Source organism: Limnothrix sp. FACHB-881, from assembly GCF_014698135.1.
Taxonomy (GTDB): domain Bacteria; phylum Cyanobacteriota; class Cyanobacteriia; order CACIAM-69d; family CACIAM-69d; genus CACIAM-69d.
Window position 1 is genome coordinate 57,672 of record NZ_JACJSN010000012.1, and the last position, 57,671, is coordinate 115,342.

A 57,671-nucleotide genomic window follows, 5' to 3' on the forward strand; every position below is an offset into this window, starting at 1 on the left:
CATACCTGGCTTACTCTCCGCCGCTCTTTGCCTCCGCTTCGTCACCCCCCGATCGCCTGTGATCTGTCACCATGCCACCAATTGATTCAGAAAACGCCCATCTTTCGCGTTCATTAGAGAGCGAAAATCAGCCGAAAGATAATCTTTGCATTTTCGTCTACTCCTCAATTCTGAAGCCTATTCCGTAACCTTCGTCTGGAAAGTCTTGTTCTAATCGATCGACTGCGGTTGGCTGTCTCTTAGGTTTAATGAAACTAATCAGGAAAGCTTGCGACGATCATAGGTTGCTGAAATATTTGATCGCTTTGCATTCATGCTATTTTTATGTGCTTAACGATACCTAAAGGCAGCAAAATCGAGATTTTTCAAGTATAAAAACATTCATCAAACGCCAAGATCGATCAAAGGTGCAAAGACTGAAAAATTGTATATTTGAATACGGTTTAAGATAAAATTAAAGAATTTCAAAAACTTGTAAAAAAATAATTCACGGTGACTTTTCCAAAAAAATTGGAGTACACTACCTGGGGAGTGCAGGCGTGCAAATACAGAGCGTCGCCGACCGTTAGCAACGTAAACAGTGACAGTCATGGGAAATAGCACAAAGTCCTCGAAATTTCCGATTGTTATTGAAATGGAGCCACAGGCAAACTCTGACATCGAAGAATTGGTGAACTCCGGCAAAGGTCTCATTTGTGACAACGTGTCCGTTGCCCTAGAACAACTGAAAGCCCAAGGAATTTTGCCCGAAAGCGTCATCCCCGTATTTGTTGTTGTTGCATCCTCCGACGACTAGTGAAGAACTGATGTGCAATCATCCCCAAAGGCTGCTGAGCTGAAGCTTAAGCTGAAGTTTTGGGGACAGATTTCGCAAGTGTCCGATCGTCCCGTGTAAGCATCAGCGCAAATTTAATGATTCAGCCCGATCTGATCCCGATCCCACTGGAATTGCCGCCAGAGCAAAGGCTGCTCCCGGTCAACAACTTAAGCTTCCTGAAGAACCGAATCGTTTTGGTGCTGTACGAGGTTTCTCGGCTGACCCTCAAGTACTCCCTCAAGAATGCGATGGGGGCAGCCAACCTCAAAACAGAGCTGGCTCGGGATATTCGGTTCTCCATCGAAAAGCTGGGGGGATTGCTGATTAAGGTGGGTCAGCTCCTGTCGCTTCGCTTGGATCTCTTCCCCGCCGAAATTTGCCAAGAACTCTCCAAGCTTCAGGATCGATCCTATGGGTTTTCCCTGGACTATGTTCGGCAAATTATCCAAGAGGAATTAGGCCTCCCTCTGGAAAGGATCTTCATTGAGTTTGAAGAGCGGCCCTTTGCGGCTGCGTCAATCTCGCAAGTCCACAGGGCCCGAATCCCATCCTTTCCTGGTGTGGTTGCTGTAAAGGTTCAGCGCCCAGATGTTGAAGAAAAGTTTGGTCAAGATCTACAACTCATCCGCTTCCTGCTCTCCCTGATCAAGAAGCTGAAGCTACAGAGCTATGTGGATTGGGACAACATCAGCCTAGAGCTTGATCAAATGATTCAGGAGGAAATTGATTATCGCTATGAAGCATCCAACCTGGAACGGATGACGGTGACGCTCAGGGAACACAACATCTATGTTCCCGCTGTGATTGGTGATTACAGCACCAAGAAAGTCCTGACCATGGAATATATTCCCGGCATCTTGATGTCAGATTATATCCGTGCCGCCAGTACTGATCCCGAATATCTGGAAAAGATTCTTCGACTCAATAATATTGACCCGAAGTTGGTGGGAAAGCGCCTCTTTGAAAGTTTCTTCCGTCAAATGCTGGAAGATAACTTGTTTCATGGAGACTTGCATCCTGGCAACGTCATGCTGTTGCGAGATAGCCACATTTGCCTCATTGATTTGGGGGCGATCGGCAGCCTCGATTCCCACTTCCTGCGCTACTACCGACGCAGTATGCAGGCTCTCGGAGAACGGGACTACGATCGAGCACTAGATTACAGTTTGATGTTGTGCGATTCCCTGCCCACAGGAGACATTGAAAACGTCAAAGCGCAACTGATCCAGTGCTATCGCCAGTGGGATGCCAAAATGAACATCCGCAGCCTCTCATACCATGAGAAGTCGATCAGCTCGATCGGTGTTCAAATTGGGTCAGTCATGCGCAGGAACCGCGTTTCCTCCAGTTGGCAACTGCTGCGAGTCTTCCGCACCTGGGGATTGATGGATGCATCCTTGAATTACCTAGTTCCCAACGCAGATTATATGAGTCTCGTTGGTGGATATTTTCGAGGGGCCGTTAAGCGCAGTCAGCTTCAGCTTAAGCAACTGGGCATCACGGAAATTGTGATGCAACTCACGGAGAAAGTTGCCGAATTTTCCGATCTGACAACGATCGAGCTTCGTGGCAAGGCAGTTCGCAAAAGAATAGTCGCTGAGCAAAAAACCTCGTCAAAGCTCGCTGACAAAGCCAAGAAATTACTCTGGCTTGGGATCATCGTTCTGGCTTGGATTTTTCTGCATCAACACCTCGAAACAGCCGTGAGCTGGTTACCACCAAATCAATACTCAGCTTGGGCTAAAAGTGTTCCCAATCTTGCTATTGAAGTTTGGGCTGGGATCCTAATTATCTGGATCTACTTACTCAAAATTCTCTAGCTTTGATGACATTTTTTCTGGAGGTTAATTGGGTTCATGTAGAATATTAAGAAAGCCGAATATGCTTGTTCGGTTATCAAGAAATATTCTAGAATTTGCGAGAGATGGTTGTTTTGTGAATTAAATTCAGACGAATGTTGATACTTCAGTATTAGATACTTCAGTGTTAAATACTCCAGTGTTAATAAACATGTCTGTTTTTGTTCAATAGTTTGGTTTGGAAATGACACCAATCATCCAAGGTTCTAATCACCATGACTTCAGTACTTCATTTTGATGGTCAGTCGAATTACATCCGAATTCCCCATCAAGAGTCCCTCTCCCCTGCTAATAACTTCACCTTCGAAGCTTGGGTGAACGTTGCGCAAATTGGTGGCTACCTACGCTTATTTTCTAAATTTCCAGGCTTTGGCTTTGGCCTCATCAACGAAGCGCTACTTTTTACGGAATATTGGATTGTTGACTATGCAGCCTCTGTTTCGATCGAAGCGGGATCTTGGTATCACGTTGCCATCGTCTTCAATGCTGACAACGATGTGTTTTTCTACCTCGATGGAGAGCTAGTTCAAACCATCCTGGGCGACACCCCCGCCTCCATCACCCAAGGCCCCCTCGAAATTGGCCGCAAAGCAGAGGGCCATGGCGAATATTTCCAAGGCGATTTGACCGAAGTTCGGTTCTGGGGCACTGCACGCACTCAAGAGCAAATTCAAGCCTACAAGTCCTATCGACTGCTCGGATCCGAAGAGAATCTGTTGGGCTATTGGCCTTTGAACGAAGGCAGCGGAGATGTCATCAACGACAAGAGCACCGCTGCCAACCATGGAACCTTGCAAGGCTCCCCCATTTGGAAGAGTGCTGCACTGGAACTCCCAGAAATTCTCCCCAACATCCCGCTGCCCGCTGAAGTTCAGGAAGCCGAAGCCGCTGCCGCCGAAGCCGCTGCCGCAACCGACACCATCCCCAGCCCTGGTTCCTTCCCCATCATTGTTGAACTGGAATCCGATGAAGCAACCCCCGATCGTTGCTTCGAAGAGTTATTGACCAGGGGAGATGGCGCGATTTACGACGGAGTCACCCAAACCCTTTTTGCCATGCGGGAACAGGGGCAAATCACCCAAGCAACAACCCCCGTTTTTGTCATTGTTCGGCGCACTCCTGAATCTAAGAGCTTGCTGCCATTTGCTCTGTAGCATCCCTGAGCGCCAAGGCTAGTGGTTTAAGCAAAGGGCTGAACCGTTCAAGCGCCCTGAGTCTACGTTTCTATGCCGCTCATTGCCTCGCCTCAGAGCTTTTCGGAACGAGTTTCACAGGTCAACCCATTCCAGTCACGAGTTTTACCTACAAGGAGTTTGATTCATGAGCAGCGGTAACTACAAAAACCTGGCACTGCAAGCAGGAGGCGTGTTAGGAACAGCCTACGTAGGGGTTGTGCAATCCCTGAACGAGCGCGGCCTCCTCTCCAAATTTGAGCGCGTTGCCGGGTCTTCTGCGGGAGCCATCATGGGAACCTTAATTGCCCTGAGGTTTTCAGCAGCAGAGATCGAAGACATCATGATGAACCTGAACATGGGGGAGTTCACCGATCCCACCAGCCCGATTAACCTCGTCCAGAATTATGGTTATTATGCCGGGGATGTTTTCTATCAGTGGATTCAAGACATCATTGCGCGCAAACTAACGAAGAAGGCCACCTTTGAAGATCTCGTAGATGCTGGATTTGCAGATCTTTATGTCTTCGGCACAGATTTGACCGCTCGAGGATTGCGGGAGTTCTCCTACCGTGCGACTCCTGACACGCCAATTGCAGGCGCAGTGCGCGCTTCCATGTCCATTCCCTTCTTCTTCCAAGCTTGGCGATTCCCCGGCGGCATTCCCGACAATCACTACTATGTTGATGGTGGCTTGATCTTGCCCTATCCCTTGTGGACTTTTGATTATGCGCCATTCACCAGCGAAGAGGGCTACAACGAAGAAACCTTGGGAGTGAGCTTAAGAACCGGCTTCAGCCCCTCTGGTCTAGAGAAAGGCTTTGACCTGAAGGAGTATTTCGAAAGCCTATTTGAGGCTACGTCCTCCATTCGGATCAGCGCCCGAAACAAGGCACGGACGATCAGCATTGACACCTTGAAGCTCTCGCCCACTGATTTCAACATGAGCCACGAGGACAAGCTGCGGCTGGTGAAGAGTGGTTATGAGGCGACGGCGGAGTTCTTTAAACTCAAGGACGAATTGGCAACGATTGCTGCTGCCTAAGCGAATCATGAATTCATGGGAGCAACGTCATTTCCCTCTCTGAGTTGGCCATGGCACGGTGTTGACTAATTTGCACATCCATTCCCAACTCGAACAAGCATAGTCAGTGCTAACAAGAGCGCTCTATGCTGAACCTTTTTTTAATTGGTTTAGCTCTTCTCTGGCTTGCAAAAAAGAAATGACTGCTCCCGTGAACTTTGGAATTACCTGCCCTTTTGTCCCAAAATACCTCTACGGGATGACGAGCATTGGCAGGAGCTAGAAAGGCCTAGCCACTCCGTTTATTCCTTAGGAATCGGATACATTGAACCCTACGCTCAAACAGGAGGGAGTGGTCTAATTCAGATTGGAAAAGAGTAGTTTTCCACTAGACCTTGGGATCAATATCGCGACCTCATTCACAATGTGGCAGCGTTAATATACTCGAATCAGTCTTTAACCTCGCCCTAATTTCTGCTTTTCGTTAATCAGAGATAAATTGAAGCAATAAGCTCAATTAACTAGTAGAAAATAATTCAGTTGGGCTAAACCGACTGATAATTGTGGACCAATTTCTTCGCTATGGTTTTCTCGACATCACTATCTTTTAATTACTTCAAGTTATTCATTAATCAATTGTTTTCGAGAAAAATTTTCGAGAAAAGTAACTCTATTTAAAGTCATTGTCCAAATAATTTCTGCCTTGAAAAGGCAATCTTTTGATGCCTAAACTTGGTCTTTGACTTTTCAAAAAATGACCTTTTAAAAGATTTTTAGAAAATCATTTAATGCTTCAATTTGACTTGACATTTAATAAGAGAATACATTAATCTGAATGAGGATTGAGTTTGATTTTGAGGAATACCAAAAGCCATGCGAACCCCTATCCAGGTTGGATCAGAAATCAAGCGAATCATCACATTTGAGGCTAACTCAATTGGTGAAGCCATGCCGGTTGTGATTTACAAGAAGAAGGTTGTTGACCCTGCTGCTCAACCAGGCGCGATCGAGGCTGCTCCAGTTTCTGCCAAGGGAATTTTGGAAAAGATTGTCGATTCGCAAATCCAGGCTGCCAGTGAATTCAAGACTCTCAATGAGCAATCAGGGGAGAAGTGGCTCAAAGACCTGGCCAAGAATATCTCACTTGCCCTTGTTAAAGGCGGAGATGCACTTACTTAAACAGCGATCTTCGGGGTTGGATTAAGCAAGGGTGCTGGCTTGTTTGGCATCCTTGTTTGACCATAACTTCAACCTGTAGAAAACTCAAATTGACAAAAAACTTAGACATCACGCCAAACTACTTCGGCCTTTTGTCTTAAGAGAGGGTCTTTTTGAAAAATTTTCCTGAGAGGTTTTAATTGAAAAACTAGCTCAGGAACTAAGAATATTTTTGTCGAAAATTTGTCGAAGTTTGTCAAAAAAAGATTGTTGACAAAATTGTTGATTAGTCAATTCAAAAAATTCCTAAAGCTAGCAATAGCTGTGATTGACTCTTGAAGCGGCGAAGGACAAAGTAAGGATAAAGCTATGTTTTCATCTTCAGAATTTCCTGCCTCGGCCCAAGACAAAATCCAATACATTAGCCTCGCAACCTGTAATGGCGTTGTTCAATGCGTTTTTACGCTAGATAGTTGCCTGAATGAAGATCTATTTTTCAAGAGCTTCGATTTGGTTTTAGATTCAGAGGTGATCCTGCAATGCCAGTGGGTGAACAACAGTGTATCGCCCTACTGGCTGCGATCTGAAGAAAAACATAAAGACCGATTCAAGCTACTTGAAGTCGTCGATGTGCAACAGGCTGTTGAAGAGTTTAGATCTCGATCGATCGATCCAACAACCGATAGCTTGGTGCAACTGAGAATTTTCCGGCACCAAGGCGAAAACACACTTCAAGATACGTTTTGCCTCAAGATGTCCCACGTTGTTTCTGATGGCAGTGGACTGCGGTGTTTGCTTCAGTCCCTTGCTGAAACCTATGGGGTGCTGCAAAACGGTCAGGAACATACCCCGAGTTCTGTAACCGTTCGGCGTGATGGATGGCAAGTTCTTGACAAGGTTCCTGCCAAAAAGAGATGGCAATTGCTGAAAAAGGGCAAGAAGAACTTTTTGAAGCCAGGTCAATTAAAAGTGCCATTTAGCAATTGCACCCATGAAAATCAGATATACATAACCTACAAATTGGATCGGGGGCAAATTGAGAATCTAATTCAGTATGCGAAAGATCGCGGAGCAACCCTAAATCAAGTGATGTTGACAGGGTTTGCGCGTGCTCTGCGTCGGTTCACCAATGCAGGGCCTGATGCATCACTTCCAATTATCAACACCCTCGACCTTCGCCATTATCTCCGGCATGGAGATATGCCTAAAATTTGTAATCTCGCGGTTCCATTGATTTCTAACATTCATGTCAACCAAGCAGACTCCTTTGCAGACACCTTGTCTTTCATAAAATCTGACTTAATCAGCCAAAAAAGAGCCATGCCTGGCGTTTTGCCAGCAATCGCCATGGAAATTCTTTTTCTCATTCCTTTTGCCTGGGTAGACTGGCTACTGAACCAAGCTTTTGACCAAGCTGCTGAATCAGGAATTGGCACACCCCTATTTTCGGATGTTGGCAACACTGACATCCCCATCCCAGGACATCAAGTGGTTTATTCCTACGGCTTGGGTCCCGTTGCCTATGCCCCAGCTTTTATGATGACGGCTTCTACCTTTAGAAACACCGTCACGCTTGGTGTGGGCTTCTGCGAGTCTTCAATTAGCCGTGGCGATATGGGCAAAATATTTGATCTGATGGTTGAGGAATTTGCAAGCTGCACTGCCTGATTACAACCTCCGATTCTCAAAACTTGGATTGAAGAGTCAGGGCTGTTGACGCTTGACCTAGGTCTCAATCCTATGGATTTGACAAGACGAAAACTGCCAGATTCTTTAATTCTCAATCTTAGGACCCTGTTGTTAAAGACCTGTTTCTCGAAGCTGATGACTACGACCTTGCTTTGAAATTCACTTTGAAGTTTGTGCTGTCTAGTTGGCTTCGCTGAACTTCCTCCATGTTACCTAAATGTCCTGATTGACGCACTGAAGGAGCGGCATGATGAATTTAAATGTTGTTCTCTTTCCGGGTCAAGGATCCCAATTTTGTGGAATGGGGAGTGAACTATTTCCTCATTATCCGCAGCTTTTGCAGCAAGCAGATAATATTCTTGGCTTTTCTGTAAAAGAGCTGTGTTTGCACGATCCCAATGGTGATTTGAGCCGGACAGAATTCACTCAAATTGCTTTATTTGTGGTGAATGCTTTGGCTTGGCAGTCCCATATTGATTCAGGCGGGTTTTGGCCTAATGCGGCTTGCGGGCACTCTTTGGGCGAATATAATGCGTTGTTTGCGGCGGGAGTGTTTGATTTTGAAACGGGATTGAATTTAATTCGATACCGAGGGCAATTGATGGGCCGTCAGCAGGGTGGTGGAATGGCGGCAGTGATTGGTAGCAATGTGGAGAAAATTCGCAAAATCTTAGATGATTTTGCGTTTGATACGGTTGATATTGCGAACTATAATTCGCCTCGGCAAGTGGTCATTTCAGGGCCCAAGCGCGATATTGATGATTTAGCGGCTGTGTTTGAGGAAATTCCAGACACGAGATATGTGGTGTTGAATGTTAGCGGGGCGTTTCACTCGCGCTACATGCAAGAAGCAGCGCGAGAGTTTGGGGAATTTATTCGGACAATGAATTTTCGTGCTCCGCGATTTTCAGTGATTGCTAACACTTCAGCGCAGCCTTATACGCTGGAGAATGTGGTTGAGAATTTAACGCAGCAAATTGCGAGTCCGGTGCGCTGGACAGAAACGATCGCCCATTTGTGCGATCGGGGAAAATGCACGTTTCAAGAATTGGGAGTGGGCAACACGCTAACCCGACTGCTGTATCAAATCTCTCCAGATTTGGTTCCCGAAAAGGTTTAAGGGAAATTTGAAAGCGCAAGTTGCAAGCTCAGTTGAAGACTAGGAGTTGAAGCCATGGCTGCGAAAGTTGTCTTCATGTTTCCTGGTCAAGGATCGCAGTATATGGAAATGGGGCAGGAGCTATATCGCTGCCATCCTGTTTTTCGGAACTGCATGAATGAATTTTCTGAGGTGGCGTTGCCGCTTTTAGGTATTCATTTGGCCACTGAGCTGTTTGCTGACTCGCAAATGGCACTGGCAGAAGATTCAAAACTGCTTTTGTATACGCGATACAGTAATCCGCTGTTATTTACGTTTAACTATGCGGTGGCGGCCACGATCGAGTCGATGGGTATTATTCCTGACTTGGTTTTGGGATATAGCCTCGGAGAGTTGACAGCGGCGGCCTACAGCGGTGTGGTGGATCGCTTTCAACTGCTGGTTGCTTTAATTCGCGCATCCTTTGCCTTTGAATCCTACACACCGGTTGGGGGAATGCTAGCCATTTTGGATGGCTTAAATCTCTGGCATCAACATCCTGATTGGTTTCAAGACACTGCTTTGGCCAGTATTAATTGCAGCCAAAGTTTTGTGGTCAGTGGCCGATCGAGCAGTCTCGATCGGCTAGAGCAAACCTTACAGAGTCAATCGGTGTTGTTTCAGCGCTTACCGGTGATCCAAGCGTTTCATTCCCCTTGGATTGATTCAGCCCAAGAGATTATTGCTCGAGAGTTCGATCGCCTACCTCAGTTCCAAACCGGTCGTTTTTGGCGTTATGGGTGTGGCGATCGCGCCGATGACCAGCAACCAACTCAGGCGGTGCGTACTTTCTGGGAAGCATTTCGCAATCCCATTAACTTTGAAAAGGCGTTGCGAGGCTTGGAATCAATGGGAACCAATCTTTACCTAGATGTGGGATCAAATGGCACTTTGTCTGGATTTGTGCGGGTAATTTTGGATGCATCTTCCTCATCAAAAGGTATGGCAGTGATGGATCGTTTTGGACAGAATGTGCAATCGCTGGAGCGAGCCGTGAATTTAGCAAAAAAATGGCGTTCAGAGTAATTTCTTAAATTGGGTTTTAAGTAGGCGCTGAAAGTCAGAATTCTAAATTCAACATCCAATTCAGCTCTTTAATTCAGTGGTTCAGTGAAATTCTCAAGTTGATTGTTTAAGTTAAGCTCTTACGCTGAATTACTAAATTAGGTTTCTAGTTTTAGATCAAGTTAATGAACAAATGAAACCTAAAAATTGGATTAGATCATCGAAATAATTTAATGAAAATTCTGAATAAGCAAAATGCTGAATCAAAGCCAGATTAAAGTCAAATCAAAGCCAAATTAAAACAGGGGCTGGCATCATGCGATCGATTACTTGCCGATTTGAATGTGTGAACATTGCCAACTACGTTGACGTTGCACCCTATCGATCGCAACTGCTCTCGCCTGCGGAGTTGGACTATTTTGAAAAGTTGCCTGTTTTGAGGCGGCGGATGTCGTACTTGATGGGGCGCATGGCGGCCAAAGGGGCCTTGGTTCAGTTAATTGGCGATTGTGACTATCGATCGATCTCCATTGAACCGGGTAGCTTTGGGCAGCCAGTGGTGCGGTATGGAGGGCAGGAGCCATTGGAGGTGAGCATCGCCCATGATTCGGGTCAGGCAGTGGCGGTTGCTTTTGAGGCGGGCTACCCCGTGGGTATTGATGTGGAAACCTTTAATCCCACGCTTTATCAAACCTTGATTGATGCGGTTCCAGATTCCGAAAAAAGCTGGTGTGATAGAACCTTTGATTACTATTCTCAATATTCTCAATATTCCCAATACCCTCAGCGGCTATTGGCTCTTTGGACATTAAAAGAAGCCCTATCGAAAGTGTTACGTTGCGGCATGACTGTGCCGATGGAGCTGTTATCGATCGCGGATTTGCAATGCATTTTTCCAAATCACTATCGAGCCAGCTTTCGGCATTTTGCTCAATATCAAGCGCGTCTTTGGATTGCCGATCAAACTGTGCTTTCAGTGGTCTTCCCGCGACAAACGGAAATTAACTTTGATCCTTTTCAAAAATCATGGTTTAGCCAAAATGCTCTCCATCCAATGGTTGACTCATTCGACTTGGCGGGATGAGTTGAAAGCCTCATCCTAATTGCTCTAGTCGCTTCCATCGCCTCAGTAATGACTGCCCCACAAAAAATTAAAGCCGGTTTGAGATACCCCACCATGACTCAAGATATCGCTGTAATTGGTTTGGCTGGTCGCTTTCCTGGGGCGGCGGATATTGATGAATTTTGGGGTAATTTGGCGGCGGGCGTGAACGCGATCGGGGAAATTCCTCCCGATCGCTGGGATCACCAAGCCTACCGCGAACAAACGGGGAATAAATGGGGCGGTTTCCTAAAGGATTGGCGATCGTTTGATGCGGGATTTTTTGCCATTTCTCCCCGAGAAGCCAAGTACATGGATCCTCAGCAGCGGTTGCTATTGGAAGTGGCTTGGCATTGCGTGGAAGAAGCCGGCCTGTCCCTAGCTTCGCTCCGTCAGCAGCCAACGGGGGTCTACTTGGGCGCAATGACCATGGACTATTGGCAAGTTACGACGGATCCCCAGGTGGAAATTGATGGATTTTCGGGGTTAGGCAGCTACAGTTGCATTCTGTCGAATCGGTTGTCCCATGTGTTGGGTCTCAGCGGCCCGAGCTTGACCCTGGATACAGCCTGCTCTTCGTCTTTGGTGGCCATCCATTTGGCTCGACAGGCGTTGCTATCGGGCGAGTGTGAATTAGCCTTTGCGGGTGGCGTAACCCTCAACCATCGCCCTTGGAAGCATCTGTCATTTTCCCGAGCAAGGATGCTGAGTCCAACGGGTCAATGCCGCACGTTTGATGCTCAGGCCGATGGCTATGTGCCCGGTGAAGGCTGTGGGGTGCTGTTGCTTCAGCCCCTGGAACGGGCGATCGCCCAGAATCGACGAATTTTTGGGGTGATTCGGGGCAGTGCGGTGAACCATTCGGCGGTGGGCGAGTCCATCACAGCCCCCAGCGTGGGACGACAGACCCAACTGTTGAAGGCGGCCTACGCCGATGCCCAAGTGGATCCGGCCACGGTGACCTATGTGGAGGCCCATGGCACGGGGACTTCCTTGGGCGACCCGATCGAGATGGAGGCCCTTTCCCAGGCCTTCCGCACCACGGCCCAGGCGATCGGCTATTGCCAGGTGGGTTCCGTGAAAACCAACATCGGCCACTTGGAAGCGGCGGCGGGAATTGCCGGGGTGATCAAGGTCTTGATGATGTTGCAGCATCGTCAGATTCCCGCCAGCTTGAACTTAACGACTCCCAACCCGCTCATTGACTTCACCACTTCTCCCTTTGTGCCAGCGGTGGCCCTTGGCCCCTGGGAACCGGCGGCGGCGGATTTGCCGTTGCGGGCGGGGGTGAGTTCCTTTGGCTTTGGGGGCAGCAATGCCCATTTGGTGTTGGAAGAGCCGCCCCGGTTGCCTGCTGTGGCTGAGGAAGCTGGATCGCCGTTGGCGTTGGCGACAGGGAACGCGATCGCGGGTCAAGGGGCCCCAGAGACGGGCGATCGGGCAACTGCCGTGATTCCCTTCCTGTTGTCTGCCAAATCAGCACGTAGCTTGGCCGCCTTGGTTGCCCAGTGGGGCCAGGAAGGGGCGCAACGGGTGGCCGCAGCCGACTTGGGGACGATCGCGGCGAACCTGGCCCTGGGGCGCGAAAGCTTTCCTTGGCGATTTGGTTGTTTGGCCAGCAGTTGGGCCGATGTGCAGCGGGCGTTGGCGCAATTTGAGCTGCCGTCTCAGCCCGTGGCGGCAACGGTGGAAACGCCTTCGGAGGCGCGATCGACCTTGGGCCGGTTGGTGCAGGATGCCGAAGCGCTCAAGACCCTTTGGGCATCGGTGGCGTTGCCGGAGGCAGATTGGGAATCGGTTTTGCAGGTGGCTCGCACCCTGTGGCGACGGCAAATGACCTTTACGCGCTTTGTGGAAACCTGGCGGCAACCGTTGGAGCAGGTGGGCATTGACCTTGATTCAGTGTTGCAAGCTCCATTGCAGTCCCCAGTCCGATCGAACGCACCTCGCCCAGAGCATCGAATTTTGATGTTTGTGGCCATTCGCAGCAGCCTGGCGCGCTTGTGCCAAAAGTGGGACTTGACCGATCGCTATCCCACGGGTTCGGCGGCCTTGGCGGAACTGGTGCGGGCCTTCACCATGGGCGTGCTGGATCCGGGCATGGATTGGCCGGTTCTGCTGTCGGGATTGCTGCCCGATCGCCCGCGCTCGCTGGCCGAACTGCCCGAGGTGCTGGCTTCCGAGGATGTGGGAAATTCGGTGCAGTCGGCCTTGGCGGCCTGGCTGGCGGGCAGTCCGGTGGATTGGTCAGCCCATTTCCCGGCCACCTATCCCAAATTGTCCTTGCCGCGCTATCCCTTCGATCGCCAGTTGTATTGGCTCTTTCCCAAGGCATCCGAGGGCGATCGGCTGGCTCCGTTGCCCGCTGCCCCGGCGGCCCGGGAGGTGCTGCCCTCCTCCGGGGCATCGTCGGAGCGCTGGGAACAGGTGTTTCCCGAAACCGATTTGGTGCTCCGATCGCACTTTTTAAATGGGCGCTGGATTGTGCCCGCCGCCAGCTTCATTGGCTTGGCCTGGGATGCGGTGACCCGATCGCTGGGTCGATCGCCCGGATTGCTGACAGAGATTACCTTGCACCAGGCTGTGGCCTTGGGGGTGGGGGATGCGGAGGCCGTGACCCTGGGGGCCCAGGTGGAGTTGCCAAATCGGGTTCAGGTTTGGCAGCGCGATCGACTGATTTTGAGTGCCACCTTTGCGGAGTCATCCTCAGGGCCGCCCCTCGATCCAGTGACCGGGCGATCGCCCGATGCTCGCCCGGTTGGCCATGATCGGGTGGGCGAGATTTCGGGAACGGCCATTTATGCCGCCTTGCGATCGCGCGGCTATCAGTACGGCAGGGCCTTGCAGGTGATCCATCAGGCCCAAATCACCGACGAAGCAGCCCTCTTTCAATTGCAAGCCCCCAATCGCACCGCCTTTTTGGATGGGATTTTGCAAGCGGCCGTGTATTTACACCGGCAATGGTTTGCGGAACGGAGCGGCGATGCCCGAGATTTTGGAGATTTCGTTGTGCCGGGGCAAGTGGCAGGCTGTTGGTGGGAATCCCAGTTGCAAGCCCAGTGGGAATCGTCATCCGCTGCCGCAATTGCCCCCACAGCATCGCCCGATCGATCCGACGATCCGGCGGTTGGCGAGCCTTCATCCTGGGTCACCGTCCGGTTTGAGCGCCAACAATGCCGAGTCCAGGCTACCGAAAGCCAGTTTTCAGCGATCGCGATCGGGACGGATGGCCGCCCCCTGGCCGTGATTCGGGAGTTAACCCTGGCGGCGGCTCCCTTGCTTGCGCCGGAGGTGTCTTACTTTGAAACCGACTGGACTGTTTTGCCCACCGCCACTGCATCCCCAACTCAGGCCACCGCCGCGCCGACGATCATTTTTGCCCAGGGGGCTGCTTGGGGCTTGGCCTTGCGCCAGCGGCTGCGATCGCAGGGGATTGAGGCTCAGTTGTGCCTAGCCGGTTCAACCTTTGAGGTTTTGGGCGATCGGGTTTGCCAGTGGGATTGGACTGACCCAGACCAAGTGCGCCAGGGCCTGACGCATCTGTTGACTCCCGAGCAATTCCGGGCGATCGCAGGGGCCGCCGCGATCGACTCGCCCCTTTCCCCAGCCTTGGTCTATTGGGTCACGGCTCCCCCGGCAGCGGGGTCAGGTCATGGGCCCCAGGGCGATCGGGATTGGGTCACCCAAGCCGAAGCCGATTTGAACCAGGGCGTGCGCGGTTGTTTTCTGTTCCTGCAACAGTGGGCGAAAGTGCGCCCCGCCGATCCGCTCCAGCTTTTGGCCGTGACCTTTGATGCCCAAGCCGTGACCCCGAGCGATCGGGTTTTGGGGTTTGCCACGGCGGGGATTGATGCCCTGGGGCGCACGGTGGCCCTGGAGTTGCCCCAAATTCGCCTGAAATCCCTGGACTTGGAGTTGGGACTAACCGTTGGGGAAGCCAGCGCCACGATCGCGGCGGAAGCGGCAACCCCTTGGGACCACGATCGCGTGGCCTATCGTGGGGGCGATCGCTATGGGGCCGAGTTGCGGGAAGTGGCCCCCGGATCTGCGCCTCCCTTGCCGGTTTCCGTCCTGGAGCCGGGATCTTGCATTTTAATCACGGGTGGGAGCGGGGCCTTGGCCGCAGAAGTGGCCGAGGCGATCGCGCTGCAAACGGCCGTTCATTTTCTGTTGGTGGGTCGATCGCCCCGCCGGGCCCAAACCGACCAACTGATCGCCCTGCTGGAATCCTTGGGATCCACGGCGGATTATCTACAAGCAGACCTTTGCCAAGAAGCCGACCTCGATCGCCTCACAGGGATTCTGAAAACCACCCACCGCACCATTCACGGCGTGATTCATACGGCCGGGCAGTTAGACGATCGGCTGTTCCATGCCCAAACCCTCGCCTCCCTCGATCGGCTGATTGCTCCCAAATTCCTTGGGGCTTTGCGTTTGGAACAACGGTTGCAGGATCAACCCGTGGCCTTTTGGTTGGGATTTTCCTCAATCACCGTGGCGGCCGGCAACCCTGGACAGGCGAACTACGTGGTGGCGAATCGACTGCTGGAAGCCTTTTGTGCTTACCGCAATCGCCATTGGCCCGGACGCGCTGGGGCGATTCAGTGGGGTCTGTGGCGATCGCGCGGCATGGGAGCCACCGACATGCTGGCCGAGCGGTTCCAGCGATCGGGCATGGAACCCTTCAGCGCGGCGGCCGGTCGGTTTGCCTTCCTTGATCTGCTGACTAGCGATCGCCCTCAGCCCGTTCTGGTCACCGGTAAAGGCACGGACGCAACCATCTTTGAGCGCTTCTCCCGATCGCGCCCCGCCCCGAATGTGCCCCCAGCATTGCCTGCCCCCTTGACCCCGGCGGCGATCGCCCCATCCGCCCCGCCGTCCCTGCCCACCCCCTCGATCGCCACCATCGAGCAAGAATTGGCCGCTCTGGTTGCCCGCACCCTGAACACCGATCCCCAATCCGTGCCCCGTCAGGAAGGGTTTTTCAGCCTGGGTCTGGAGTCATTGATGATTGAGGAAATTGTGGCAACCCTCGAAAAGCAATATTCCGGCCTGCGGCCCACTGTCCTGTTTGACTATCCAAACATCAAAGTACTGGCCAACCACTTGGCCCAGCTAACCGTGCCTGCTGGAGCGACCACTGTGCCGGCCACGCCATCTCCGGCGGCTCCAGTTCCTAGCTCGATCGCACCAGCCCCCACCCAGGTCACCCGATCGCCCAATCCTGCACCCTCCCCGGAGCCGCAAGCTTTGGCCCCCAAAGCTCCTGAGGTAAAGGCTCCTGAGGTAAAGGCTCCTGAGGTAAAGGCTCCTGAGGTGAAGGCTCCCAACACCGGAGCCGCCAATCCTCAGGCCCCCATCCCCCAAACCCAGCCCCTAGAGTTGCCCGATCGGCAGCGGCCCCCCGGTGGCTATGACATCGCGATTATTGGCCTGGATGGTTGCTATCCCCAGTCTCCTGATCTGGAAACCTTTTGGCAAAACCTGTATCAAGGGCGATCGTGCATCACGGAAGTGCCCGCCAACCGTTGGGATTACCAGCAGTACTTTGCGGAAACCAAACAACCCAATCGCACCTATGGCAAGTGGGGCGGCTTTATCCCGGGGGTTGAAGAATTTGACCCGCTGTTTTTTAACATTGCGCCCAAGGAAGCCAAGCAAATTGACCCCCAAGCGCGGCTGTTTCTCCAGTCGGTTTGGCACACCATGGAAAATGCGGGTTATGGCAGCCGTCAATCGCGCCAGGGGGAACGGGTTGGCCTCTTTGTTGGGGCCATGTGGCACGACTATTCCCACGTGGCGCGGGATTTGAGTTGGAGTGCCGATCAGCCCAGTGGTGCTGGGGCCTTGTTTTGGATCATTGCCAATCGGGTTTCCCATTTCCTGGATTTGACCGGGCCCAGTTTGGCGATCGATACCGCTTGTTCTTCGTCCCTGACGGCGATTCACCTGGCTTGCCAAAGTCTGCTGGCCGGTGACTGCACCATGGCGGTGGCCGGGGGCGTGAGCCTTACTTTGCACCCATTCCGCTATCTCTACCTCAGTCAATGGGGCTTTTTATCTCGCGATGGCCGTTGTCGCAGTTTTGGCGAAGGGGGCGATGGCTATGTGCCGGGCGAGGGCGTGGGGGCTGTGTTGCTCAAGCCCTTGGCCCGGGCCCGGGCGGATGGTGACTTCATTTGGGGCGTAATTCGGGGCAGTGGCATTAACCACGGAGGCCGGGTGAATGGCTTTACGGTTCCCAGCGGGCCAGCCCAAACGGAGTCGATCGAGCGATCGCTCTCGGCGGCAGGCATCCAGTTTGGGGACTTGCAGTATGTGGAATGTCACGGTACGGGCACGGCCCTGGGCGATCCGATCGAAGTGGGCGGGCTGGCCACCGTGGCCCAACGGCAGGGATATCAGGGCGATCGAATTCCCTTGGGTTCCGTCAAGTCCAACATTGGGCATTTGGAAGCCGCGTCGGGCATCGCTGGCCTAGCCAAGGTTTTGCTGGCCATGCGCCATGACATGATTCCCGGCACACTGCACTGCAACCCGCCGAATCCCAATATTGCCTTTTCGGAACTACCTTTTCGGGTTCCATCCCAGGCGCAACCCTGGCCTAAGGGCGATCGCCCCCGGTTTGCCTGCGTTAATAGCTTTGGAGCCGGTGGATCCAATGCCCATTTAATTGTGGAAGATTGGCCAACTCAGCAGCCCAAAAACAGCAGTGCCGGCCCTTGGTTAATTGTCCTGAGTGCCCGCACGGCCAACCAACTCACGCAACAGGCCAGCCAATTGCATCGCCATCTGCGAACCGAGCGGCCGAGCCTCGATGATCTGGCTTGGACGCTGCAAGGGGGGCGCGAACCCCTCGCGGAACGCTTGGCTCTGGTGACCGATCGGCTAGACACCCTGTTGGAGCAGCTTGCAGCGTTTCGCCAAGGCCAGCTCCCCACTGGCGGATGGCGAGGTCAGGTGCTGGCGGGGGCCGACCCGATGCCCGCGCCCGCCCTACCCGAATCTGGGATGCCCACGGCTGCCACGCTGGCATTGCTCGCCCAGGCCTGGACTCAGGGGGCCGAAATCGACTGGAAACGGTTGCGATCGCCCGGGAGTCAACGGATTCCCCTGCCGGGCTACCCCTTTGCGAAGGATGCCTATTGGCTCACCAGCGCAGCGCCGCCGCCGTTCCCCCCGCAAGGGTCATCCCCAGTTCAGGCTCAAACTCAAGCTCCAGCTCAGGCCCAAACTCAAGTCCAAACTGCGTCCCCAACTAGCTCGCCGCCCACACCCCCATCGGCAGCGCCTTTGCCAACCGGGCGATCGACCGTTTCCGGTGAGGGCGAGGCAATCGCAATCGTTGGTATGGGCTGCCACTTTCCCAACGCCCAAAACCCCGCCGAATTTTGGGCCAACCTGCTAGCGGGCCGCAGCAGTATTGAGGAATTGCCGCCCGATTTTTGGCATCGGCCCGCATCGCCGGGAATGTCATCGTTTTCTGACTTACAAGGCGCGATCGATCCCAACGTCCCCAACACCCCCCCGAGTTGGGCCGGTCGAATTACCCCCCGTTCCTCTTCTCAGTTTTCGGATCTCTGGCCCGATGGTATGCCCCAGACCTTGGATCCGGGCAGCGTGGAACTGCTCAGTATTTTTGCGGAGACGCTCCAGGATGCTGGCTATGGCGTGGGAGATTGGCGGGGCGAGTCCGTGGGCTTATTTGTGAGCACAGGTGTCACATTTGCCCCCGGATTGGCCGCCCAATTGTTTGGTTGGCGCGGCCCCAGTTTGGTATTGAATGCTACGGATTCCGCCTCCCTCGGCGCTTTGCATCTCGCCTGTCAAAGCCTGCGCAGTGGAGAATGCCGCGCTGCTCTGGTGGCCGGTTTGCATTTGCTGGAGGCGGGCCAGCTCCCTGCCAGTTGGGCGGCGGCCAAGCTCCTGTCCCCCGATGGCCAGCACCGGGCCTTTGATGCAGCGGCCAAGGGTGCAGTACTCGGAGAAGGATGTGGGGCCCTGTTGCTCCGGCCCCTGAGCCAGGCGATCGCGCAGGGCGATCGAATCTATGCCGTCATTGAAAGTTCCGCGATCGCCCAAGATAGCTCTCCCTTTGGGCTACCCCTGCCCACCGTCACCGGTCAGCAACGGGTGATTGAACAGGCCTGGGCCCGATCGGGGCTGGATCCGACCGCCTTGGGCTACCTCGAAGCGCACGGCTTGGCCACCCCCCTGAGCGACCCCGTGGAACTGAAGGCCCTTTCCCAGGCCATTCGCCAACACACCACCGCCACGCAGTTCTGTGCGATCGGCTGCGTGAAAAGCAATATTGGCCATCTGTTCAGTGCGGCGGGCATTGCCAGCCTGATCAAAACCGCCCTGATTTTGCATCACGGCCAAATTCCACCCGCCTTGCACTGTGACCACCCCCACCCGCGCCTGAACCTGGAACAATCGCCGTTCTTTTTGGCGCGTCAGGCCCAGCCCTGGCCATCCCAGCACCCCATCCGCCGAGCCGCCGTCAGCTCCTTTGGTCTGGATGGCAGCAATAGCCATGCGATCCTGCGGGACTTTTCCCCCATGGCCGCCGTGGCTTCCGAATTGCAGATTCCCCAGGAACCCCAGTCCCGATCGGCCCCAGCGGCCGCCGGGCGATCGATCGCCTCGTCCTATCCCGCCCTGCTGAGTTTTCGGGAGTTGACGTTCAGCAAGACTTGAGTGATCGGGACAGCAGCCAGCGGCCTTGGTTCGATCGTGGGGCGATGTTTAACCGCAAATCGCCAGGCGGCCAGCATTTGCCAGCAACGGGCCCGCATCTCCGGCCATGCCGATCAGACTGCTCACCAGGCCGCAGCTATTCAAGTTGCGGCTTGGACGATGGCTATTCAGACCCTCCAGCCGTCTCAATTCAAATAGGATCACAAATAGCCCTCTAGTTTTTCCTCCTTTAAAAGTCCTTGGCGATCGCAAAATTAGGCCCAAAAAAATCCGGTGAGCCTCCTTTGAGCCTCCTTGCAATCTTGAAGTCATCCAGATTCTGAAGGAGATTGTATTGAAATTAACAAATCAAGGAACCCCAATGCCCAACGAAAATATTTGAGACTCATCCTGTGTAACTTTCAATACTTGCTATTTCATGAGAGTTGCTCTTGAGAAATTCAAGTTAAGAACCGTAAACAAAACTAAGTTTTAGAGATGCCGGAATCCTGTAAAGCGAGCAATGCTTAGGTTTTGTCCTTGACTTCCGCATGATCAGCCAAGGAGTATCATCTCCATAAACCGATCCATAAACATAATTTTATTATTGGATATTTTGTTGCCAGGATTTCCTTGGCAACCCGATCATCGGAATTAGGGGCTGATGATATACTCGACAAAGGGGGTAACCACAGGTTAACGTTTGAAGTGCCACCAAGCTTTCACCGAAATTTCGTCCGATAGGTTCCTCATCGAAAACTTCGGTTATAGAACGTCTTAACGTCTTGTGGAAAATGCCTTTTGGTTCTCAGGTGAACCAATTTGGTATTCACTACTAATGACTAATCAAGGACAATTAACCTTGGTCCAGAAAAGTTTGCTGCCGAAAAACTGTATAACACTGAACCAAATTCAGAAATTTTACCCAAAGAATCAAAATTGCTTTTGCTTATCTATCAAAAGCTAACGTCAACCAAGTCTTGACTAGTTTGTTCTTTTTCTCAAAAACTCATAGTTTTTTATCTTTTTCAGGCATTTTCTGTGCTTTCAAGCTCTGCTTTCGGAAGAATGAACTTGTTTTAACCTAACTTTGACTAGCGAATTGATCTCGAATTGGCACAATTTTCGCTATTTACACAATTGCCGATCAATTGTGACCCGGTTGTTAAAACCAGTCGATGTCAGAGCTTCTATAAAGATCTTGAGCCTGGTCAATATTCCTGAAAGATTGAGATTCAAAATCCTTCATGACCAATGAATGACCTTAATCAAAGTGCTGAACAAAGTTATCAAGTTGATGTTCAGCTCCAAGACCCTGTTATTCGTGACTATTGTGTTTTTGAGCAGCCAACGCTGCCGTTTAGTTGCTTACTAGATCTGATCCTGCGGATTGCACTGAGTCGCGATGCAAAACTAAACGAGGATCAAACAGAATTAGTCATTAATCATTTGCACTATATTCGTCCAATCGTTTTCAGGGGGTCTCAGAAGCATCATTTACGAGTGGTATTTCAGCCCATGGAATCGGAGGCGCGAATTACCAAAACTCGAATTACGGTGGCCAGCGCTGAGGCGGCTCAAGGTTCGGAAGACCAAGGCCACTGGCAAATTTATTTGCATTGCCAGCTTGAAACCAAAAAGCTAGCAATGGAGGGGTCTGCTCGATCGCCTCTGCCCCAATCTTTGCTGCGTGATTTAGACAGTCATAAGCCTAGTGATGTTTGGCCACATCGGATCGCAGAATTGCAAGAATTGGGCTTGCAGTTAGGCGAGTTTTATCAAGGCCAAGGTGCTTTGTGGCGAACTGAAGAATGGCTTGTGACCCGGTGGCAACTTAGCTCACTGGCTGCGGGATATGGTCACAGTTTTCTGCTGCATCCGGCTTGGCTCACGGCGGCGCTGCTGATGCCGCTGGGCGAGGCGGCGATGGTGCGGCGGGGGATTCCGCTGGTGTCGGAGGTGGCTTCCTGTCGGGTTTGGCGGCCGGGGGTGGCGATCGACTATGCGGCAATACCGTTGCCCTGGTCGCAAGACCGCTTCGATCTGCTGTTGTTGTCGGCTGATGGTCAATTGGTGGCATCGCTGGGGGGGTGTGCTGTGTCTTGGGTGCAGAATGGGGCTGATTTCCTGGGCCGATCGGGGCCGGCGGCGGTGGGGCCTGGCCTCGATCGCCTATCTGACTTGCTGGGGGCTGGCTGGTCTCGGCCGGTCACCTTCACCTCGGCAGACCCGATGCTGCGAGATCATCGGGTGCGATCGCTCGGGGTGGTTCCGGGGGGCTATTTCTTAACGATGTTGTTGGCGGCTGGGGCCGCCGGAGCGTCTGCCCCATCCCGATCTCAGTGGCGCGATGTGCGGTTTTTGGCCCCGGCGGTGGTCGATCGCGACCCGTTGACCGTGGTGTTGCAAACCGGCGGCCAAGGGGCCGAAGGGGAAATTTTCCAGATTGTGGACTCGGCGGGCCAGGTGTTTTGTCGGGCCACCCATGGCGGGCCGGCCAAGTCAGCCCCGGCCCTGTGGGAGCAAGCACCGGAGTTAACCGCCCAGACCATGGCGGCGGCAACGGTTTACGACGCGATCGCCCTGCGGCAATTTTTCTTGGGTCGAGGGTTGGACTATGGCTCTAGTTGCCAATGCCTAACCCAAGTGACGGTTTTGCAGGACTGGGCTTGGGGAGAGGTTCGGGAAACGGGGGGCGAAGACTGGGCGATCGTGGATGCGGCGTTTCAGGTGGCGGCCACGTTGCTGGCGAGTGGGGCTAACCCAGTGGGTGCATTACCCCAGCCGGCCGGTTCCTTGAATTCCCATGCTCCGCAACGGGAACCGAAACCAGAGCCGCCCTTGGAGCCGTTATTAGTGCCCTACGGCATCGATGCCTGTTGGTTAGATGGCTCGCTGGTGGATGTGCGGCGGATTGGGGTGCGCTGTACCCATCGCCGATCGCGCGGTGGGCAATTTGATTTGATGGGCTTGGATCGCCACGGCAATCAAGTGTTTCTAATTCAAGGGGGGCGGTTGCAGATGGCCCAATGGCAACCCGCGCAAGGGCCGCAAACGACTGCACCCCATTCCGCCCCGCCCGATCGGGAACCCCCCTCAGAGCCGATCGACCCAGAGCCGTTGCGATGGTTCCAGCCCCAATGGCGACCTTGCCCCGTCCCGAACCTTGCCAGCGGAACGGCCTTGGAGGAAACGGGCTGGGGGTTGCTTTGCTCCGCTCAGGGGCCGGTTCCGGCGGTGATTCGCGAGGCGGTGAGCCTGGCCCACCGGGGACAGGTGCTGGAGCAATGGCCCGATCGCCCCGATTCCGCCCCGACCATCACCACGGTTTGGTATTGGCCCGCGATCGGGGAGGAAGGGCCAATCTTGCTATGGCGGTTCCTGAAAACGCTTCAGGAGCGATTCCCCTCCCCAACGCCCTTAGCGCTACGGGTGATTACAACGGGGGCGGCGGCGGTGGAACCCACCGAAACCCCGCAACCGGATGCGGCGGCGATCGTCGCCTTGCTGCACAGTTTGGCGGCGGAGTCTCCCCATTGGCAGGTGGGTCGTGTGGATGTGGATGAGACGTGGCTGGCTAACGGCCAAGCGTCCTCCCTGCTGGCAGCTTTGGCGATTAATCTGTCGGCGGCTTCCCAGCGCTGTGAGCTGGCGCTGCGATCGAGCGGTCTCTATCGACGCGACCTGGTTGCTATCCCAGCCCCCCCCACGTCTGCAACCCCATCGCCCTTGCCCCTCAGACCCGGCGGGGTTTACGTGATTGCGGGTGGCGCAGGGGGGATTGGAGCGGCCCTGGCCCAGCGGTGGGCCGCCAAGATCCCGGGACTGCGGCTGGTGTTGTTGGGGCGGCGGCCGCTGGATGCAGCGATTCAAGAACTCCTGCAAGCCCTGACCACCGCCGGAGCCACGGCCACCTACGAGGCGGTGGATATTACGGATGCGGCCGCGATCGAGTCCCTGTTTGCCACCTTGCGATCGCGCTATGGCGCAATCCATGGCGTGATTCATTCCGCCCTGGTGTTGCGGGATGGCCTGTTGGCACAAATGAGCGAGACCGACTTTCAGGTGGCTTTTGGGGTCAAATCCGCAGGCATCCGGGCCTTGGCCCAGGCCACGGTTCTCGATCGGCTGGACTTTTTCGCCTGTTTTTCGTCCTTAAATTCCTTCCTTGGCAATGCGGGCCAGGGGAATTACGTGGCCGGCTGTGCCTACCAAGATGCCTACATGACCCAGATGCAGCGGCAACGCCCGGCGGTTCACTGGGTGGTCTGTAACTGGGGCTATTGGGGCGAAAGCGGCCGAGTCACTGCGCCCATGTATCGCAAGCGGCTTCAGCGGCTAGGGATTGGGGCCATTGGCACGGAAGAAGGCCTGGCCGCCTTTGAACAACTTCTGGCCAGCGATGCGACCCAAGTGGCCATCTTTCGGGGCACTGATGCCCTTTGCGATCGGCTCGGTTGTGTTGCCCGATCGCCTGAGGCCAGCGAGTCAGACCCGATCGTCACCATGGGAGCACCCCCAGCTCCCGATCGCCCGGAGATTGCTAGCGCCTTGAGTTCCCCGATCGCACCATCCACCGCCAGTCCCGTCACCCAACCCACGGTCAACATCAGCGCTTTGGAAGTCCAAATTCGCGGCTTGGTGGCGGATTGTTTGGAAGTTGCCCCTGAGGAAATTGAGGCGGAGGGGCGGTTTGCGGACTATGGCTTGGACTCGATCAGCGCTGTGGATCTGATTCGATCGGTCAATCAAGCCTTTGGGTTAGAGCTGCGCACCACCGTGCTGTTTGACTATCCCACGGCCCGCAGCTTGGCCCAGCACTTGCAAACCCTGCCCAACTTGCAGGCTCCGTTGGAGTCGGTTCCCGCCGCCGTTGCGCCACCAAACTTGGCAACCCCCAATCCCCTCGCTGCCCCCGTTGCTTCGGTTTCCCCTGCGGCCCCTGCTCTCCCCAGCTTGGATGGGTTGGAAACCCAGGTGCGGGGCTTGGTGGCGGATTGTTTGGAAATTGCCCCCGAGGAAATTGAAGCGGAGGGGCGATTTGCAGACTATGGACTGGACTCGATCAGTGCTGTGGATCTGATTCGATCGGTCAATCAAGCCTTTGGGTTAGAGTTGCGCACCACCGTGCTGTTTGACTATCCCACGGTGCGCAGCTTGGCCCAGCACTTGCAAACGTTGCTGCCGGCGTTACTGCCAATGGCTGTTGCACCAACGGCTGATCCGGTTGCCAGTCAGCCCAATTTCACTCAGCCTAATTTCACTCAGCCTAATTTCACTCAGCCCGATCCAGAGACCCGCCCGGCCGCTGGTTCCCCGATCGCCCCGCCCATCCCCGACAACAGCCCGCCGGTCAGCGTTCCCAGTCCGACCCCCGCTCGGCCCCGAGCCGCCCGATCGACCGCAGCAGCCATCCCCGAAGTGGACTTCTCATCCCTGACCTTCCCCAGAGCCGTTTGGTTAACGCAACCCGGCTCCGTGGCCCAAGTGCAGTGGCGATCGCAGCCCATCACTCCTCCGGCGGCGGATCAGGTGCAAATTGCCGTGCGCGCCGCCGCCCTCAACTTTGGCGACCTGCTTTGCATCAAAGGTCTCTATCCCACCATGCCGTCCTATCCCATGACTCCGGGGTTTGAGGTGTCGGGGGAAATCATTGCCCTGGGGGCCAATGTCCAAAACTTCCAAGTGGGCGACCAGGTGATGGCGCTGCTGGGGGAATCCTTGGGCGGGCTGGCGGAAGTTGTGAACGCCGATGCGGTGCTGGCGGTGCGCAAACCCGCCACCGTCAGCCACGAAACCGCCGCGGCCTTCCCCGTCACTTGGCTGACGGCCCACCAAGCCATTGAGCGGGCCCGGCTGCAACCGGGAGAGCGCATTTTGATCCAAACGGCGGCGGGGGCCACGGGGCTTCATGCGGTGCGTATGGCCTTGGCGATCGGGGCGGAAGTGTTTGCCACCGCTGGCAGTGCCCACAAGCTGGACTATTTGCGCCAAATCGGGGTGCATCACGTCATTGCCTATCGAGACCTGGACTTTCAGACGGAAGTGATGCGCCTGAGCGAGGGGCGCGGGGTGGATGTGGTGATTAACACCCTGGCGGGGGATGCAATTCCCAAGGGCTTGCGGTGTTTGGCCCCCGGTGGGCGCTATGTGGAACTGGCCATGACGGCCTGGAAAACGTCGGCTGCCCTGGATCTGTCCACGTTGGTGGATAACCAATCGGTTTTGAGCTTGGATTTGCGGCGGTGGTTCCTGCGCCGATCGCCCGAAGTGCCCCTGGCGCTGGAGGAAATGGCCCAGGCCTTGGCCCAAGGGGCCGGCGAAGGCATGGTCGATCGCACCTTTTCGCTAGCGGAGGTGCGATCGGCCCTCGCCTACCTGGAAAGTCGGCAAAGCATCGGCAAAGTGGTGATTACGATGCCAACGCCCCCTGCCCCCAGCGCTCGCAACCTGCGCCGAGGTTCCGACAGTGCCGCCCTGGAAGGGGTGATGGAGGGGGCCGATCGCGCCATGCCCGAGCCGATCGCGATCGTGGGCATGAGTGGCCGTTTTCCCGATGCACCGACCCTCAACGACTTTTGGCAAAACCTGCAACGGGGGGTTGGATCCTGTGGCCCGGTTCCCCCCGATCGCTGGGATCCCGAAGCCTTGGCCACCCAAACGGGCGATCCGGACTACCACCACTATTGCCGGGTCGGAGCTTTCTTAGATCGGGTTCACGATTGGGATCCGCTCTTTTTCCGGATCACCGGGGCAGAAGCGCAACTCATGAGTCCTGAGCAGCGGCTGTTTTTGACCGAAGCTTGGCAAGCCTTGGAGGATGCGGGCATTCCCGATCGACAGCTCAACGGCAGTGATTGCGGCATCTTTGTGGCCGCCGGAACCGGGGATTATGACCGCTGGCTGGAACAGGGGGGCGTGAACCCCGATGGCCATGTGTTGATTGGCAACAATGTGGCCATTTTGGGTGCTCGACTCGCCTACTTCCTGAACTTACAGGGGCCCTGCTTAACGCTGAATACGGCCTGCTCCTCGTCCCTGGTGGCGATCGACCTAGCCTGTCAGTCCCTGCGATCGGGCCGCTGCCAAACCGCGATCGCCGGGGGAACCTTCCTCATGCACACCCCCCAAATCCATCTGCTGTGCGGCAAGGCAGGAATGGTGTCGCCCTCGGGGCAGTTGCGGGCCTTCGCGGCCGGAGCCGATGGCTTTGTGCCCGGCGAAGGAATTGCCGTGGTGGTGCTGAAACGGTTGCGAGATGCCTTGGCCGAGGGCGATCGAATTCATGGGGTGATTCGGAGCATTAGTGTCAACCAAGATGGCTTAAGCAATGGCATCACCGCCCCCAACAGCCAAAGCCAAAGCGCTCTGCTCCGTCGGGTCTATGCGGAAGCCGACATTGACCCGGCCACCATTACCTATGTGGAAGCCCATGGCACGGGCACAGCGCTGGGGGATTCGATTGAGTTTGAAGCGATCACGCGCGTTTTTCGGGACAAGACGGCAGCCAACGAGTTTTGCGCCCTTGGCTTCGGCAAAACCAACATCGGTCACACTATCTATACCGCTGGTCTCGCGAGCTTGCTGAAAGTGCTGTTGGCCTTTAAACACCAACAAATTCCCCCATCCGCGAACTTCGAGACCCCCAACCCGGACATTCGCTGGGCGGACAGTCCGTTCTATGTGAACCGGGAACTGCGGCCCTGGCAACCGCCGGCCGGAATTCCGCGCCGAGCCGCAGTGAGTTCCTTTGGCTTCAGTGGCACGAATTGCCATCTGGTGTTGGATGAGCCACCGGCCGTGGCTCCGGCCCGCCTCAATCCGGCTGGTCATGCCCCGATCGCGGAGTTGTTTGTGGTTTCGGCCAAGTCAGAAGCCGCCCTGCAACGGCGGTGTCAGGATTTGGCAGATTTCCTGACGGCTAATCCGCAATTGTCGCTGCGGCGGTTGGCGGCCAACTTGGCCACCCGCCGCAGCCACTTCCGTTACCGTGTGGCTTGGGTGGCCGATCAACCGGCCACGCTCCAGGCTTATCTTCTGGCCCAGGCAACGGCCCCTTGCGCGGGAGTGGAACCGTCGGCGGCCCCGATCGCGGCGGCGGGTCTGTTGGCGGGAGCCGCGATCGCCACGGGAGCCGGCCGCTGGCAAGTGTTGGAGTCCTTGGGCGAACTCTATCGAGCGGGCCATGACCTGGATTGGGAACGGCTCTATTCCAAGGTGGTGGCCTATCCCCTGGATTTGCCGGCCTATCCCTGGTTGCCGGTGCGCTGTTCGCCGCAATTTGCCCAGGCCAGTTCCTTGCCGGTGGTCTCTGGGGCTGAGGATGGAGCAAGCGCTCGAGCGCTCGATCGCCCCGTTGATCCGCCAGTCGCTCCGCCAATTGATCCACCAGTCGCTCCAGTCGCTCATCAGTCAGCCGATCTGCCAATTGATCCGCCAGCCGCCCATCAGTCAGTCGATCGCTCATCCCCAGAACAAGACACCGCCTACATTTCCGCCCTGGCCCAAGTGCGGCACCTGCTCGCCACAACCTTGGCCATTCCCCCCGATCTTCTCACCCGCTTTGAGCCTTGGAATCGCTTTGGTCTGGACTCGCTGCTGATCAAAAAACTGAATACCCGGTTGAGTCAAACCTTTGGCCCAGTGCCCCCGAGTCTGTTCTTTGAGCGGCGAAATCTGCATGAACTCACTCTGTTTTTGCAACAGACCTATCCGGAACACTTTGCCGAATCCTTGGCCGGGTCTGAGTTACCCGATCTAGCTGAATCGTCAGAGCTGCCCAAGAACCAGGAACCCCCGAACCCGCCCCAGGCGACCCAAGACATAGGAATGCAGACCAATGGGGCCCATGAGGTTAACGGGATTCAAGCCAACGGCATCCATGAAACCAATGGGACTCACGCCAATGGAACCCACGCCCAGGCGATCGCACCCACCGGAACAAACCCCCAGGCGGAACCCCGATCGCTAGAGATTGCCGTGATTGGCATGGCGGGGCGCTATCCCGGTGCGCCAACGCTCCAGGATTTTTGGCAACAGTTGGCGGCGGGCCAGGAAGCGATCCAGGAAGTGCCGCCCGATCGCTGGAACCATGACCTAATCTACGACCCGGATCCCCACAACCCCACCACCAGCTACACCCGTTGGGGCAGTTTTTTGGATCAGGTCGATCGCTTCGATGCCCTGTTCTTCGGCATTTCCCCCAAGGAAGCCGAGGCCATGGATCCCCAAGAGCGGCTGTTCCTGGAAGTCTGTTGGCACGCTTTGGAGGATGCGGCCTACGCGCCCTCTCGGTTAATGGACAGCCAAGGCCAAGGGCCCAAGGGCGGGGTCTTTGCGGGGGTGATTTGGGGCAGCTATCAACTGCTGGCCGCCGAAGCTTGGGCCCAAGGGCGGGTAGTTTCCGTTGGCCCTTCCCACTGGGGCGTGGCCAATCGTGTTTCCCATGTGCTGAATTGGCACGGCCCGAGCCTGACCGTGGACACGGCTTGTTCGTCTTCCCTGGTGGCGGTGCATTTGGCCTGTGAAGCCATCCGGCGCGGGGAATGCGACTTGGCCTTGGCGGGGGGCGTGAATCTTTATTTGCACCCTTCCAAGTTTGTGACCATGAGCCAGCTACAGTTTGCCTCCCGGGATGGCCGTTGCCGCAGCTTTGGAGCCGGAGGGGATGGCTATGGGGCCGGCGAAGGAGTCGGGGCGGTGGTTTTGAAGCCGCTGGCCCAGGCACGAGCGGATGGCGATCGAATCTACGGCATTATTCAGGGTTCCAGCGTCACCCACGGGGGGCGCACCCATGGCTACACTGTTCCCAACCCGCTGGCCCAGTCGGCGGCGATCGCCCAAGCGCTGGATCAATCGGGGTTTGCTCCCGAAACCGTCAGCTACATTGAGGCCCACGGCACGGGCACGGAATTGGGTGATCCGGTGGAAATGGCGGCCCTCAGTCGCGTGTTGGGGGGCAACCGACCCACCCCCTGCGCGATCGGCTCCGTGAAATCCAACATCGGCCATGCGGAATCCGCTGCGGGCGTTGCGGGCCTGATCAAAGTGCTGTTGCAGATGCAGCATGGGCAGTTGGTTCCGTCCCTCCATGCGGATCCTCCCAATCCCGCGATCGCCTTTGCGGAAATGGGTTTTCGGGTGCAGCGACAACTTGCGCCCTGGGTTCCCGTGGCCGGCGTGCGGCGGGCGGGCGTGAGTTCCTTTGGCGCAGGTGGCGTGAATGCCCATCTGCTCTTGGAATCGGTGACGGATGCCCAAGGCCAGCCATCGGGCCCAGCCCCGACGGATCAGACTGCCCAAGTGCTGATTCCCCTGTCGGCGGCTAATCCTGATCGATTGCGAGTTTTGGTGGCGGATCTGGAAGCGGACTTGGCGGCCCATCCCGATCGACCCTTGGGGGCGATCGCGGCCACCCTGCAACGGGGTCGTGAACCCTTGGGAACGCGCTTGGCCGTTGTCACCCAGTCCGTGGAACAGTTGCGGCAATCCCTACGATCGTGGTTAGCCGGCCAACCCGATCAATGGACATTTAGTGGCCAACTGCCCAGTCAGCGGATTCAGGCTCCTCCCGCTTTGATGCACGATTGCTGTTCCGTGACGCAAACGTTACTGGAACAAGGGGATTGGCTGGCCGTTGCGCCCCGGTGGGTGGCCGGAAACGAGGTGTCCTGGCCGGCCGTGGGTGAAATCATTTCCCTGCCTGGTTACCCATTCGCTCCGGAGCGGCACTGGTTGTCCGCCGGGGAGCCAATGCGCCACCCTCAACACCCGGAATTGCCCGTTGTGGAAGGGGTTGTCCTGGCCCAACGGGTTTGGCGGAATGATGTTGATGCCTTAGGGGGCGCTGGCCGAGGGGCGATCGTCCCTTCCGAGCCGATGACCTTGGTGCTGAGTTGCCCCGAGGGACAGGCGGCGGCTTGGGCCGAAACCTTACGGCATCGCTATCCCGCCGCCACCGTTATCCAAAATCCAGCGCCCAGCCAGACCTTGCCCCCGGGCCCCCTCCAGGGCTGGTATGTGGGGAGTGGTGATGAAATCGAGAGCCTGTTGGGCCTCCTGCGATTCAGCCAGACCTTCAGCCAAAGACTTGTAGACGATCGCCCCTTGACCCTGGTGGCGATCGCCCCTAACCCCACCGCCGCCATGCAGGCCGCCTTCTTGCGCACCCTGGTGGCGGAATATCCCCACTGGGCCGCGGTCTCCCTGGCGATCGGGGAACTGCCCACCGAACCGACCTTGGCTTGGCCCCCGGAAGTTCCCCTACCCCATCCCGGCCAGGCCCGAGAACTGGCTTTGCACAACGGTCACTGGCAAGAATGCCGGCTGGTGGAAATTGCCCTTGATCCTTCGGCCCTATCGGACAGCCGATCGCCCGGGCCCGGTTGGCGCAACGGGGGTGTTTATCTGATTACTGGTGGCTTTGGTGGCTTGGGTCAGCTCCTGGCGCGGTATTTGGCCCGGGAGTTTCAAGCCCGCTTGATCCTGCTGGGTCGCCAGCGGCTCGATCGGGAACGGGTGCGCTTCATCCAAGAGATCCAATCCTTGGGGGGCGAGGCCATTTATCTGAGTGCTGACCTCACCTGCTCCGAGTCCCTGGATGAGGCCCTGCGCCGGGCCCGCCAACGCTTTGGCCCCCTCCAAGGGGTGATTCATGGAGCCGGAGTCTTGGCCGATCAGGCCGTTGCCCTGAAGGATGAGGCCTCGTTCCGACAGGTGTTGGCTCCGAAGGTGACGGGAACGCGCCGGTTGGCGGCGGCCACGGCCACGGATCCCCTGGACTTTTTCTTGCTGTTCTCATCGTTGGTCAGCGTCTTGGGCAACCCTGGCCAGGGAGACTACGCGGCGGCGAATGCATTTTTGAATGAGTTTGCGGCCCAGGATCCTCGGCGCTGGGTGATTGGGTTGCCCCTGTGGCAGGACGGCGGAATGCAGATTCCTGCCGAACACTTGCACCATCTGCGGCAAACCATAGGGCTGGCTCCGATGCCAACGGAGGCGGGGTTGGCGCTGTTGACGGCCTGGCTGGCTGCGGGCCCAGCGGCGTTGGTGGCGGCCTGGGGCGATCGGGCGTTGTTGCGCCGGTTTTTGGGCCTGGAATCGCAACCGGAATCGCCATCAGCACTGCAATCCACTGCTCGATCGGGTCTGGCATCCAACCCTCAACCAGCCCAAACCCCAAACCATGCCCCAAATCATGACTGGGGATCCCACCCGGCGGCGGCTCAGGAGTCATTGCAAACGGAGCTACGAACCCTGTTTGGTCGGGAGCTGAAAATTGCCCCCGAACGGCTGGATCCGGAAGCGGGGTTGGATATCTACGGTCTGGATTCCGTGGCGGTGCGGCGATTAACGGCGCAGCTTGAAACGCGATTTGGCCCCCTGCCCAAAACCTTGCTCTTTCATCACAGAACCCTCCGATCGCTGGCGGAACACCTCCAAGCGCGATCGCCCCAACCCGCGATCGCCCCGGTGGCTGCCAGTGCCAACCCCGACCCGCTGCCCTTGGCGGCCGCTCCCGTCGATCGGGAAGCCACCCCGGAGCCGATCGCCATCATTGGCTGCCATGGCCGTTTTCCCGGCGCAGAAACCCTCGATCACCTTTGGACGTTGTTGGTCCAAGGGGGCGAGTCCATCACGGATGTGCCGCCCGATCGCTGGGATCATTCCCTGTTTTATGACCCCCAACCGGGGAAATTGGGCAAAACCTACGCCCGCTGGGGGGGCTTTTTGGATCAGGTGGATCAGTTTGACCCGCTCTTTTTTGGCATCACCCCGAAGGATGCTGAGTTGATGGATCCCCAGGAGCGACTGTTCCTCGAATCCGCCTGGTTAGCTCTGGAAAATGCGGGTTATCGCCCGGATGCCCTCGACTCGGACGATCCCGATCGCCCCCATGCCACCGGAGTTTTTGCCGGAGTGACCTGGGGCAGCTATCACCTGCTGGCCTTGGATGCTTGGCGGGCGGGGTTGCCCAGTTTCCCCAACTCGTCCTTTTGGTCGGTGGCGAATCGGGTGTCCTATACCCTGAACCTGCAAGGGCCCAGTATGCCCGTGGATACCGCCTGCTCTGCGTCCCTCAGCGCGATTCATTTGGCCTGCGAAAGCCTGCGCCGGGGGGAATGTCAACTGGCGATCGCTGGGGGCGTGAATCTCTATCTGCACCCCGTGAAATATGTGCAAATGGCCCATCTGCGGTTTGCCTCAACTGATGGGAAATGCCGCAGTTTTGGGGCCGGTGGCGATGGCTATGTGCCCGGCGAAGGGGTGGGCACGGTGATTCTGAAGCCCTTGGCGGCGGCCCTGCGCGATCGAGACCCGATCCAAGCCGTGATCCGGGGCAGTGCCATGAATCACGGGGGCAAAACCAATGGCTACACCGTGCCCAATCCCCAAGCCCAAGCCCAAGTGGTGCGCCTGGCGTTGGAACGGGCCCAGCTTGATGCCCATCACCTGTCCTACCTGGAAGCCCATGGCACCGGAACCGCCCTCGGCGACCCGATTGAAATGGACGGCCTGCAACTGACCTTTGCGCGGGATGCCCAAGTGCAGCCCGGCCATTGCGCGATTGGGTCGATCAAATCCAACATTGGTCACCTGGAATCGGCGGCGGGCATTGCGGGGCTGTGCAAAATCCTGCTGCAACTGAAGCATCGCCAATTGGTGCCCAGTTTGCATTCCGATCGACCCAATCCGGCGATCGACTTTGCGCACAGTCCTTTCCGGTTGCAACGAACCCGATCGCCTTGGGCAGGGCCCAGCCCGCTCCGGGCGGGCCTCAGCAGCTTTGGGGCAGGTGGGAGCAATGCCCATCTGATTGTGGAGGAAGCCCCCGCCAATGTTCGATCGGGGTCAGAGTCACCGCGATCGGCACCAGCGGAACTGATCATTTTGTCGGCCCGCACGCCGCAACTGTTGCGGATCACGGCCCAGAACCTCGCAAACTTCCTCCAAAACCATCCCACGGTCACCCTGGCCGATGTGGCCTTCACTTTGCAAGTGGGCCGGCGACCCGCGGCCCAGCGGTTGGCAATTTTGGTTGATTCGATCGCCCAATTGCAGCGGGTTCTAACTGCCTATGGTCAAGGTCAAACCCAGAACGATGGCACAACCAACCGGTGGCTGGGGGAAGTGCAGCCCGGTCAACCCGTTCCGCCCCCGCTAACCGCCGTTGATCTCGCTGATCAATCCGCCCTATCCGCCCTTGCCCAGCATTGGATCCAAGGCGGCTCCGTGGATTGGACTGCCCTGCCGCGGCCCGTTTCGCCCGTGCGCCTGGCCCTGCCTGGATCGCCGTTCGATCGACGACGCTGCTGGATTCCTCTCCCCGAGACGGTTTCGCCGCCATTAGCTCCCGGGGGATTGGCCCCCGAGTCGCCCCCGGTGTTACCGGACATGACGAATGGGGAACAGGCCCCCGCGCCCGATCGCCCCTGGAGCGTGAGCCAAACCATTGACTCCCATAACCCGATCGCCCAAGAGCACCAAGTGAGCGGCCGCCCCACCTTGCCGGGATCTGCCCTGTTGGATCTGGTGGCCGAGACCATTCGCCAAGGGAACGGGGCCGCCGCTTGGGGAACCGTCGGCGGGTTTGCCGAGGTGACCTGGATGCGCCGGGCCGAAGTGCCAGACCAGGGCCTGACGCTGCGAGTTGCCTTGACCGCCAGCGCCGATCGGATTCGCTTCACCGTGGAGAATGCCCAAGGAATCGCCTATGCCTCGGGTCAGGCCCTCCGGGCGATCGAGCGGCCCCCTGCCCTCCCCGCCGAGTTTGCTGATTTGTTGGGAGCCAAGGGGCAACCGCTATCGATTCAGGAGTTTTACGAAATCTTTGACCAAACGGGCGTGGCCTATGGGCCCAACTTCCGGGGCGTTCAGCAGGTTGAATGGCTCCCGGGCGGCACGCGGGCCCAACTGGCCATTCCGCCTCTCACTGCGCCGGTTTTCAGCCCCATGGGCCAGCGACTGGACATGGTTTGGCAAACGGTACAGGCGGAATTGCAACGCCAGAGCGATCACCATCAGCTCTGGCTGCCGTTCATGGTCGAGTCGGTGCAGTGGTTTGGCCCTTGGCCCGCGGCCGGAACGGTGCTGGTGCGATCGAGTCCCCTCGGTTCAGCTTCGGCCACAGCGGCCGATGAACAGGCCCTGCGGCGGTTCCACTTGGCCCTACTGGATCCCCAAGGGCAGCTAGTGGCGATCATCCGCAACTTCTGTGTCAAGGCCGTGAAGGCCAGCAGTGCCGTTCAGCCGGTGCAAGCGGTGGTTCCGTCGGCCCTGCCACCCCCCAGCCTGGAGCGGGAATTGCTCACGGTGCTCGCGGAACTGGCCCAAGGAGAGCAATCCCTAGAAGAAACCGATCGCCAACTGGCAACCCTTTTGAGTCGTGCAGTCAAGGTAGAGCCGTAACCATGAACCGGGTTGAGATTTTAAAACAAGTCCAAATGGGACAACTGTCCCCCCAGGAGGCAGCTCGTCGCTTGGCTGTGGGGGAGACGCAGGCTGAGGTTCAACCCCAGGGTGCTCCGCAATTACCCTTGACGGATTTGGATCTAACCGGTGTGCTCTATCGTCCGGCTTGGCATTTGCTGTCGGCTCCGACTGTGCCGCCGGCCACCGCAACGGCTACCCCGATTTGGATTTATGGGGCAGCGGTTGAGGCGGCTCCGGAAATTCCGGGCGATCGCCCCTCGATCAACGGGGCCAAGCCGGCTGTCCATTGCGCCGACCCCCATTCCCGCGACCTACAGCACCAATGGATTCAGCAGCTCGCGACGGTGCTGGGCCCCTCGGCTCAGTTGCGATCGTGGGCCACTGATTCAGCCTCCGAAGCGGCCTTGAGGGCGGATTTGCAAGGGGCGATCGAGCCGCTCACCATCCTTTGGGTCGATCGCGAGCCGAGCACCGATTGGCAGTCACCCGCTTCAGCTTTGGCCACCCTCGAAGCGGAAACCATTCCCGCCCTGCTGCGCCTGATTCGGGCCATCCATCACCAGGGCAAAGCCGCCAACCTCACCCTGAAGCTGATCACCTTCAATACCCACCGGGTGCTGGATTCGGAACAAACCTCGCCCCCCAACTTGCCCATGGGAGCCGTCTTGGCGGGGATTGTCAAAGTTCTGCGGCGGGAATATCCCAGCCTGCGGGTCACCGGTTTTGACCTCGATCTTTACGATCCCCATTGGCAGAACGCCACCACGGCCGCCGCTGGTTTCCAACAACTGCTGGCGGATCCGGGGGATCCCTGGGGCCGCGCGATCGCCTGGCGACGGGGCCGGCGGTTTGTGCAAACCCTCGCCCAACTCTCCGGCCCCAGCCCCACCACGGGCGGCTCCCAGCCTAGCCCCATGCTGACTCCCCAGGGGGTGGTGGTGATTGCGGGCGGCACGGGCGGCATTGGGCACACCATTGGCCAATGGCTGGCAGAGCAGTGCCAATCGCGGGTGGTGTTGCTGGGCCGGCGGGCCCTGAACGAGACCATTCAACAGCAACTCACCCAAATTCAACAGGCGGGCGGCGAGGCGATCTATCTACAGGCGGATATGACCGATCCGCAGCAACTGCATCAAGCTTTTCAAACCGCGCTCGATCGCTTTGGCCAAATCGATGCGGTCATCCACTCGGCCCTGATTCTGGAAGATAGCGCTCTCCATCGGCTGACGGAGGAGGCGGCGGCCCGTGTGTTGGCTCCCAAGGTGGCGGGATCCCTGTACCTATCCCAGGCGGCGATCGCCTCCGGGGCCAAGCTGTTGGTTTTCTTCTCCTCGGCCAATGTGTTTTATGGCACGCCGGGCCAAGCCAACTATGTGGCCGGTGGCACGTTCAAGGATGCTTGGGCGGGTCAGTTGGCCGGCTCCGGTTTGATTCAAGTGCAGTGCCTGAATTGGGGGTTTTGGGGAGAGGTGGGCATTGTGGCCTCCCCCGACTACCGGGCCCGCATGGCGCAACTGGAGGTGGCGGCCATTGACTGCGCCCTCGGGTTGGCGGGGTTTGCTTGGATGCTGGGCAGTGGTCTGCGTCAGGCCCTGGTCTTGCGCTGTGGGGAGGCGATGCGCCGGGAGTTGGGGTTAACGGGCGATCGCCCCGTGCAAAGTCAACTGCCCGATGCCGGAGCCTACCTATCGGCGGCCCTGACCCGCATGGGCGATCGGACGGATCCGGTGGCAGATCAGGCCCTGGCCGAGTCCTTGGCGGTCTTGGAGGAAGTGAGCCAGTTGGCGCTGTTGGCGGCTTTTCCGCAGCGCTCTGACCTGGCCACCACCCACGAAGGGGCCCGGGCACTGAGTCTGGCCCTGTTTCCCCTGTGGGAAGCGGCGGCGGCCCGACCCGGCTGGCGCGACCAGGCCGCCCAGTGGGAATCGGTGCGCGATCGGGTGGCCCAGCAGTTCCCCGAACTGACTCCCCATCTCCAGTTGCTATCCGCCTGTGTGGCGCAATATCCCCGGCTGTGGCGGGGGGAAGTGGCGGGCCATGAAATTTTGTTTCCCCAGGGTTCCAGTGAGCTGGTGGCTCCGGTCTATGCCAGTGGGTCTTTGGCCCAGCGCATGAATGCCACGGTGGTGGCGGTGTTGGCGGCCTGGCAAGCGGAACGGGGCCTCGATCGCCCCCTGCGGATTCTGGAAATTGGAGCAGGCACGGGAGCCACGGCCGCCGTCGTTTTGGCAGCCCTGCAAGATCACCCGCAACTCAGCTATGTTTTCACCGATATTTCCCCTGCCTTGGTGCGCCGAGCCACCGATCGCCTGGGTCACTATCGCGGCTGCCAGTTCCAAACCTTGAACATTGAACAAGACCCGATCGCCCAGGGATTCACCCCGGGGAGTTTCGATGTGGTCTTGGCGGCCAATGTGCTCCATGCCACGGCGAATATGGATGCCACCCTGAGCCGGGCGAAGTTGCTGCTGGGCAACCATGGCCTGCTGATTTTGGCGGAAGCCACCTCCAGCCAGCTTTTCTCGACCATGACCTTTGGGGTCACCAAGGGCTGGTGGGCCCACGACCCTGACCAACAACGCCTGCCCGGGGGCCCCCTGTTGGATCCCCAAGGTTGGGAAGCCCATTTGGTCAGCACGGGGTTTCAAGGGGTTCGGGCGATCGCCCTCGGATCCCCAGCGGCCAGCGCGATCGGCCCGGTCAGTGCGCCCTATCACGTGATTGTGGCGGAAAGTGACGGTTGGCTCCCCGAAACGGCCCTGCTCCCGATCGCCCCCCGGTTGGCCACTGATCCCGGTGCGAACCCGCGCACCCAGGCCAGTACCGAAAGCACCAATGGTGCAAATAACGCAAATAACGATCCCAACACAAAGGCCCCTGCGGGCCCAGAATCTGGGCGATCGCCCCAATCGGCCGCCAGTCATCGGGCAACCCTGAAGGGAATTTTTGCCCAAGTTTTGAAAATGGATCCCGCCGAACTGGCCACCGAGGCCACCTTTGAGGCGATGGGGGTGGATTCGCTGACGGTGTTGCAGTTAACCGAAGCCCTGGAGCGTCACTACGGGTCTCTGTCCAAAACCTTGCTCTATGAATACCCCACCCTGAGCCGCTTAGGGGCTTATTTCGATCAAAACCATGCCAGTTCCTTGCCCCCGGCCCCCAGTCCCGCGTTAACCAGTCCAACGCTCCCTCCCTCACCGTCTAGCCATTCGGTGTCAACCCCTTCGATCGCGATCGACTCCCCGGTGACTAGCTCCCCGGTGTCCAAAACGCCCGCGATCGACCCGATGGCTCCCGATGTTCCCAATGCGGCCCCCTTCACTGCCGAGGAACCCGATCGCCCCCCGGTGGCCCCCGAAGCAGCGGCCATGGCGGCCATGGACTCACTGCCCACCAACGGTGACCAACCCTTGGCGATCGTGGGGCTGGCGGGTCGCTATCCCCAGGGCGAAACCTTGGAAGCCTTTTGGCAAACCCTGGCCGCCGGTCGCAGCGCCATTCAAGAAGTGCCCGCCGATCGCTTCGATTGGCAGCAGATTTTTGACCCTCAAGGGGGCGATCGCCAGAGCTACAGCCGCTGGGGTGGGTTCATTCAGGACGCGGATAAATTTGACGCGGCCTTCTTTGGCATCTCCCCCCGGGAAGCGCGGGACATGGATCCCCAAGAACGGGTGTTTTTAGAAACCGTTTGGGCCTGTTTGGAAGATGCGGGCTATCCGCCCCAGCGCCTGAAAGCGGCCGTTCGCCGGGCCAAGGCCGAGGGCGATCGGGCGGGGCGGCGGTTGCCGGGGAATCGCAATGATGTGGGGGTCTTTGCGGGAATTACCTACAGCAACTACCAGCTCTACGCGATCGAGCAGTGGCAACGGGGGCAACGGGCCGGGGCCCATGCGGCCTTTTGGTCCGTGGCCAATCGCACCTCCTGGCTGTTTGACTTCCAAGGGCCCAGCGTGAGTGTGGATACGGCCTGCTCCTCCTCGTTGGCGGCGATTCACTTGGCCTGTGAAAGCATTCGGCGGGGTGAATGTCGAGCTGCGATCGCTGGCGGGGTGAATCTGATTTTGCATCCCCTGCACCTGGTGAACCTCAGCCAATTGCGGATGCTCGCGCCCGGTGACCAATGCCGGGCCTTTGGGGCGGGGGCCAATGGGTTTGTGGATGGTGAAGGCGTGGGGGCGATTCTGATTCGTCCCTTGGCCGATGCCCTGGCGGCGGGCGATCGAATCCGGGGCGTAATTTTAGGATCGGCCATGAACTCCGCCGGCCGCACCCAGGGCTATACCGTACCCAATCCCCTGGCCCAAGCGGATTTGATTTTGGATGCCTTGGAACAGGCGGAGGTTGATCCCGCCACGATTCAATATGTGGAAGCCCATGGCACAGGAACCGCCCTTGGGGATCCGATCGAAATTCGGGGCCTGACGGAGGCTTGGCGCAAACACACCGCCGCCAACCAAATTTGTGCGATCGGCTCCGTCAAGTCCAACATTGGCCACCTGGAATCGGCGGCGGGCATTGCCGGTTTAACCAAAATTCTGTTGCAGTTCCAGCATCGCGAACTGGTGCCTTCTCGCCACAGCGAAACGCCAAACCCACTGATTCCGTTTGCGGAAACTCCGTTTTATCTGCAAACCGATCGCACCCCTTGGCCAACCGAAACTCACCGCCCAAGGCGGGCGGCCCTCAGCAGCTTTGGAGCCGGGGGAGCCAATGTGCATCTGATTGTGCAAGAGGGGCCGGAGTCTGTCCGGCGGGAGTTGTCGCCGGTTTCCGGTTCCGCAACGCCTCTCCCCGCAGGTGATCGCGCCGTTGGCGGGGCCATTAACGGGGCCGTTGACGGGGCAACCGATGCCGGAACGGGCGCAACCTCAGCAACCACCGAAAGCCCCGGAGAAATCCCCGAAGAAATCATCGTTGTTTCAGCCAAATCCGCCGCCGCCTTGCGGGCCCAAGTGGAGCAATTGCTGCAACATCTGCGGGATTTATCCCCCGATGGTGATGCTTGGCGCGACTTTGCTTGGACGTTGCAGGTGGGCCGGGCCGCCATGCCCCATCGTTTGGCCCTGGTGGCGGCCTCGGCGGCGGACTGCTGTGAACAGTGGCAGGCCTTTTTGACCGAAGCGACCCTGCCTCAGGGGTGGGTGGGCCGCGTCACGCCCCAAAGCCAAGAGGCCGCCGAGGCCGAGGCTCCCACCTTGCCCGACCTTTGGGCCGCGCGGCGCTACGCCAAAATTGCCCGGTGGTGGGTTCAAGGGGGCGATCCCGACTGGGAAGCCATGCCCCGATCGCAGCCCCGCCGTCTGTTGACCCTGCCCACCTATCCCTTTGAACGAGTGCGCTACTGGCCCGTGGAGGCGGATGAAGAGTTGATGTTTGCTCCCTCTGGATCGTCTGCTGGATCGTCCGCTGCCCCTCAGCCGATCGATCAGTTCATTGAACAGCCCACTGATCAAGAAGACTTTCGCCTGTTGGTGCCGCGTTGGTTTGCGGCTCCTCTGCCCGTGGCCCCGTCCCAACGGCCCGGGCTGCATTTGATTGTTCAGCGATCGCCCTCCCCTTGGGCCGAAGCCCTAGCCCAGCACTATCGCAGCTTGGGGGAAACCAGCCAGGTGCTGACCCTCAATCCCTTGGCGGGAGAAACCCTGTGGCGCAATTGGCTGGCCCAGACGACCCCGATCGCCAGCATTGACTTCTTGGGGATGATGGATGCCTGCGACTGGCAGGATGCGGTGGATGATTCCTGGGCGTTCCTACAAGGCATTCAGGTCTTGGCCCACCGTCACGATCCGCTGCCCCTGTTGCGAATTGTGACCCAAAGGGCCCAATCGGTGGTTCCGGGCGATCGCCTCATGCAGCCTTGGGCCGCACCGGCGATCGGCTTGGGCCGGGCCTGCCGCGCTGAATGCCCCAGCTTGCCCGTGGTTTGCGTTGATTTAGAGGCAACGGATCCCGCCCCAGCGGCGGCCCAAATTGTCGGGGAACTGGGGAGTGATGGGGCCCTGGAGGTAGCCTGGCGATCGGGTGAGCGTTGGGTGCGTGGCATGGCTGAGGCGGAACCGACCCCGGCCACTGCGAATCCCGATCGATCCCAGGGTTCCGCGATCTCGACCCTGCGGGATCGGGGTGTTTACCTAATTGTGGGCGGTGCGTCTGGGGTGGGGCTGGAGGTGGCCCAATGGCTGGCGGATCAGGTGCGGGCCCGGTTGGTATTGCTCGGGCGATCGCCCCAAGGAGAGCGCCAAACCCAGGCGATCGCCCAAATTCGCCAACGGGGCGGCGATGCCCTGTATCTACAGGCGGATGTGAGCGATCGGGCGGCGTTGCGGGCGGCCCTGACCCAAGCCCGACAACAGTTTGGCCCCATCACCGGGGCGATCCATTCCGCCATGGTTTTGGATAATCATCCCCTGACCGCCATGCCGGCCAAGGCCTATCGCACCGTGCTCGCCCCCAAGGTGGCCGGCAGTGTGGCCTTGGTCGAGGCCCTGCGCGAAGATCCCCTAGACTTCGTTTTATTCTTCTCCTCCCTGGCTTCCTTTGCGCCCACGCCGGGCAGCGCCAACTATGTGGCCGCCTGTGCCTTTGAAGATGCCTTTGCAACCTATCTCCAGGATGTGCAAGGCCTGTCTGCCTCGGTGATCAACTGGGGATTTTGGGGAGATGTGGGCCAACTGTCCACGGAAGCCGGCCGCACCCGCCTCGCCCAATGGGGGGTGCAGGCCATGGGGCGTGCCCTGGGCCTGCGATCGTTCGCCATGGTTTGGCAACGGGGCCTGCGCCAGTCCCTTCCCCTGCGGGCTTCCGCCAAGGTGCTGGATCTGCTGGGATTCCGCCCGTCAGACCCTTTGACGAATCACGGGGCTGACTCGGGGCCGACGGTGGCCGATCCGAGCCAATCAGCCCGGTTGGCAGCCCAAGACTACGTGACCCGATCGACCCTGGATGTGCCTCGCTATATCCAAGCCCTGGAGGAACTCGACGACCTCAGCCGCTGGTATTTGATCCGTGTTTGGGTGGAGTTTGATCTGTTTCCGGCCCCGGGAGAGTGGCGGACTCTGGAGCAGTTGCGACAACGGCTCTATCGATCGCCCAAATACGAGCGCCTTTTGAAGGCCCACTGCAACCTGCTGGCGGCCCAGCAAGTGTTGGAACTGCGGGGGGATGGGGAAGCGGTTCGATCGGGCCCAGCCCTGCCGGCGATCCGGGCCGCCCTCGGCCCCACGACCCTGGCGGAGCGCCACCGGGATTTTGTGCAGCGCTACCCGGACATGGTGGGCTTCACTCGAGTCCTGGAGGCCTGTTTGACCGTGGCGGACTACGGGGCCGTTCTGCAAGGGCAGAAACTGGCCACGGAAATCTTGTTCCCTGGCTCATCCCTGGATTTGGTGACGGGGATGTATCGCGACAATCCCTGGGTGGATCACTTTAACCAGGTGCTGGCGGCGGCCTTGGGCGGCGGGATGGCGGCCCAACCGGGGCGGCCCCTGCGGGTTTTGGAAGTGGGTGCGGGAACCGGTTCCACCACGCAATTTACGCTACCGGCCGTGGCGGCCCTGGCCGATCGGCTGGTGTATGACTTCACCGACGTGTCCCAAAGCTTTTTGCAGGCGGGTAAGGCGGCCTTTGGCCAGACCTATCCTTTCATGCAGTTTCGGCTGTTTGATCTCGATCGATCCGCCGAAGCCCAAGGCTTTGAATTGGGGGTCTACGACGCGATCGTGGCGACCAATGTGGTTCACGCCACGCGCCAAATTCAGCAATCGCTCAGTCACCTTGCCCAACTGCTCAAACCCGGTGGCCTGTTGCTGCTGAATGAGCTAACCCGCAAATCGGACTGCCAAACCATCACCGTCGCCCTGCTGGATGGGTGGTGGGCCTTCGAGGATCCGGCGGTGCGCCTGGAACATTCCCCCCTGCTGCCTCCCCAAAACTGGGTGCAACTGCTGGCGGAGGCCGGGTTAACGGTCAGCTCCCCCCCCGGCTCAACGGCCAAGTCGGGACTGGGCAATGCCTATCAACAGCTCTTCATTGCGGCCCGGACTGCGGCCGCCAGCCCCCCGGCGGTGGCTCCTGGCTTGGCTGGGCCCGCCGCCAATTCTCCTGTCCCGATCGCCCCTGTCCCGATCGCCCCTGTCCCGGTCGCTCCTGTCCCGATCGCTCCTGACGATCGCCCCTCTCCTGCGCGCATTTTGGCCATTAGTCAAGAGTTGGGGCAAATGATCGCGGCGGTGCTGGAGATGGATCACCACCCGGATCCTGAGCAAACGTTTTCGGATTTGGGGGTGGACTCGATCCTGTCTTCCCAGATTGCCCGGCGCATCAATGCCCGGTTTGGCAGCGAGATTGCCCCCACGGATTTTTATCGCTATGCCACGCCCCTGGAGATGGCCACCTATTTGGAATCCCAGGTGGCGGCAACCCCGGCTCCGACAGCACCGGCCCCGCCCCCAGTGGTGGATCCGGTGATCAGTCCAGCCCGGATCAATCCATCGCTGGGTTCAGGGGTGGCGGCGGAGCTGACGGCAGCCGCTCCTGTGGGTATGGCCGCTCCTGCGGGTATGACTGCCGGGAATTCCCAGGTCGCCAGGCCGCAAACCCCGGTCGGAACCGCTCCCGATCGCGCCGGGACAGAGGCGATCGCGGTGATTGGTCTCTCCTGCCGGTTCCCCGGGGCCCGCAATGCGGATGAATTTTGGGACGTGCTGCGATCGGGACAAACGCCCTTCTCAGACCTGACCGAACGATGGGGAATTGCCAGCGATCGGCCCCTGCGAGGGGGGTTGCTGCCCGATGCCCTGGCCTTTGATCCACTCTTTTTCCGGCTGTCTCCTCGGGAAGCGGCCCAAATGGATCCCCAACAGCGGGTTTTCCTAGAAGAGGCTTGGAAGGCGATCGAGGATGCTGGGTATGCTCCCGAATCCCTTGCAGACACGCGCTGTGGCGTTTACGTGGGAGCCGCCCACAACTTCTATGGCCTCGATAGCCAGGACGGCCAGAACGGATCGGCCAACCGCGAACCCAACGCCATGGCTTCCTTGGGATCCTCCATGGCCATCTTGCCTGCGCGGATTGCCTATCACCTCAACCTCAAAGGCCCGGCGATTCCCGTGGATACCGCCTGTTCTTCCTCCCTGGTGGCCTTGCATTTGGCCTGTCAGGGATTGCTGCAAGGGGATTGTGATTTGGCCCTGGCGGGCGGGGTGGCCCTGCTGTTGCTCTCGCCCAGGGTGCATCAATTTTTGGACTACAGCGGGATGCTGTCGGCCACGAATCAATGCCGTCCCTTTGACCAAGCGGCCAATGGGTTTGTGCCGGCCGAAGGTTGCGGGGTGGTGATGTTGAAGCGCCTCAGCGAGGCCCAACGGGACGGCGACCCAATCTATGGGGTGATTCGGGCTTCGGGCATGAACCAGGATGGGCGCTCCAATGGGATTACGGCTCCCAATGTCCAAGCCCAAACGGAACTGGAACAGGCCCTCTACACCAAGGGGCAAATTGACCCCAGCACCCTGAGCTATGTGGAAGCCCATGGCACGGGCACAAAACTGGGCGACCCGATCGAGCTGCAAGCCCTCACGAAGGCGTTTCGGCATTGGACCGATGCTAAGCAGTTCTGTGCGATCGGCTCGGTGAAGGGCAACATTGGCCATGCCATGGCAGCGGCAGGGATGGCGGGCTTCATCAAAGTGCTCCTGAGCTTGAAGCATGAGGCCTTGCCCGCTTCATTACATCTGCAAACGCCCAATCCGGCCTTTGATTGGCAGCAATCCCCGTTTTATGTGCCCACACAGCCGCAGCCCTGGCCGCGCCAGGGGGATCGTCCCCGGCGGGCGGCCTTGAGTGCCTTTGGCTTCAGCGGCACGAATGCCCATGTGGTGATTGAAGAGGGCCCGGCCCGGGAACCCTTGCCCACCAGTTCGTTTAGCTTGCCTTGGCGGGTGATTCCGGTGTCGGCCCAATCGCGCCCGGCCCTGGAGCGTAATTTGGCCCAATTGGCCGCCTGGGCCGATCGTAATTCGGCCGCTTCCTTGGCGGATGTGGCCTGGACGCTGACCTTTGGCCGGCAGCATTTCGACTGTCGGGCGGTGTTGGTGGTGCAGTGGACGGCGGATTTGGTGACGGCCTCGCCCCTGCGGGATCCGGCGGCCGTGCCCGCCTCCTTGCCCCATGCGGCCCAGATCCGGGAGTTTCTGTCGGGGGCGGCGATCGCCTGGTCTGAGGTTTGGGAAGGGCCGCCCGGCCGGCGGATTTCCTTGCCCGCCTACGCCTTTGAGCGAGACATTTGCGCCCTCACGCCCCCGGTGGCTCCGACCCTGGCCACCCCGGTGATCCCAGTGGCCCCGATCGAACCCACGGAACCAACTCCCCTCGCGCCGGAGCCACCGATTGAGGATTGGCTCGATCGCACCTTGCACCGGGTGGAGGCCCAAGCCAGCCAGCAGGGAGACCCGCTCGTCGGTTGGGAAATGGTGTTTGAGCGTCTGGATAATTTGGGTGCGTTGGGACTGTTGGCCACCTTCCAACAGGCGGGGGCCCTGCGAGAAGCCCACCGCCCGATCGCCCCCGCCGCTTTGCAGTCCTTGATTCAGCTTTCCCCAGACCATCAATTGCTGTTTGCGGGCCTGTTGGCGATTCTCCAAAACACCGGATGGCTGGTGGAGGTGGCGGGGGAACTGGCGCTGAATCCCGATCGCCCCGAAGGTTGCGCTTCCCAAGTGGCCGCCACGCGATCGCGCTTGGAGGCAGAACTGCGCAGCCAATGCCCAGCCTGCCGCCCCTATCTCGATCTGCTGCAACTGTGCCTGAATCATTACCCGGATTTGTTGGCCGGGCGCTTGGCCGTCACGGATTTGCTCTACACCCCCGAGGTTTTGCCCTGGGTGGAAGCGATCAACCGTGAAACTCCCCTTGCGGATCACTTCAACGGGTTGGTGGCCACGGCGGTGGCCACGGCTGTGCGCGATCGGGTGGCCCAGTCCGGCTCAGCACCGATTCAAATTCTGGAAATTGGTGCGGGAACCGGCGCGACCACCGCTGGGGTATTGCAAGCCTTGGCTCCCCTCGGCTCCCAGGTGACCTATCACTTTACGGATTTGTCGCCGGCCTTTGTCCACCGGGGGCGCAATCGCTGGGGCGAGCAGTATCCCTTCACCCGCTATGCTCCGCTGGACATTGAAGCGGATTTGGCCAGCCAAGGGTTTGCCCCCGGTCAATTTGCCATTATTTGCGCGGCCAACGTGCTCCATGCCACGCGCCGCATTGATCACACCCTGGCCCAAGTGCATCAGCTCCTGGCCCCTGGAGGGTTGGTGATTCTCAGCGAAGTTTGTCACTTCGAGGTTTTTGCAACCCTCACCTTTGGCTTAACTCGGGGCTGGTGGCTGTTTGAGGATGCCCCCAACCGCATTCCCCACTCACCGTTGCTGACCCCGTTGAATTGGCGGCGTTGCCTGGCGGCCCAAGGCTTTCCCCGGGTGCGCACCTTGGGGGTGCGCCATCCCCAATCACCTGAGACTTACCTGCAAAGTTTGATTGTGGCTCAACGTAGTCCGCAGTCTGCGGCCCAGGCGGTTTCCCCTGCGTCCGATCGAGTGACTGATCAGGCGTCGGATCCATTACCCAGCCCAGCCTCTGGCCCATTCGCCAATCAATTCGCCAATCAAGCGCCTCAACCATCCTTCCAGCCCGCGCCCGCCGTGCCTGTTTCGGCCCAGGGGGGCCCCGATCGCTGTGAGCAACGGGTTGTGGAATTGTTGGCGAATTATCTGAATGTGCCGGCTGATCGCCTGGATCCCAAGCGTCCCTTTGCCGATTTGGGGGTTGATTCGATCGTGGCGATCGAGCTAGCCAAGTTGCTTAATGCTGAATTGGCCATTGAGTTGCGATCAACGGATCTGTTCAATTACCCCACCGGGCAGCAATTGGCCCGCCACATTGAGCAAGCCTTTCCCCATTGGCGACGGCCTGCCGCACCGCCGATCGGGACGGCTCCCGCTCCCGAGGCCGCGCCCTTACCCCAAGCGGCCACGCCCCCGGTGTCCTCGCCTGGAACCAAGCCCCCCGGTCGGCAAATTGCGATCATTGGCATGGCCGGCCAGTTTCCTGGGGCCCGGAATTTGGCGGAATTTTGGCAGGTGATCCAACGGGGCCAGCCGGTGGTGGGTGAAGTGCCGCCCGATCGCTGGGATTGGCGGGCCATCTATGACCCCGATCGACTGGCTCCCCACAAAACCCCCAGCCGCCACGGGGGCTTCCTCGATGACGTGGGGGCGTTTGATCCGGCCCTGTTCCAAATTTCGCCTCGGGAAGCGGAGTTTATGGATCCGCAGCAGCGCCTGTTGCTGATGGAAACCTGGGCCGCCCTGGAGGATGCGGGCTATCCGCAGCAGCGCTTGGATGGCAGCCGCACGGGCGTGTTTGTGGGCGCGTCGAGTGGCGACTATTGGGAACTGTTGCTGGCATCGGGGCTACCGGTGGATGGCTACACCTTCACGGGTAACGCGGGGGCCATGTTGCCAGCACGCATTGCCTACTGGTTGAACCTGAAGGGGCCGACCCTGGCGATCGACTCGGCCTGTTCTTCGTCCCTAATTGCGGTGCATACCGCCTGCGAAAGTATCGAGCAGGGCCATTGCGACTTGGCGATCGCGGGTGGGGTGAGCGTGTTGGCCACGCCTCGGCTGCACCTGCTGCTGGGCAAGGTGGGAATGCTGTCGCCCACGGGAACCTGCAAACCCTTTGACCACAGCGCCGATGGCATTGTGATCAGCGAAGGGGTGGGGGTTGTGATTTTGAAACCCCTGGATCGGGCCTTGGCCGATGGCGATCGGATCCATGCGGTGATTCAAGGGTCAGGCACCAATCAGGATGGCAAAACCAGCAGCCTCACGGCCCCCAGCGGCCCGGCCCAAACCACCCTCATTCAGGAGGTCTATCAGCGGTTTGGCCTGGATCCCCGATCGATCGGCTATGTGGAAACCCATGGCACGGGTACGCCCTTGGGCGATCCGATCGAACTCCATGCCCTGAGCGATGCCCTCCGCGCCGCTGATCTGCCCCCCGCTTCCATCCCGATCGGCTCCGTGAAAGGGGTGATTGGTCATTCCTTGACTGCCGCCGGGATTGCTTCCCTGTTGAAGGTGGTGTTGGCCCTGAAGCATCGATCATTGCCCCCTTGCCCCCTCTCCACCGGTCTGAATGGCCATATCCAACTGGATGCCAGCCCCCTGCGGTTGGATCCCTACGGCAGCCCTTGGACTCAGACCCCGCGCCTAGCCGCCATCAGCTCCTTTGGGGCCAATGGGGCGAACTGCCACATGGTCTTGGCGGCGGCTCCCGAGGTGGCCGCGCCGGCCCTGCCCGCCCGCCCGGAATATCTGTTGGTGCTGTCGGCGCGCGATCGGGCCCAATTGCGACAACGGGTGGCGGATTTGCTCCAGCACCTGACCAGCCAAGAGCCGCTGCCCCTGGCGGATTTGGCCGTGACCCTGGCAACCAAGCGCAGCCACTTGGCGGTGCGGGCGGCTTGGGTGGCCAGCAGTTGGGATGAACAACTGGCCAACCTGCGACAGATTCACCAGGCCCTGTTGGTAATTACGCCTCGGGCGATCGCCCCGGAAGCCACACCAGCTCAGTCCTGGTTGATTACCCCGTCGGACGATCCGATCCTCACGCCCGATGGCGCACTGAGCGACACCCAGCGGGCCCAGGTGGCTCAACTGCTCCAAAGCGGCCGGAGCGATCGCCCCTTCCTGTTGTCTTTGGCGGCGGAGTTTGTGGCGGGAACCCTGTCGGATCTGACGGCGCTTTACCCGCAGCCGGGCCGGTTGGTGGATTTGCCGCGCTATCCGTTCGATCGCACCCGCTACTGGGTGCAACGGTCGCCCCAGCCCACCCCCTCAGCCCTATCCCCGGCCCCAACCCCCACCCGCGATCTCACCTTTTGGATGAGTCAGCATCATGTGCAGGGCACAGCCGTCTTACCTGGTGCAGCGATTTTGCAACAGATGCTGGAAGCCGGCCAGGCGGCGGGCCACCCGATCGGGGAACTGCGGGATATCGGTTGGTTGCACCCGGTGCAGGCGGGCATGGCGTTGGTTCCCCAATGGCAAACCCAGGACTCGCGGTTGTTGCTGCAATTGCAAGCCAGCATGGAGACAGATCCCAGCGGGGTCACGGCATCGCCCGATCGCCCCTGTGCCACCGCCGTTTGGATCTCTACCCCCAGCGCTCCATCGCCCTCGGAAACCCCCAGACTCGATCCCGATGCCGTGCAACGACGTTGTGGCAGCGCTTGGACGCAAAAGGCGTTCTACGACCTGGTGGATGGCCGCGATGTGGTTCATGGCCCGCTGTATCGCACCGTTGAGCAATTGTGGGCCGGCCCCTTTGAGGCCCTGGGCAAGCTGAAAGCGCCCGCCTCAGAATTGGCTTGGTTGCCTCGGATGGCGCTGCACCCCTCGTTGCTGGATGGGGCGTTGCAATGTGTGATGGGCCTGTTGGCTCCTCGGGCGGCCGATTTGCCCCTGCTACTGCCGGCCTCGATTGCCACCTTGCAAATCCTGCAACCCCTCACGAAGGATTGCTGGGTTTATGTGCGGCCTTCGCAAGCACCCATCTCGGAATATTCCTTTGATTTACGGATCACAAACCTGGCGGGTGAGGACTTGATCCGCATCAACACCTTTACCCTCCGTCCCTTGCGCACGGAAGGCAGCTTGCTGGGCACATCGCCCAATGGCCATCCTGGAATTCCGCCTTTGGTTCCGGGGGGCTATGGTCAGGGCCTGTCCCGATCGGGGCTGCCCGTGGGAGCTGGGCCAGTTCCTGCCCACAACGGCGCACCTGTGGCCCTCGGTTCCGAGGGGGCGATCGCCCTGGCCGGTTCCCCGGCGGCCCCAGCCAGTGCCGTGGAAGCCGTGCCCTGCTACCGGCCCGTTTGGCAAGAAACTCCTTGGCCAGAGCCGATCGCTCCCGGATCCGGGGCGGTGTTAATGGTTTATGCACCGGGCGATCGGCCCTTGGCAGCGGCCTTGCAAGCACAGCACCCCTCGGCTCCGACCTATCAAGTGCAGCTTGCGGGATCCCACCAATCCCTGGGCCCGAACCATTGGCAAGTGGGCGCGGCGGCCAGTGATTGGGAGCCAATTTGGTCACAACTCCCCCCCTTGGAAACGATCTATTTCCTGGCGGCGGGGAGTCGAATCGCGCCCGCCAGCCTTGCGGAACTGACGGCCCTGCAAGATCAAGGGGTGGTCAGCCTGTTTCATCTGATCCAAGGCCTCGATCGGCATCGACTGTGGCGATCGGGAGCGCGGCTGCGGGTGATCACCCAAGATGCCCAAGCCGTGGGAGTCGGGCCGATTCAGCCCTGGCAAGCCACGGTAATTGGCTTCACCAAGGCCCTGTCCCGGGAATTCACGGATCTGGCGGTGACCTGTTTGGATCTCAGCCGGGTGGATCTGGAGCTGGTTGAGCCAATCGATCGCCTTGATCTCACTGATCTAACGAACCCATTCGCCCACCTGGCCCGCCGAATTGCCACGGAACCAGCGGCGGAACCGGGGTTGGAGCTGGCCTATCGGGGAACACGTCGGCTGCGGCGGGCGATTCAGCCCATGGCCTTGCCGCCGGATCCGCGGCCCTTGCCGATTCATCCCGGTGGCTGCTACCTAATCGTGGGTGGCATGACTGGCATTGGCTACGAAGCGGCCAAATGTCTGGCGGCAATCACCGGGGTCAAGTTGATTTTGACGGGTCGCCGCCCCCTCACCGAAGGGCGAGCCGCCCAACTGCGGGAACTCACGGCTTTGGGGGCGATCGCCCAATACCGAGCGGTCGATGTGGCGGATCCCGTCGCCATGGCCGGTCTGATCCAAGAGATTCAGCAAACCTGGGGGCCCCTGCGAGGAGTGATTCATTCCGCCCTGGTGTTACAAGATGCCAGCCTGCGCACCATGACCCCGGCGGCCCTGCAAGCGGCCCTGGCTCCCAAGGTGGCGGGCAGTTGGCTGTTGGTGGAACTGACTCGCCAACAACCCCTGGATTTTCTGATCTTCTTCTCGTCGGCCAATGCCTTGATGGGGAATGCGGGGCAAAGTAACTACGCGGCCGGTTGCACCTTCCAAGATGCCTTTGCCTTGGCGCTGCCGCCCACGGGGCCCCGGATCCAGATCATTAACTGGGGCTACTGGCGCGAAACGGGCATTGTAGCCACGGAATTCTATAGCCGACGCATTGAAAAGCAGGGCATTTTGGGCATCAACACCGCCGAAGGGGTGGAAACCCTGGCGCGGTTGTTGCGTTGGGAAGTGCGCCAATGTTTGCCCATGCTGGTTGCGCCGGAAATTTTGGATCAGTTGCAGCTAACGGGCTGGACCACGGAACCGGCAGGGGCGATCGCCCCGCCCATGCTCCCGGCGGCGGCCCAGGCCATGGCCCGGTTTGTGCAAGAACGCCCGATCGCGCCTGAGTCGATCGAGGCCTTCCAGCAGCTTGAGGCCCATGCCCATGGACGACTGCTGGCTACCCTGCGCCAACTGGGGGTGCTGCGATCGGCGGCCGATCGCTGGTCTGTGCGATCGGTGATGACGCAACTGGCGGTGCAGCCCCGCTATGAACGCCTGCTCTGGGCCTTGGATGACTTGCTGATCCGGGCCGGATTTTTGGCGGAACAGGGTGATGGGTTGGGCTTAACGCCCCTGTGCCTCACGCCGGAGATGGATCGCCGGATTGCCAACAGCTCCGCCGAAGCCGATCGACTGCGATCGCGCTACGTGGGCATTGATCCTTGTCTGACCCTGCTCGATCGCTGCTTAGAACGCTATGGCGACATCCTGCGCGGGGCCTGCGATCCCCTCGAGATTCTCTTTCCTCGCGGATCCGCTGCCCAGGTGGAAGGGATCTATCGCGGCAATCCCCTGATGGATTACTACAACGACTTGACCGCCGCCACCGTGGCCGCGGCGGTGGTGGCCGCCCAGCCCACGCCCCAACGGCCCTTCCGCATTTTGGAGATTGGTGGCGGCACGGGGGGAACCAGTTTTGCGGTGCTGAAAGCCTTGGATCCCCATGCAGCCAGCGTTCATTACACCTTCACCGATATTTCGCCCACCCTGGTACACCAAGCCCAGCAGACCTTGGCCCAAGGCCGCTCCTTCTGTGAATTTCGGGTGTTGAATATTGCCCAAGATGTGGCGGCCCAGTCCTTTGCACCCGGTAGCTATGACCTGGTGTTGGCGGCCAATGTGCTCCATGCCACGGAGAGTGTGACCGCTTCCGTGCGCGAAGCGAAACGGCTGCTGAAGCGCCACGGTCTGCTGGTGCTCAACGAAGGAACCCGGGTTCAAGACTTTGTTACCTTGACCTTTGGACTTACGGAGGGCTGGTGGCTGTTTGGGGATGGGGATTGGCGCTTGCCCCACGCGCCGCTCCTGAGTCCCGCCCAGTGGGAAGCCCTGTTGCGGGCGGCCGGGTTCCAATCCATTCACCTGGCGAGTCCTGCCCGGCCCGATGCGGGCTTGCCGATCGAGACGATCATTCTGGGGGCGAGCGATGGTTGGATTGAGTGCCCCACCGTGGCGACGGCTCCCCAAGGGGCCCCCATGGTTCCCGATCGACTGGTTCCGCCATCGGTTCCGGCCGCTGCACCCTCATCGGCGGTGGCGGCTCCCACCCTGGCCGAAGGGGATTCCCGAGCGGTGGTGTTGGCCCATTTACGGCAGGTGTTTGGGCAAGTGTTGCGCCTGGAGGGCACAACCCTATCGCGCCAAGCCAACTTCGAGACCTATGGGGTGGACTCGTTGGTGACCTTGGAGTTGATTCGCGCCTTAGAGCAAACCTTTGGCCTGCTGCCCCAAACGCTGCTGTTCCAATGCCCTTCGCTGGATGCGTTGACCCAATGGCTGGAGGCGAATAAGCCTGAGGCGATCGCTGCTTTGGTGGCGGCGGCTCGGCCGGCGGCTCCGTCGGTTGTGGCTGCCCCTGGGTCTTCTGGGGAACTGTCAGCGCCCTCCCCAGGGTTGCCGCCCGCACCGGTTCCAGTACCAGTTCCATCACCACTGACATCTGCGCCCCGATCGACCACTTCAGCCTCAGTCTCAACTTCAACCATCTCAGCCTCAACAACATCACTGACCCCCACCGCACCCGCACCGGAATTGGCGGGCGGTGGCCAGCCGGTTGCGGAGCCGATCGCCCCAGGGCCCACGAGTCGATCGAGCCAGGGCCCCAGTCAAGATCGATCGATGGCCCCGACGAACCTGGCTGTGGATGATGGGGCGATCGCCATTGTGGGGTTAGCGGGTCGTTACCCGGGCAGTCCGGACTTGGCGGCCTTTTGGGAAACCCTGATCACCGGACGCGATGCGATTAGTGAACCGCCGCCCGGTCGTGAATTTGAGTCGCCTGAATTTGAATTGGCCGGGCATCCCACGGCGCGGCGGGCGGGCTGGTTAGGGGCGATCGATACCTTTGACCCCCGCTTTTTCGGCATTTCGCCTGTGGAAGCGGCCGGGATTGATCCCCAAGAGCGGCTGTTTATGGAAGTGGCCTGGGCCGCGCTGGAAGACGCGGGCTTAACCCCCAGTACCCTGGTGCGATCGCCCGATCCGGCCGCCCAGCGAGCCGTTGGGGTGTTTGCGGGGGTGATGTATGGCGAATATCAGCTCCTGGCCGCCGAGGCTGCACTGCAAGGCGATTTTGTGCTGACCGGTGCTTCCCCGTCCTCGATCGCCAATCGCTTTTCCTACTTTTGCAATTTCCAAGGCCCCAGCTTGGCCGTGGATACGGCTTGCTCTTCTTCTCTGGTGGCCATTCATCTGGCGGTGCAAAGTCTGCGGCGGGGAGAATGCCGGGCGGCCTTGGCCGGTGGGGTGAATCTGATTTTGCATCCTCGGCATCTGCTGGCCCTGCATCGACTGAAGATGTTGGCGAATGATGGGGTTTGCCGTCCCTTTGGGGCCGGAGCATCGGGCATGGTTCCCGGCGAAGGGGTGGGCGTGGTGGTGCTCAAACCCCTGGCCGACGCAGAGCGGGATGGCGATCGAATCTGGGGAGTCATTCGCGGTTCGGCGGTCAACAGTGGCGGCAAGGTGTCGGGCTACACCGTGCCCAACCCCACGGCCCAGGCGGCGGTGATTCGATCGGCGCTTCAGGATGCAATGGTGGATCCGCACAGCTTGTCCTACATCGAAGCCCACGGCACGGGCACGACCTTGGGAGACCCGATCGAGGTGGCGGGACTAACCGAAGCCCTCGGAACCCATGACCAGCCCTACTGCGCGATCGGGTCGTTGAAGGCCAACATTGGCCACCTGGAGGCGGCGGCGGGTATTGCGGGACTCACCAAAGTGCTGCTCCAGATGCGCCATGGCCAGTTGGCTCCCTCGTTGTATGCCACCGATCCGAATCCCCATATTGCCTTTGACCAAGCCCCGGTGCGGGTGCAAACCCAGGCCACGCCTTGGCAAGCTTGGCCCGGCCTGCCTCGGCGGGCGGGTATCAGCTCCTTTGGGGCCGGTGGGGTGAATGCGCACCTGATTGTGGAGGAATATCGATCGGAGTCGGGGCGATCGGGATCGAATCCCGACCCGGCCAGGGCCCAAACCCTGTGGGATCGCCCAGGGATCGATCGCAACGGATCGAGTGCGGGAGACTTGCATTACGGGGGAACTGAACGCAACGGCCTCGATCGCCCTGCCGTTGATCCATTGAATCCAGCGGTGGCCCCGGTCACTGCGGATGGCCTGAGGGTGTCGAAGGAGGAATACGTGGTGCCGGTTTCGGCCCTCGATCGGGAACGACTCGCAGCTTGGGTGCGCCAACTGCGATCGGCGCTGATCCAACCCCAAAACTCCCCCCAGTCAGACTCCACCACTAACCCAGCCCCAGGACTCTTCGCAACGGAAGCCCCGATCGATTGGGTGGCGCTGGTTTGGACGCTGCAAACCGGGCGCGTTGCCCTGCCCTATCGCTTGGCCGTGGTGGCCAAAAATCTCAATGACCTGTTGAGCCAATGGGAAGCCTTTTTGGCCGACGGGCCGATCGCCCAAGGATTGGTGGGGCGTTGTGGGCCAGACGATCGAGTGATTCGCACCCGGCCCGATTCCCCCATTGCCCTGGCCACCGCCTGGGTTCAAGGAGCCGAGGTGGATTGGGAAGCCCTGTGGCTGGGGCCCAAACCCCGCCGCGTCACCCTGCCGCCCTATCCGTTTGAGTTGCGCCCCTGTTGGTTTCCCCGGCCGGCCCAACCCGTGACCGCTTCGCTCAACACCGGCCGAGCGGAGCCGCTCCCGGCGAGTTCCCCAGCCCGTTCTGCCGATTTACCCTCGGCAAAAAAGCCGCCCTCGTCCCAGGGAGCGGTAGGGGTTTTGATTCCCGATTGGCGGGCGATCGCCCCGGAAACCGCTCCGGGAACTGTGGCCGCTCCCGTGGTCGGTGAAGTGCTCCTCTGGATTGGCCCCGAAGCCGAGGGAGCGGCCATGGCCGCTGCGGTGCAGGCCCATCCCGATTGCTGCCGGTTCCAGCGGGTGATTCAGGTGCTCCCGGGCCTGGCCTTTGAACCGCTACCGGGCGATCGCTACCGATTGAACAGCTCGCGGGAATCGGACTTTGGCGAACTGCTGGCTCACTTGGCCCATCAAGGCCTCGCGCCCACCCATGTGCTGATCCGGGGGGTGGCAACGGCGGCCCCGGGTGATGCGCCCCCGCAGGCGATCCGCCAGGGCCTGACCCAAACGCTCTATCCCCTGTTCTACGGATGCCGGGCCCTGTTGCGATCGCCCGAAACCATTCCTAGTCCGGTGTCCTGGATTTATTTGGGAGATGATCCGGCCGCTCCCTGGACTTCGGCGGCGGCGGCCTTCTGTGCCGCCGTGGGCCAGGAAAGCACCCGATTGCGGCCGGCGGTGCTGTCGGGGGTGACGGAGCTGAACCATCCTTCCCGAGACCTGCTGCGGGCGATCGCCCTGCTGTGGCAGCGTCCAGAACTGAATCATCTTCAGTTCCAAGCAACGGGATCTCAGGTGCGCACCTGGCAGTTGTTGGATCCCGCGATCGCGCCAGGGAACCCGGCCCCGTCCGGCCTCTGGCAAGGGGGCGGTTGCTATATCCTCACTGGCGGTTTGGGGGCCATTGGCCAACAGTTGGCGGAAGACGCGATCGGCTCGGCTCCGGTGTCGTTGGTGCTGGTGGGTCGATCGCCCCTAGACGATCGCAAAACCGCGCGCCTGGAAGCCTGGCGGGCCCAAGGGGCCCAAATCACCTACGTGGCGGCCGATGTGGGCGACTGGGACGGGGCGATCGCCGTGGTCAACGCTGCTCGCCAAACGGGCCGGCCCCTGCGTGGCGTGATCCATGCCGCCGGCCTGATTGAAGATGCGCTTCTGATCCACAAAGACCGGCCCACCTTCGGGCGAGTCTTGCGGCCCAAGGTGCAAGGAACCGTTTATCTCGATTACCTCACGCGCCAGGATCCGCTGGACTTTTTCCTGTGCCTGTCTTCCCTCAGTGCCCTGATGGGGGCCCCGGGCCAGGGCGATTATGCCGCCGCCAATGCGTTCTTGGATGCTTGGATTCAGCAACGGGAAACCCAGCGGCAACGGCAACAGCGATCGGGCGTGAGTCGCACCCTCAATCTGCCCTTCTGGCAAGGGGGCGGCATGGCCTTGACGGAGGTTTCCCAGGCTTGGATGGCAGACATGGCGGGACTGCAACCCCTAACCCCCGCCCAGGGCCTGGAACTGATCCATTGGGCCATCCGCCAACCCCATCCCCAAGTGGCGATCGCCCCGGGGGAGCCGGAAAAATTCCAAGCGTTTCTTCAGGGCCGCTGCCAAAGCGGTTCCTCAGCCCCCTCCGCAACACCAGCTCAGGCAGCTCGGCCCCTGACCGCCAATCCGATGCCTGCGGCTCCCCAGGCTGCTCCGGCCGCGGCTCCGGATACCCTGCCCATTGTGCGATCGATCATTTCTGACCTGCTGGGTTTGCGGCCCGAAGAAATTGACCCCCAAGCCCGACTGGGAGAATTGGGGTTTGATTCGCTGCAATTGGCGCGCCTGGGTGAAGCCATTCAAAAGCAGCCCTCAGACCGGGTTTTCAATTCAGCCCTGCTGTTTGAAAATCCCACCGTGGCCGCCCTGACCCCGTATTTGCGATCGAACCAAGCGGCGGAACCCCCAGAACCCGCACCCCAACCGACACCGGAACCGACACCGAAACCAACCGATTCCCTGGTGTCCCCCTTGGGGTTGGTGGAGGTTTCTGGGAAGCAATCCCCCGGGGCGGAAATCTCGGTGGTGGAACCAACCTGCACCCCACCCCTGTCCGATCGCTCGGGAGATTTAGCCCAAACCGGCCGATCTCGCCACTTCAATCCCCAGGAACCGATCGCCATCATTGGCATGGCCGGACGCTTCCCCGGAGCCAACACCCTGGAGGACTTTTGGACCAACCTGGCGGCGGGCGCAGATTGCATTACCGAAGTGCCCGCCAGCCGCTGGAATCCTGACCAATACGCCAGCCAATGCGTCTGCCGTTGGGGTGGATTTCTGGATGGGGTTGATCAATTCGATCCCCTGTTTTTCCGGATTTCTCCCC

General features: G+C 59.1%; 13 protein-coding genes (1 of these 13 only partly in view). All 13 read left to right on the top strand.

The genetic code is table 11. The features are described from left to right. Positions 1–589: 589 nt before the first annotated feature. Positions 590–796, top strand: coding sequence for a hypothetical protein (locus H6G52_RS12255; protein WP_099532229.1), 207 nt, complete (start codon positions 590–592; stop codon positions 794–796). A gap of 116 nt (positions 797–912) precedes the next feature. Beyond that, entirely contained in the window at positions 913–2,637 is a 1,725-nt protein-coding gene (locus H6G52_RS12260; RefSeq protein WP_190528644.1) for an AarF/ABC1/UbiB kinase family protein, read from the top strand. A gap of 254 nt (positions 2,638–2,891) precedes the next feature. After that, positions 2,892–3,830 (top strand): LamG domain-containing protein, encoded by a 939-nt coding sequence (locus H6G52_RS12265; RefSeq protein ID WP_190528646.1) that lies wholly within the window; start codon positions 2,892–2,894, stop codon positions 3,828–3,830. 166 nt (positions 3,831–3,996) lie between these two features. Next, on the top strand, positions 3,997–4,893 hold the full coding sequence (locus H6G52_RS12270) for a patatin-like phospholipase family protein (RefSeq protein WP_099532232.1): 897 nt from the start codon (positions 3,997–3,999) through the stop codon (positions 4,891–4,893). Between the two features lie 852 nt (positions 4,894–5,745). Further along, entirely contained in the window at positions 5,746–6,051 is a 306-nt protein-coding gene (locus tag H6G52_RS12275) for a hypothetical protein (RefSeq protein ID WP_099532233.1), read from the top strand. Positions 6,052–6,399: 348 nt separating this feature from the next. Further along, positions 6,400–7,698, top strand: a complete 1,299-nt coding sequence (locus H6G52_RS12280; RefSeq protein WP_099532234.1) for a condensation domain-containing protein — start codon at positions 6,400–6,402, stop codon at positions 7,696–7,698. A 271-nt stretch (positions 7,699–7,969) separates the two neighbouring features. Next, positions 7,970–8,839 carry an ACP S-malonyltransferase gene (fabD, locus tag H6G52_RS12285; RefSeq protein WP_190354657.1) on the top strand — a complete coding sequence of 290 codons (870 nt, stop codon included), beginning with the start codon at positions 7,970–7,972 and terminating at the stop codon, positions 8,837–8,839. Between the two features lie 54 nt (positions 8,840–8,893). Beyond that, positions 8,894–9,883: an acyltransferase domain-containing protein gene (locus H6G52_RS12290; RefSeq protein ID WP_190528648.1), complete on the top strand. Its 990-nt coding sequence runs from the start codon at positions 8,894–8,896 to the stop codon at positions 9,881–9,883. 295 nt (positions 9,884–10,178) lie between these two features. Further along, positions 10,179–10,946, top strand: coding sequence for a 4'-phosphopantetheinyl transferase superfamily protein (locus H6G52_RS12295; RefSeq protein WP_190528650.1), 768 nt, complete (start codon positions 10,179–10,181; stop codon positions 10,944–10,946). 93 nt (positions 10,947–11,039) lie between these two features. Beyond that, a complete protein-coding gene (locus H6G52_RS12300) occupies positions 11,040–19,664 on the top strand; it encodes an SDR family NAD(P)-dependent oxidoreductase (protein WP_190528652.1) in 8,625 nt (2,874 codons plus the stop codon). 36 nt (positions 19,665–19,700) lie between these two features. Next, positions 19,701–19,862 (top strand): hypothetical protein, encoded by a 162-nt coding sequence (locus tag H6G52_RS12305; RefSeq protein WP_190528654.1) that lies wholly within the window; start codon positions 19,701–19,703, stop codon positions 19,860–19,862. Between the two features lie 1,299 nt (positions 19,863–21,161). Beyond that, complete coding sequence (locus H6G52_RS12310; RefSeq protein WP_370567706.1) at positions 21,162–35,051, top strand: SDR family NAD(P)-dependent oxidoreductase; 13,890 nt, start codon at positions 21,162–21,164, stop codon at positions 35,049–35,051. 2 nt (positions 35,052–35,053) lie between these two features. Then, on the top strand, positions 35,054–57,671 hold the 5' portion of the coding sequence (locus H6G52_RS12315; RefSeq protein ID WP_190528659.1) for an SDR family NAD(P)-dependent oxidoreductase. Its footprint extends 6,413 nt past the window's final position; 22,618 of the gene's 29,031 nt are visible here — the first part of the coding sequence; it begins with the start codon at positions 35,054–35,056; its stop codon lies beyond the right edge, outside the window.

Bases quoted from the DNA above. Each gene is read 5' to 3' on its own strand.
- H6G52_RS12255 (WP_099532229.1), top strand. From the start codon at position 590: ATGGGAAATAGCACAAAGTCCTCGAAATTTCCGATTGTTATTGAAATG.
- H6G52_RS12260 (WP_190528644.1), top strand. From the start codon at position 913: ATGATTCAGCCCGATCTGATCCCGATCCCACTGGAATTGCCGCCAGAG.
- H6G52_RS12265 (WP_190528646.1), top strand. From the start codon at position 2,892: ATGACTTCAGTACTTCATTTTGATGGTCAGTCGAATTACATCCGAATT.
- H6G52_RS12270 (WP_099532232.1), top strand. From the start codon at position 3,997: ATGAGCAGCGGTAACTACAAAAACCTGGCACTGCAAGCAGGAGGCGTG.
- H6G52_RS12275 (WP_099532233.1), top strand. From the start codon at position 5,746: ATGCGAACCCCTATCCAGGTTGGATCAGAAATCAAGCGAATCATCACA.
- H6G52_RS12280 (WP_099532234.1), top strand. From the start codon at position 6,400: ATGTTTTCATCTTCAGAATTTCCTGCCTCGGCCCAAGACAAAATCCAA.
- fabD (WP_190354657.1), top strand. From the start codon at position 7,970: ATGAATTTAAATGTTGTTCTCTTTCCGGGTCAAGGATCCCAATTTTGT.
- H6G52_RS12290 (WP_190528648.1), top strand. From the start codon at position 8,894: ATGGCTGCGAAAGTTGTCTTCATGTTTCCTGGTCAAGGATCGCAGTAT.
- H6G52_RS12295 (WP_190528650.1), top strand. From the start codon at position 10,179: ATGCGATCGATTACTTGCCGATTTGAATGTGTGAACATTGCCAACTAC.
- H6G52_RS12300 (WP_190528652.1), top strand. From the start codon at position 11,040: ATGACTCAAGATATCGCTGTAATTGGTTTGGCTGGTCGCTTTCCTGGG.
- H6G52_RS12310 (WP_370567706.1), top strand. From the start codon at position 21,162: ATGGAATCGGAGGCGCGAATTACCAAAACTCGAATTACGGTGGCCAGC.